The organism is Nocardia sp. CY41 (assembly GCF_009829325.1).
In the GTDB taxonomy this organism is placed as follows: Bacteria; Actinomycetota; Actinomycetes; order Mycobacteriales; family Mycobacteriaceae; genus Nocardia.
In genome coordinates this window covers 1-57671 of record NZ_VUOS01000036.1, presented here as the reverse complement: position 1 = coordinate 57671, position 57671 = coordinate 1, and the positions used below count along the sequence as shown (strand labels likewise).

At 68.6% G+C, this 57671-nt stretch carries 44 protein-coding genes (1 of these 44 running past the window's edge); 17 read left to right on the top strand and 27 right to left on the bottom strand.

Annotated features, from left to right (window positions below; translation table 11 throughout):
• The 3 genes in view from GVY64_RS32470 to GVY64_RS32460 are tightly spaced (at most 54 nt apart) and all read right to left on the bottom strand, a layout consistent with a single transcriptional unit that may run on beyond the window.
• On the bottom strand, positions 1-240 hold the 5' end (the start) of the coding sequence (locus GVY64_RS32470; protein WP_159849816.1) for an APC family permease. The gene continues 1065 nt to the left of window position 1, outside the view; the window shows 240 of its 1305 coding nt (coding positions 1-240); the start codon lies at positions 238-240; its stop codon lies off the left edge, out of view.
• Between the two features lie 11 nt (positions 241-251).
• Positions 252-647 carry a VOC family protein gene (locus GVY64_RS32465; RefSeq protein ID WP_159849814.1) on the bottom strand — a complete coding sequence of 132 codons (396 nt, stop codon included), beginning with the start codon at positions 645-647 and terminating at the stop codon, positions 252-254.
• Positions 648-701: 54 nt separating this feature from the next.
• Positions 702-1475, bottom strand: a complete 774-nt coding sequence (locus GVY64_RS32460; protein WP_201298257.1) for an arsenate reductase/protein-tyrosine-phosphatase family protein — start codon at positions 1473-1475, stop codon at positions 702-704.
• 322 nt (positions 1476-1797) lie between these two features.
• On the opposite strand from GVY64_RS32460, the gene GVY64_RS32455 reads away from it, so the two are divergent.
• The 4 genes from GVY64_RS32455 (at position 1798) to GVY64_RS32440 (ending at position 5251) form a co-directional block, all read left to right on the top strand.
• Positions 1798-2685, top strand: coding sequence for an ABC transporter ATP-binding protein (locus GVY64_RS32455; protein ID WP_159849812.1), 888 nt, complete (start codon positions 1798-1800; stop codon positions 2683-2685).
• A gap of 49 nt (positions 2686-2734) precedes the next feature.
• Entirely contained in the window at positions 2735-3514 is a 780-nt protein-coding gene (locus tag GVY64_RS32450; RefSeq protein WP_159849810.1) for an ABC transporter permease subunit, read from the top strand.
• 71 nt (positions 3515-3585) lie between these two features.
• Positions 3586-4083 (top strand): GbsR/MarR family transcriptional regulator, encoded by a 498-nt coding sequence (locus GVY64_RS32445; protein WP_159849808.1) that lies wholly within the window; start codon positions 3586-3588, stop codon positions 4081-4083.
• A 136-nt stretch (positions 4084-4219) separates the two neighbouring features.
• Positions 4220-5251 carry a DUF2293 domain-containing protein gene (locus GVY64_RS32440; protein WP_236567428.1) on the top strand — a complete coding sequence of 344 codons (1032 nt, stop codon included), beginning with the start codon at positions 4220-4222 and terminating at the stop codon, positions 5249-5251.
• A gap of 167 nt (positions 5252-5418) precedes the next feature.
• Here GVY64_RS32440 and GVY64_RS32435 read toward each other — a convergent pair whose 3' ends face one another.
• Entirely contained in the window at positions 5419-6522 is a 1104-nt protein-coding gene (locus GVY64_RS32435) for a spore photoproduct lyase family protein (protein WP_159849806.1), read from the bottom strand.
• 192 nt (positions 6523-6714) lie between these two features.
• Positions 6715-7737, bottom strand: a complete 1023-nt coding sequence (locus GVY64_RS32430) for a saccharopine dehydrogenase (RefSeq protein WP_159849804.1) — start codon at positions 7735-7737, stop codon at positions 6715-6717.
• Positions 7738-7829: 92 nt separating this feature from the next.
• Here GVY64_RS32430 and GVY64_RS32425 point away from each other — a divergent pair, with 92 nt between their 5' ends.
• The gene (locus tag GVY64_RS32425) at positions 7830-8429 is read left to right on the top strand and encodes a TetR/AcrR family transcriptional regulator (protein WP_159849802.1); all 600 of its coding nucleotides are present in this window, start codon (positions 7830-7832) and stop codon (positions 8427-8429) included.
• A gap of 166 nt (positions 8430-8595) precedes the next feature.
• Here the strand turns inward: GVY64_RS32425 and GVY64_RS32420 are convergent, their stop codons facing one another.
• From GVY64_RS32420 to sigJ, 13 genes are all read right to left on the bottom strand, one after another.
• A complete protein-coding gene (locus GVY64_RS32420; RefSeq protein WP_159849800.1) occupies positions 8596-9378 on the bottom strand; it encodes an SDR family NAD(P)-dependent oxidoreductase in 783 nt (260 codons plus the stop codon).
• A complete protein-coding gene (locus tag GVY64_RS32415) occupies positions 9375-10316 on the bottom strand; it encodes a diacylglycerol/lipid kinase family protein (protein WP_159849798.1) in 942 nt (313 codons plus the stop codon). Before GVY64_RS32415 ends, GVY64_RS32420 begins: the two co-directional genes overlap by 4 nt.
• Positions 10301-11035: an HAD family hydrolase gene (locus GVY64_RS32410; protein ID WP_159849796.1), complete on the bottom strand. Its 735-nt coding sequence runs from the start codon at positions 11033-11035 to the stop codon at positions 10301-10303. Before GVY64_RS32410 ends, GVY64_RS32415 begins: the two co-directional genes overlap by 16 nt.
• The gene (locus GVY64_RS32405) at positions 11032-12432 is read right to left on the bottom strand and encodes a nucleotidyltransferase domain-containing protein (RefSeq protein ID WP_159849794.1); all 1401 of its coding nucleotides are present in this window, start codon (positions 12430-12432) and stop codon (positions 11032-11034) included. Before GVY64_RS32405 ends, GVY64_RS32410 begins: the two co-directional genes overlap by 4 nt.
• Before the next feature lies 1 nt (position 12433).
• Complete coding sequence (locus tag GVY64_RS32400) at positions 12434-13726, bottom strand: aminotransferase class I/II-fold pyridoxal phosphate-dependent enzyme (RefSeq protein WP_159849792.1); 1293 nt, start codon at positions 13724-13726, stop codon at positions 12434-12436.
• Positions 13723-16470, bottom strand: coding sequence for a PEP/pyruvate-binding domain-containing protein (locus GVY64_RS32395; protein ID WP_159849790.1), 2748 nt, complete (start codon positions 16468-16470; stop codon positions 13723-13725). The genes GVY64_RS32400 and GVY64_RS32395 overlap by 4 nt, the downstream gene beginning before the upstream one ends.
• On the bottom strand, positions 16467-17870 hold the full coding sequence (locus GVY64_RS32390) for a cytochrome P450 (RefSeq protein WP_159849788.1): 1404 nt from the start codon (positions 17868-17870) through the stop codon (positions 16467-16469). The genes GVY64_RS32395 and GVY64_RS32390 overlap by 4 nt, the downstream gene beginning before the upstream one ends.
• Positions 17867-19609, bottom strand: coding sequence for a fatty acyl-AMP ligase (locus GVY64_RS32385; protein ID WP_159849778.1), 1743 nt, complete (start codon positions 19607-19609; stop codon positions 17867-17869). Before GVY64_RS32385 ends, GVY64_RS32390 begins: the two co-directional genes overlap by 4 nt.
• Complete coding sequence (locus GVY64_RS32380) at positions 19606-19860, bottom strand: acyl carrier protein (RefSeq protein ID WP_159849776.1); 255 nt, start codon at positions 19858-19860, stop codon at positions 19606-19608. The genes GVY64_RS32385 and GVY64_RS32380 overlap by 4 nt, the downstream gene beginning before the upstream one ends.
• Complete coding sequence (locus tag GVY64_RS32375; protein ID WP_159849774.1) at positions 19857-20714, bottom strand: hypothetical protein; 858 nt, start codon at positions 20712-20714, stop codon at positions 19857-19859. Before GVY64_RS32375 ends, GVY64_RS32380 begins: the two co-directional genes overlap by 4 nt.
• Positions 20711-26623, bottom strand: coding sequence for an aminotransferase class III-fold pyridoxal phosphate-dependent enzyme (locus tag GVY64_RS32370; RefSeq protein WP_159849772.1), 5913 nt, complete (start codon positions 26621-26623; stop codon positions 20711-20713). The genes GVY64_RS32375 and GVY64_RS32370 overlap by 4 nt, the downstream gene beginning before the upstream one ends.
• Positions 26620-26889: an acyl carrier protein gene (locus GVY64_RS32365; protein ID WP_159849770.1), complete on the bottom strand. Its 270-nt coding sequence runs from the start codon at positions 26887-26889 to the stop codon at positions 26620-26622. Before GVY64_RS32365 ends, GVY64_RS32370 begins: the two co-directional genes overlap by 4 nt.
• A gap of 1060 nt (positions 26890-27949) precedes the next feature.
• The gene (sigJ, locus tag GVY64_RS32360) at positions 27950-28894 is read right to left on the bottom strand and encodes an RNA polymerase sigma factor SigJ (protein WP_159849769.1); all 945 of its coding nucleotides are present in this window, start codon (positions 28892-28894) and stop codon (positions 27950-27952) included.
• Positions 28895-29141: 247 nt separating this feature from the next.
• On the opposite strand from sigJ, the gene GVY64_RS32355 reads away from it, so the two are divergent.
• Together GVY64_RS32355 and GVY64_RS32350 are read left to right on the top strand one after the other, a co-directional pair.
• Positions 29142-30323, top strand: a complete 1182-nt coding sequence (locus tag GVY64_RS32355; RefSeq protein WP_159849767.1) for an NAD(P)/FAD-dependent oxidoreductase — start codon at positions 29142-29144, stop codon at positions 30321-30323.
• Between the two features lie 80 nt (positions 30324-30403).
• On the top strand, positions 30404-31327 hold the full coding sequence (locus tag GVY64_RS32350; protein WP_159849765.1) for an RNA polymerase sigma-70 factor: 924 nt from the start codon (positions 30404-30406) through the stop codon (positions 31325-31327).
• A 456-nt stretch (positions 31328-31783) separates the two neighbouring features.
• Here the strand turns inward: GVY64_RS32350 and GVY64_RS32340 are convergent, their stop codons facing one another.
• Positions 31784-31987 (bottom strand): hypothetical protein, encoded by a 204-nt coding sequence (locus GVY64_RS32340; protein WP_159849763.1) that lies wholly within the window; start codon positions 31985-31987, stop codon positions 31784-31786.
• 665 nt (positions 31988-32652) lie between these two features.
• On the opposite strand from GVY64_RS32340, the gene GVY64_RS32335 reads away from it, so the two are divergent.
• Together GVY64_RS32335 and GVY64_RS32330 are read left to right on the top strand one after the other, a co-directional pair.
• Positions 32653-37185: a HAMP domain-containing protein gene (locus GVY64_RS32335; RefSeq protein WP_201298256.1), complete on the top strand. Its 4533-nt coding sequence runs from the start codon at positions 32653-32655 to the stop codon at positions 37183-37185.
• The gene (locus GVY64_RS32330; RefSeq protein ID WP_201298255.1) at positions 37185-39569 is read left to right on the top strand and encodes a SpoIIE family protein phosphatase; all 2385 of its coding nucleotides are present in this window, start codon (positions 37185-37187) and stop codon (positions 39567-39569) included. The genes GVY64_RS32335 and GVY64_RS32330 overlap by 1 nt, the downstream gene beginning before the upstream one ends.
• Before the next feature lie 27 nt (positions 39570-39596).
• Here the strand turns inward: GVY64_RS32330 and GVY64_RS32325 are convergent, their stop codons facing one another.
• Positions 39597-40097: a nuclear transport factor 2 family protein gene (locus GVY64_RS32325; RefSeq protein ID WP_159849759.1), complete on the bottom strand. Its 501-nt coding sequence runs from the start codon at positions 40095-40097 to the stop codon at positions 39597-39599.
• A gap of 52 nt (positions 40098-40149) precedes the next feature.
• Positions 40150-41247 carry a YihY/virulence factor BrkB family protein gene (locus tag GVY64_RS32320; protein ID WP_159849757.1) on the bottom strand — a complete coding sequence of 366 codons (1098 nt, stop codon included), beginning with the start codon at positions 41245-41247 and terminating at the stop codon, positions 40150-40152.
• 443 nt (positions 41248-41690) lie between these two features.
• Between GVY64_RS32320 and GVY64_RS32315 the strand changes: the two genes are divergently transcribed.
• The 3 genes from GVY64_RS32315 (at position 41691) to GVY64_RS32305 (ending at position 44593) form a co-directional block, all read left to right on the top strand.
• A complete protein-coding gene (locus tag GVY64_RS32315) occupies positions 41691-42989 on the top strand; it encodes a serine hydrolase domain-containing protein (protein WP_236567427.1) in 1299 nt (432 codons plus the stop codon).
• A gap of 153 nt (positions 42990-43142) precedes the next feature.
• Positions 43143-43748, top strand: coding sequence for an ABC transporter ATP-binding protein (locus tag GVY64_RS32310; RefSeq protein ID WP_159849736.1), 606 nt, complete (start codon positions 43143-43145; stop codon positions 43746-43748).
• The gene (locus tag GVY64_RS32305) at positions 43745-44593 is read left to right on the top strand and encodes an ABC transporter permease (RefSeq protein ID WP_159849734.1); all 849 of its coding nucleotides are present in this window, start codon (positions 43745-43747) and stop codon (positions 44591-44593) included. The genes GVY64_RS32310 and GVY64_RS32305 overlap by 4 nt, the downstream gene beginning before the upstream one ends.
• Before the next feature lie 66 nt (positions 44594-44659).
• Here GVY64_RS32305 and GVY64_RS32300 read toward each other — a convergent pair whose 3' ends face one another.
• Positions 44660-46669, bottom strand: a complete 2010-nt coding sequence (locus GVY64_RS32300) for a polyprenyl synthetase family protein (RefSeq protein WP_201298254.1) — start codon at positions 46667-46669, stop codon at positions 44660-44662.
• A gap of 524 nt (positions 46670-47193) precedes the next feature.
• Here GVY64_RS32300 and GVY64_RS32295 point away from each other — a divergent pair.
• Positions 47194-47943, top strand: a complete 750-nt coding sequence (locus GVY64_RS32295; protein ID WP_159849732.1) for a hypothetical protein — start codon at positions 47194-47196, stop codon at positions 47941-47943.
• Between the two features lie 389 nt (positions 47944-48332).
• Here GVY64_RS32295 and GVY64_RS32290 read toward each other — a convergent pair whose 3' ends face one another.
• Positions 48333-49319, bottom strand: coding sequence for a YeiH family protein (locus GVY64_RS32290; RefSeq protein ID WP_159849730.1), 987 nt, complete (start codon positions 49317-49319; stop codon positions 48333-48335).
• A 117-nt stretch (positions 49320-49436) separates the two neighbouring features.
• On the opposite strand from GVY64_RS32290, the gene GVY64_RS32285 reads away from it, so the two are divergent.
• Positions 49437-50375, top strand: coding sequence for a LysR substrate-binding domain-containing protein (locus GVY64_RS32285; RefSeq protein ID WP_159849728.1), 939 nt, complete (start codon positions 49437-49439; stop codon positions 50373-50375).
• A gap of 273 nt (positions 50376-50648) precedes the next feature.
• A complete protein-coding gene (locus GVY64_RS32280) occupies positions 50649-51200 on the top strand; it encodes a dihydrofolate reductase family protein (RefSeq protein WP_159849726.1) in 552 nt (183 codons plus the stop codon).
• Positions 51201-51407: 207 nt separating this feature from the next.
• Here the strand turns inward: GVY64_RS32280 and GVY64_RS32275 are convergent, their stop codons facing one another.
• Together GVY64_RS32275 and GVY64_RS32270 are read right to left on the bottom strand one after the other, a co-directional pair.
• On the bottom strand, positions 51408-52922 hold the full coding sequence (locus GVY64_RS32275; RefSeq protein WP_159849724.1) for a phospholipase D-like domain-containing protein: 1515 nt from the start codon (positions 52920-52922) through the stop codon (positions 51408-51410).
• 807 nt (positions 52923-53729) lie between these two features.
• On the bottom strand, positions 53730-54680 hold the full coding sequence (locus GVY64_RS32270; RefSeq protein WP_159849722.1) for an AraC family transcriptional regulator: 951 nt from the start codon (positions 54678-54680) through the stop codon (positions 53730-53732).
• A 128-nt stretch (positions 54681-54808) separates the two neighbouring features.
• Between GVY64_RS32270 and GVY64_RS32265 the strand changes: the two genes are divergently transcribed.
• Complete coding sequence (locus GVY64_RS32265) at positions 54809-55501, top strand: NAD(P)H oxidoreductase (RefSeq protein ID WP_159849720.1); 693 nt, start codon at positions 54809-54811, stop codon at positions 55499-55501.
• 265 nt (positions 55502-55766) lie between these two features.
• Here GVY64_RS32265 and GVY64_RS32260 read toward each other — a convergent pair whose 3' ends face one another.
• The gene (locus GVY64_RS32260) at positions 55767-56207 is read right to left on the bottom strand and encodes a MarR family winged helix-turn-helix transcriptional regulator (protein WP_201298253.1); all 441 of its coding nucleotides are present in this window, start codon (positions 56205-56207) and stop codon (positions 55767-55769) included.
• Positions 56208-56306: 99 nt separating this feature from the next.
• Here GVY64_RS32260 and GVY64_RS32255 point away from each other — a divergent pair, with 99 nt between their 5' ends.
• A complete protein-coding gene (locus GVY64_RS32255; protein WP_159849718.1) occupies positions 56307-57434 on the top strand; it encodes an NADH:flavin oxidoreductase in 1128 nt (375 codons plus the stop codon).
• Between the two features lie 6 nt (positions 57435-57440).
• Here GVY64_RS32255 and GVY64_RS32250 read toward each other — a convergent pair.
• Positions 57441-57671 (bottom strand): integrase core domain-containing protein (locus GVY64_RS32250; RefSeq protein WP_201298252.1); only part of this gene is annotated, 231 nt, incomplete at its 5' end.

Genomic DNA, 57671 nt, shown 5'->3' with positions numbered 1-57671 from the left:
CGAGGCCGGATAACGTGCGGCCAGCCGTGCCGAGGATGTCGCGTTGCAATAGGCCACCACGGCGGCGATCGCCAATCCGATGAGCAGTCCCGATCCGGCAGCCTGCGCGGCAGGGGCGAGCGCGGCGAAGATCCCCGCGCCGATCATGGACCCGAGCCCGATCACCACCGCGTCCGGCACGCCCAGCCTGCGGCGGAGTTCGTCGGGCAATGCGGGAACGGCCGATGCGTTGTTCGACATGGAAGACGCGTCTACGAGGCGGCGGGCTGGAACAGCTCGACGAGGTTGCCCGCGGGGTCTTGCAGCAGGACTTGTCGTCCGCCGGGGCCGCTGATGATGTCGTTGCGGAAGGGGATGCCGGCGGCTCGCAGTCGTTCTGCTTCGGCAGCGATGTCGTCGACGAGGAGCTGAATGCGATTCCAGCCGGTGCCGGGCCCCGGGGTGGCACCGTCGGGCATCGGACGTCCAGCGGAACTCGCGGGCCCGGACAGGAGCAGCTGCAACGGGCCGCGCCGCGCAGCGGCGAAGGCGGGTGCGGCGTCGAAGTCGACGGTGAAGCCGAGGTGGGTGGTGTAGAAATCGACCGCCGCGCGCACGTCGTCGACCAGATAGCGGACGCGGGCGAGTTCGGTCGGCGCGGTCGTCATGGTCGGGTCTCCTTTTGATTCGTTTCCTCGACAGACACGGCGTCGACGGGGTGTCTACGCCGACGTGCTTACGCGACGTTGCTGCGACAGCGGCGGCCCGAATCCGATTCGGATATCGAGTTCGTTTGCGACGCGTTGGAATTCCGGGTATGTCGCACGATCGGTGTCAGCGGCGATGGAGGGATTGGGCAGACTCCAGTGCGTCGTGACGGCCGCTCCGTGATCGCGGGGAACTTCGCGGATCTTGTCGCACAACGTGATCACGTAGTCGAAGCGCCGTCCGGTGATCGTCTCCAGCGACCGCGGCTGCCGGGGCTCGAGGTCGATGCCGTAATCAGCACGCAGGACTCGCGCCGTGTTGGGATGCATCCGTGGCGCGGGATGACTACCCGCGGACGCGACTTCGACCCCGGCGGCCCGATGCCGCAGCATCGCCTCCGCCATCGGAGAGCGCGCACTGTTACCGGTGCACAGGAACAGCACCGAACTCCCGCGGGGCCACTCGCGGCGCACGGGCGCCAGTGCCGGGTGCAGGGCGACGGCCGCGTCGCCGAGCGCGTTCGCGCACGCCGACAGGTCCAGATGGTAGTAGGTATCGCGCGCATCGAAACTACTGCGGCGCGCGCCCACCAGGCCCGTAGTGCGCAACAGCCGCAGGTGATACGACACCAGGTTCTGTGGCTCGCCGACCGCGGCCACCAGCTCACGCACCCGGCGATCACCGCAGGCCAGCTCGGTCATCAACGTCCACCGCAACGGATGCGAAGCCATACGCATCAGCAGCGGAACCGGCACTCGATCGGGGACGACCACAATGGCAGAATACATCAAAACACTTTGATGGAATACCCGTTGGGCGAGTTTCGCTTCGATCCCCGCCCGATCGATCACCGCGCACATGCCCGACATCCCGCGCGGCTTGACGCGATCCCGCGCTCCGGCGTAGAGCGTGGGCGGAGACCGCACGGGCCGCCGACCCGGCGAGTATCGACTCCCTTCCCGCCAACGCTCGGCCACACGCGGCCGCCGGAAACTCGCCTCAGAGGGAAGCGCTCATCTCCCTCCAGGAGTTGACAGTTCATTATGTTCAGTGTTTATTGAACACGCGGAACCTACAGAACAGCTTGTGGTTAGACCCGAAGGAGTGACCATGACCGCCCCCGCCATACGCGTCGAAGGCCTGACCAAGCATTACGGCAAGCAAGTCGCCCTCACCGACTTGAGTCTCGAGGTCGCACGGGGCGAGGTGTTCGGCTTTCTCGGCCCCAACGGCGCAGGCAAGTCGACCACCATTCGCATCCTGCTCGACCTCATCCGTCCTACCGCCGGACGCGTCGAGGTCTTCGGCGCCGATCCCCGCGCCGGCGGCGCGCGATTGCGCCGGCGCATCGGCTACCTCCCCGGTGAACTCGCTCTGGAAGGCCGCAATACCGCACGAGACCTGTTGGCGTTCCTCGCCGATCAACGTGGCACCGTTGCGGCCAGTCGAATCGAGGAACTGGCTCGGCTGCTGGATCTGGACCTGTCGAAGAAGGTCGGGGCGATGAGCAAGGGCAACAAGCAGAAGGTCGGAATCATCGCCGCCTTCATGCACGCCCCCGATCTGCTCATCCTCGACGAACCGACCTCGGGATTGGATCCGCTTCTCCAGCAACGCTTCCTGGAGTTGGTGACGGACGCCAAAAACAACGGGCAGACCGTCTTCATGTCCTCGCACATTCTCTCCGAGGTGCAGCAGACCGCCGACCGCGCCGTCATAATGCGTGCCGGACAGCTGCTGGCCACCGAGAATGTGGAGGAGCTGCGCCGTCGCGCCCCACGCACCGTGGACATGGTCTTCGGCGCGGATGTCTTCGCCGACGACTTCGCTCATCTGCCCGGTGTGCGCGATCTGACCGTGGCGGGCCGTACCCTGCACTGCACCACCGACGGTGAGGTCGACGCGCTGTTCAAGGCGGCCGCCAAGTATCCGTTGGTGAGCGTGCTGTCCACCGAGCCCGATCTCGAGCAGATGTTCTTCAGCCTGTACGACCGCTGAACCCAATCCCCTCGTCTACCGCAAATCTTTTCGCGCAAAGGATCTCGTCATGACCCGCTCGGTGTACACGCAGGCGCTGAAGGAACAGAAACGCGCCCTGATCGGCTGGTCGATCGGCATGGCCGTCGTGCCGCTGATATATCTGCCCTCCTATCGGTCACTCGCCGAGCAAGGCTCGCTGAACATCGAACAAAGCAGCATCTACGACGCGATGGGCATGAGTGACTTCGCCACCGCCGCCGGATACCTGCACTCGACCATCTTCGCCCTGATGGGCCTGCTGCTCACCGTGATCTTCGCGGTCACGATGGGCGCCCGCTCGGCTTCCCAGGAGGAGAGCGGGACGCTGGATGTCCTTCTCGCGCAACCGATCAGCCGCACCAGCCTGATCGGGCAGCGGTTCGCCGCACTCGCCGTCCAGATCGGCGTGGTCACCGGCGTACTGGGATCGAGCGTGCTGATCGGAGCCGAGGCCGGACAGTTGGGCGTGCCCGCGGGCAATATCCTCGCCGCCGTGGCCGGGCTCGGCCTGCTCGGACTGGCGGTGGGCGCCCTGACACAACTGGTCGGCGCGGCCACCGGGCGACGGGCGCAGACGCTGGGTATCACCGTGCTGCTGGTGCTCGGCGGCTACCTCGCCAACAGTCTCGGCGGAATCATCGACGGAGCTTCGTGGCTGACGAAGTTCTCGCCCTTCTACTACGCGATCGGTGGCTCACCGCTGGTGAACGGCTGGCATGTGGGCCACCTTCTGGTGCTGACAGTCCTCGCCGCCGTCGCCGTCGGGCTGTCGGTCATCGCCTTCGATCGCCGTGACATCGCTGTGTGACAACTCCGGTGGGGCGGGTTCGCACCGACCCGCCCCGCCTGCACTTCTCTCGTAGGAAGAATACTGATCCCATGACCAGCGCATCCGAATCGGCTCCCGCCCCCACCGACGCCCAACTGGCTTTCGTGGAGGATCTCGCGCTGGTCTTCGAACGGATGGGGCTGGTCCGCATGGTCGGCCGGACAGTCGGCTGGTTGTTGATCTGCGATCCGCCGGAGCAGACCTTCAACCAGATCGCCGAGGCGCTGCGCGCGTCCAAGGGCTCCATCTCCAGTGCGCTCAAAACACTCACCACCATGCGATGGGTCGACAAGACCGGCAAACCCGGCGACCGCCGCGACTACTACTCCGTGCGGCCCGGCATTCTGCCCGAACTCACCAGGCAGCAATCCGGCATGTACGACCAACTGACCGAGATGACCTCCCGCGGACTGGCACTGTTCGACGATCCGGACAGCAAGGACGCGGCGCGAGTGCGCGATATGCACGAGTTCTTCGTCTGGATGGGCAAGGAATTGCCCGCTCTGCTGGATCGGTGGGAAGCAGAACGCGGCAGGGGCACACGATAACCGAGCATCGCGCCGCCCTTTCCGCCGAACCACTCGGCAACGGCGGCATCGTCCCCGGGACGCATGTCTGGGGCGCGGGTGATGTCCGCCATCCGATCGCCGGGCCGGTGTGCGACGTGCGCTAGGGTTCGAACCCGTGTCCAAGCTGCGGCGGCGCGTGGCAGAGGCGGCGGAAGCGGCTCTGGCCCAACGCAAATATGTGTCGGCAGTCGATGTCTTCGCCGCTCTGGGGTGGGTGCGATCCAGTCAGGTCGATCGCTGGCGGCAGGGGCAGGTGCGGTCGTTGGAGCAGGTCACGGCGGTGGACGCACGGCGGATGCACGAGGCGGCGGAACTGCTGGGCGAGTGGGCCCGCGAGCACGGACTCACCGCGAGCACAGCGGCGTACCTGTCCGGCGGGCGCGATCGCGAGGCGTTGCGGTTCGCCGACGACGGCGCGGACCAGGTGTTCCGGGTGCACTGGCTCTCCGCGCAGCTCAGCCCGGCGCGCCGCGAACAGGTCGTCCAACGCCAGAACCGGGCACCGGATCTGACGGTGGTGGAGGCCGCGGAACCGTGGACATGCGCCGAATGCGCCGAAACCGGTCCGTATTCGATCACCTCCGCGGCCGGGCCGCTGTGCCTGATCTGTTCGGATCTCGACCATCTCGAGTTCCTGCCCGCGGGGAACACGGCGCTGAGCCGGCGTGCCAAGAAGGAGAGCGCCCTCGCCGCCGTCGTGGTCCGCCTCAATCGGCGACGCAAACGCTACGAACGGCTCGGCATCCTCGTCGAAGAAGCCGCCCTCACTCGCGCCGAACAGCAATGCCTGGCCGACGACGATGCCCGCGCCCGCCGCCGCGAACGCGACCGCAGCCGTCGCGCCGCCCAAGACGTCGAATACTGCGCCCGCATGTCCGACGAGATCCGCCGGCTGTTCCCCGGCTGCCCCGCCGACCGCGCCACCCAGATCGCCGGACACGCCGCCGCCCGCGGCAGCGGCCGCGTAGGCCGCACCGCCGCAGCCGAACTCCTCTCCCCCGACGCACTCACCCTCGCCGTCATCGCCTCCGTCCGCCATCGCGACACCGACTACGACCACCTCCTCATGACCGGCGTCCCCCGCTCCGAGGCCAGGGCCCGGATCCGCCCCACCGTCGACCACGTCCTGGAAACCTGGCGCAGCTGAAATCTCCCGTCAGCGGGTGGGCGATCGAGGGGCCGTCTCAGCACGCGGGGCTTCGGGGTCGAGCATGGCCAGGTCAGCGAAGTCGATTCGCGTTGCGCCCACTGGGTGCGTCGATGCACGCCGAGGACATCGTCGCGCTGCCCGGCCCCGGCGCAGCCCGGCCGCCGTCAGAACGCGTATCGCACCGTCAACCACGGGGTCCGCTGGGCGATGAGGTCGGTCAGCGTCCGGACCCCCGCAGCCTTCACGTCGTTGCGATAACGCACATTCCACATGCCCGACTGGGAGCGCTTGGCCTGCTGAATCTGCGGGCGCCACAACAGGTCCTCGGACTTCGGGTGCCAGCCGAGGTTGACCTCGTGCAGTTGCTCGTTGTGGGTGAGCATGATGATCTCCGCTGCGGCCTGGGCCTTGAAGGCGGCGCCCGTGCCGTCCGCGAGCTCCTCCAGCAGCTCCGCCCAGTCTTCCTCCCAGCCGGGGCGGACGACGACGGGAGAAAAGTTGACGTGCACCTCGTAGCCCGCTGCCACGAAGTCGTCGATCGCGTCGATGCGCTGCCGGATCGGCGTGCTACGCAGATCCAGCAGCTGGGAGTCGGCCTCGGGCATGAGCGAGAACCTGATCCGGGTCCGTCCGTGCGGGTCCAGATCGAGCAGGGCGCGGTTGACGTACTTGGTGGCGAAGGAAGCCTTCGCGGTGGGCCATGCACCGAAGACGGTGATCAGGTCGGCGACGTTGTCGCTGACCAGCGCGTCGACGGAGCAGTCGCTGTTCTCCCCGAGGTCGTAGACCCACGCGTGCGGGTCGCATTGATTCGGCACAGTCTTGGCCCCCTGTCTGCGCACGTGACGTTCCAAATAGCCGATGATCTTGTCGATGTTGGTGAACACCGTGATCGGGTTGGCGTAACCCTTGCGGCGGGGGACGTAGCAGTAGGCGCACGCCATCGCACAGCCGTTGGACGTCGAAGGCGCGATCCAGTCCGCCGAGCGGCCGTTCGGCCGGGCCGTCAGCGACTTCTTGACCCCGACGACCAGGTCCTCGGTCTTGACCCGGATCCAGCGGTCGACGTTGCCCGCGTTGCCGTGCAGCTGGTCGATCTTCCAGTGCGAGCCGACGGTGATGATCTCGGCGTCGGGGAAGCGCGCCCGCACTTGCTGCCCGCGCGGGCTCGCCAGCGCGTCCGGTTCGGCCCACAGACGGCGGACGTCCAGCAAACGAGGACCCGAGGTGGGCCGGAAGGAGTCCTGAGCTGCGGAGGATTGAGTCATGACCCCTGCTTACGCCACCCCACCGACATGCGGCGGACGCACGTGACCCCGCCGACGGCGATCTCACAGCAACGAGCCGCCTGCCCGCGGCACAGGACGGATGTCCGGCAGCCGCGCGGACCATCGCCGCGGCGCCGGTAGTCCAGGTTCGAACGAAGTGGGCGCGGCGCGCGGCATCGGCCGTACGTCCGGTCAGCGGCGCGCCAGCGGGTGGACGTCGATGAACTCGGTGCCGATCTCGCGCATCCGCTCGACCGCGTGGCGTGGATCGATCAACGCTTCGGGAGTGTGGATGCCGGGCGCGACGGCGTGTCCGCGCAACCCGAGCAAACGCTCGACGCCCAGGGCGATGCCGAGCGCGGTCAACGGCCGCTGCCCCGCCGGATGGACCAGGTAGCGGCTCGTCCGCGCCGGATCGCCCGCCTCATCGGCTCCTTCGATATCGATCCGAACCTCGAACGAAGCGGATCCGCCGCGGCGGCGGCCCGCGGACTCCCCTACCGCCAGGTCGAAGCGAACGTCGTGCGCGCCCGTCGCGAACGCGATACTCGGCACGTCGAGGATGGCGACGGTCTGCCCGGGTACTTCGACACCGTCGACGCCGAGCACATCGGCTCGCGCGTCGGCAGCCGCCACCCAGGTGAACACGCCGTCACGCCGTACCAATCCCGCCGAAGTGGCGACCGACAGCCGCTCCAGATCGGCTATCGCCGCGGGTCCGCCCGCGTCCGTTTCGTCCAGCACGGCGCCGATCCGGACAGCGTCGACTCGATCGAACCGCTCGGCCGTCTCCATCGTCGCGAGTACGACAAGACCGGCGAAACAGTGACTGGCCACCAGAACGGGCGCGGCGTCCGCGCGCTGCGCGCCCGCGACGACCTCCGGCGTGATCTCCACCAGACCGTTGGAGATGCTCAGATACGGCAATCCGCGGTCCTGCGCGAAGCGCAGCCCGGACAACTTGCGGTCCCACAGCGCCGCGACCACCGCCGAATAGCCGTGACCGGCCGCGAGACCGAGGTCCGGTCGCTCCAAATCAATGGTCACCGCCGACGCCGCGCCCAACTCGTCGGCCACGTGTCGGGCGCGAGCGAGGTCGCGGCCGGCGATGGTCAGGGGCAGCGTGGGGTGCCACCGCCGCAACTGGGCGGCAGCTCCGGCGCCCGCCTGTCCCGAACCGCCCAGGATCAGCACCGAATCCGGCCGTACCGACATATGTTCCGCTCCTTCATCTACCTACATTTTGTATATACATTCTGTAGATACAATTTGTAGCTAAACTGGGCCGACAACGCAAGGGAGGATCGATGGCCACCACGTCGCCTCGCCTGTCCAAGCAGGCCAGACGCGAGCAATTGCTGGAGACCGCACTGTCGGTCGTGCGGGCTCACGGCGCCGACGCCCTGACCCTGGTGACGCTCGCGGAGGCGGCCGGAGTGACCAGACCGGTTGTGTACGACCACTTCGGCACCCGCTCCGGGTTGCTGCTCGCCCTCTATCGGCGGCTCGACGAACGGCAGCGCGCCGCGTCGGAACAGGCGTTGCGCGCTGCCGGACCCACCGCGGCGGACGTCGCCCGCGTCGCCAGTGCCGTCTACTTCGACTGTGCCGCCGACATGCCGGAACTCACGGCGATTTCCGCCGCGCTGAAGGGAAATCCGGACATGGAGGCGACCCATCGCGAGATGTACGACAGCTATACCGATCTGATGGCCGCCGCACTCCAGCCACACTCGCCGCTGCCCCCTGAGTCGCTGCGGTTGCGCTGCGTCGGCATCCTGGGCGCGGCCGAGGCCATCGCGACCGAACTGAACCACGGCCGGACGACCACCGCCGACGCGATCACCGCACTCACCGACATGATCCTGGGCAGTCTGGAGTCCCACCCGGCACTCGGCAACCCCTGACAACTTCCCAGGTATTGCATGATCACCAGTTCACGGAAACATCCGTCGACGTCACCGAAGACCGGCTGCACTTCGCATTGGAAGACTCGACCTCGACCAGAATCGATAGAGGCTCGCTTCCGAGGTCGGGATCGTTATGGAACCTCGGTGAATCCAGGAGGACAGGCTACGGCCGAAAACCGTAGTACCGCCGCACCATTCGCTCGTATACCCGGCTCGGGAGAAACCTGCGGGCCCAGAAGGACAAGCGGACGTCACGGCCGCACAGGTAGGTCTGCCGTGGCCGGCTCGCGGCCAGGATCATCGCGACCTTGCGGGCCACCGCGGAGGCGGGCTGTCCCGCGGCCAGGTAACCGCGTACGAGGTTCAGCACGGCGGCACGATCGTGGTCGTAGGCGGGGATCGGCCTCGACACCGGGACCGCCGTGTCGACGATCGGGGTGACGGTCCACCCCGGGATGAGCACCGACACCTGGATGCCCGCCCCGGCGGCCTCCATGCGCGCGGCTTCGCCGATCCGCTCCACCGCGGCCTTCGTGGCCGAGTACCAGCCGCCGTAGGGTTCGGCGACAGCGCCCGCGCCGGAACTGACGACGATCACGCGGCCCGCGCCTCGCGCGCGCAGCAACGGCAGCGCTGCGCGCAGCACACGGTGCGTGCCGAGGACGTTGGTGTCGTAGAGCGCCGCGGCCTCGGCGGGTGTGGTCTCCTCCACCGCGCCGACGACGCCGTATGCCGCGAACGTGACCACCGCCTGGATGCTGCCGTGCCTGGCATGCACGTCGCGAACCCAGCCGTTCACCGCCTCCTCGTCGCGCACGTCGACCCGAGCGATTCCGGGCGCGGCGGCCCGGTCACATCCTTCGACCGTGTACCCCAGCGCCGCCAGGTGTTCCATGGTGGCTGCGCCCATGCCGTTGGCGGCGCCGGTGACGAGCACGACCGTCACGCGGCACACACCTTCAGCACTCGCGGCAGGACCTCCAACCGCGCCGACTCCACCATCGTGATCTCGCCGTCCAGTTCCAGCGGCGCCGGTCGATCCGGCCGCAGTTCCACGACCGAATCCCGGTGGCACACCGCCAGCCGCGACCGCCGGAACCGGCCCGCGTACAGTCCCGCGACCAGGCCGAGCGTCCGAAGCCTTCCCGCCTCGGCCCAGATATTCACGTCGAACCGGCCGTCGGCGGGGGTCACCGCCGTGTCGTAGCGCATACCGCCCGCGAAGTGGACGCTCTTGAGCACACCGATATTGGTGATCGGGGACGCGTGGCTCCAGTCGCCGCCCCGCACCACGACCGGCAGCGGCCGATGGGTGGCGATGGTGGCCAGCGCGGTAGCGATGATGGCGGCCTCCACACTGCGCGACTTGAGCAGGCCCACCACCCCGCTGGCCTGATTGAACGAACGATTGCCCGCGGCGACCAGTCCCATGCTGGCGTTGAGCAGGAAGTAGCGCACCGCACGCGTGCCGTCGGTCAGCAGCACGCAAGCTTTGCCCACGTCGAGGAGTTCGGCACGGCCGGCGTCGATCCGCACCGGGACGGCTCCGATACGCCCGCTGTCGGCCACCGGTTTGTGGAAGTCGTTCGAGCTGCCCAGTCCCACCGCGCCCAGCGCGGTGCCGGGGGCACGCGGGCGGTCGGTGGCCGGGTCCATGAGCGCGTTCAGCACCAGGTTCACCATGCCGTCGCCGCCCGCGGCGACCAGGACAGACGGCGGTTCCGGCCGGGTGACGGCCGCGCGCACGAGGCCGGTGGCGCGCCGGGCGTCGGCGGGCAGTTCGACCGACAGGTGCGGGTGACGGGCGCGCAGCGCGGACTCCACCGGCTCCCAGCGTCGCAGCGCCGCGCCCGCGTTCGCTCGCGGGTTCAGGACGACGAGCACGAATCCTCCTCGATGCCGAGCCATCGGCGTAGTGCGCGGTGATCTCCTGTCGTGACCAGTCCGGTGCGGGCCACGGCCGGCGGGATGCCGGTGGAGCGAGCGTCGATCAGGAAGACCGGAATGCCCAGTTGCGCGGCGGGACCGTCGTGGGCCGGGTCGTTGCCGACCATGACGCAGTCCGCTGCGGCCGCGCCGAGCTGGTCGAGCAGTTCGCGATAGAACTCGAGCCGCGGCTTCGCGCGGTGCATGGTGTCACCGCTGGTGACGTAGGCGAACGAGGTGAGATCGAATCCGCCCCAGCGAATTCTGGCGTCCACCGTGCTGCGCGGCCACAACGGGTTGGTCGCGACCACTTGCCGCGCACCCGCCTCCACCAGCTCGCGCACCGTCGCCACCGCCGCGGGGCGCGGCAGGAAACATGCGCGCAGCCGGGTGAATTCCACCTCGGCGAGCCTGGCCAGGCGGTCCGCGACGACGTCACGGCCGGTGCCGAGTCGCTCGGCGAGCAGCCGCACCAGCAGTTCGGTGTTGGTGTGGTCGCCGTCGTTGGCGCGCACATCATCCAGCGTGCGGCGCAGCAGCGGCAGGAAGCGGTGCGGTGGCAGCAGATCACGGAACGCCCAAGCCGCGCCCGCGGGCATCAACGTCGCGAACGTGCGCCGCCGCTGCCCGATCAATGTGCCGTCCAGATCCCACAGCACGGTCGGTCGTGGCCTCATTCCTGGCTGTCCAGTACGGCTTGTAGGTCCGCTCTGGTCAACCCGAGACGAGCGGCGTAGTCGTCGATGCCCGGTGGCCGCGCACCGCCGAGCCCGGTGCGGGACCGGAGGTCCCCGGCGTATGCCGCGCCGAGGTCGTAGACGGTCTTGGCCAGTGCGGCGGGGAACAACCACCGGCCGAGGTCACGCTGGAATACCCGGGTCAGGCGGTAGGGCGCGATCAGCCGAGCGCCGACGGCGGCCAGAACGCCCGGGTCGCGCAGCGAACTCATCCGGGCCGCCTCCGCCCCCGGGACCAGCAGCAGCCCGGACCACAGCCGTCCGAAGCCGTCCCATTTCTCCCGCGCGTCGGCGGTCATATTGAATTCCGTGTAGGCCTTCTCGATGCGGGAGGTGTGCGTGGAACGGCTGCGCAGCAGCGTGTGCACCTCGGCGATCTTGCGCGCGGTGTCGGCGCGGGTGAATCTGTCCACGCGCGGCGCGATCCGCTCCAGCAGCGCTGCGAAGTCGGGATTCGGCGCCAACCGGTGTGCGAGGGCGAGGGCGTGGAACATCAGGCTCTCACTACCCGCCGCCGTGATCTGGGCGGCGAGCAGGTCGTAGTCCAGGCCGGGGCCCGCATATCGGGCCAGGTTCCAGATATCGCCGAGTTCGCGTACGCCGGTCTTGTAGTAGGGCAGGTGGATACCCAGATGGTGCAGGTTGTCCTCGTGCGCCATCGCCCACGCCGGTACGCCGTGGAAGTCGACGGCCCGCACGCGTTTCCATATCGCGGTGTAGTCGACCGTGTAGGGCGCCAGCGGCGTGATGAGTCCCCAGTGCGTGCCCACCACGAGCGCGCCGTCGCGCGAGACGAACGACGGCAGGTGGTGGGATCGCTCGGCCCGCACCTTGGGCGCCTTGCCAAGCAGCTCCGAAGTCGCGAAGAGCCCGAGCTCACGGTAGATCTCGACGGCCGTGTCGACCTGGCCCGGCTCCAACAGGATGTCCAGGTCGTTCATACGTTTGTAGTGCGGGTCGCGGTAGATCTCGGTGGCGAAGAGCATGCCCTTGAGCACCACGCAACGCACGCCGCGTTCGTCGAACCGCCGCAACAGCTCCACCGCCCCCGACAGGCGGCGGTCGTTCGCGGTCGCGATCCGCGCGGTCACGGCGTCGAATCGCACTCGGACCGGCGGCGGCACGAGGTCGTACACCTCCGCGGCGATGAGCGAGCGCCGCACCAGCGGGACGGTGGCGTTGAGCCGCGCCAGCTCGAAGAAGGCCGCCCAATCGGTGACCCGGCCGGCCAGTTCGACGAGTTCGGCGCGCTCTGCTCCGGTGGGTGTGGCCAGCGCGGCGTGCACCAGCAGCCGTTCGGCGTCCGTCCCGCCCGCGGCGATCACGGTGTCGGTCATGTCAAGCGATCCCTTCTTGTTCGGGATGGAAGCCGATGCGGCGCGCGACGGTGTCGATGCGGTCCAGTGCGCGGTCGAGATGGTCGCGAGTGAGCGTGGCCATCATGCTGATCCGCAGGCGTTGCTGGTCGCGAGGCACGGCGGGGAACTCGACGCCGTTGACGAACACACCCTCCCGGTGCAGGGCGGTGACCACGTCGGCGACGGCGAACCGCGGTGGGACCAGGATCGGGATGATCGCGGTCTGCGGATCGACGGCGAAACCCATCGCGCGCAGCCCGCGCACGAAGTATCCGACGTTGTCGTGCAGTCGCGCCACGCGTTCGGGATGCGCGGCCAGGAACTCGATGCCGGCGAGCACCGCCGCGACGACCGACGGTGCGAGCGCGGCGGAGAACATGTAGGAGCGGGCGAAGAAGCGCAGGGTGTCCACCAGGTCCCGCGAGCCGGCGACGAAGCCGCCGGTGCCCGCGAAGACCTTCGAGAACGTGCCCATGGTCAGCTCCACCGATCCCGGACCGAGCCCGAAATGCTCGGCGGTACCGTGCCCCCGCGCGCCGAGCACTCCGGTGCCGTGCGCGTCGTCGACCGCCAGCCACGCACCGAACGCGTCGCACAGCGCGCGGATCTCCGGCAGCGGTGCGATGTCACCGTCCATCGAGTACACGCCCTCGACGGCCACGACCACGTTCGCCCCCGGGTTCCGCCAGCGGATCTGCATCAGCCGGTGGCGCAGATGGCGCAGATCGTTGTGCGCGAAGGCCATCGAGCGCACCCGGCCGAGCTGGATGCCGTCGTACAGGCTGGCATGGTTCTGTTCGTCGTAGAGCAGCACGTCGCCCTTGCGCAGCAGACCGGTCACCCAGCCGACGTTGGCCGCGTATCCCGAGGAGAAGACCATGGCCGACTCGCAGCCCTTCAGTTCGGCCAGCCGTTCCTCGAGCCGCCGGTGCAGGGTCGTGGTGCCGTTGAGCAACGGCGGGCCGCCATGCCCCACCCCGTATTCGCGTATGGCGGCGATGGCCGCCTCCACGATGCTCGGTTCGTTGCCCAGGCCGAGGTAGTTGTTGGACCCGAGCATGATCAATTCGTCGGTCGCGCCGGTCGCCGGATCGCCCACCGGGACAACCGCGCCGGACGGCCCGGTCACTTCCCGCAACACGAAACCGCTGCCGCGAGCATGCTGGGCGTAGGGCCGGAACTCCGCGAAACGCTGGTCGAACGTGTGCGCCGCGGGGTCCAGATAGTGCTCCAGGCTGAAGTTCTCGCCGTGGGCCGGATCGGGTGCGGTCACGGTCGTCGCTCCTGCTCGAGAGTCACGGTGCCCGCGCGGCCGTCCAGCACCAGGAGGTCACCGTCTCCGATCAGGCCGGTGACTCCGGGAACGCCGACGACGGTGGGGATGCCGAGTTCGCGTCCGATGATGGCGGTGTGGGAAAGCAGGCTGCCCCGTTCGCTGACCAGCCCGCCCGCGGCGACCATGAGGAACACCCAGCCCGGGTCGGTGGTCGCGGCCACCAGAATCTGCCCGTCGATCGCGACGTCCGGATCCGGGGTGCGCAGCACCAGTGCGGGCGCCTCGACGCGCCCTGGGGCACAGCCGATTCCGTGCAGTACGCGTGCTCCTTCGGCGGCGTCCCCGGCCGGTTGCTCCAGCGCCGGATCGCCGATATCCGCCGCGGCGATCCCGGTCGTGACGATGCGGGAGGGCAGGCGTTGCGCCTGCCAGCGTTCGTAATCCGCCTTGCGCAGGGCGACGGTGCGTGTGGTGTCGGTGTCCACCGCCGTTCCGCGGGTGAGTGCCGCGATCTCCTCGTAGGTGAGCCAGAAGACGTCGCGCGGATCGCCCAGCAGGCCGTCGGCGTGCAGTCGCCTGCCGTACTCCCGGAACACCCGCTTCAGCAGACCGAAGGCTCGGCTGCGGCCCAGCCGCATGTTCTCGCGCTGCTTCACGTGTTCACGGGCCAGCCGCAGCGCGAGCCGGAAAAGCCACCGCCGCACGCGTGCACCGGCGAACAGGTCGGCCGCCGTCCGCTCGGCCGCACGACGGATCGCCTGCTCACGCGCGATCATGTCGTCGGCGTTCTGCCCGCCGCGCAGGTAGTTCCGCAGCATGGGCACCAGTCGTTCGGGGTGCTCGCCGAGCGGATCGGTCTCCAACTTGAGTTCGTCCACGGTCCGGTCGCCGAACTCGGCGATGTGACGCAGGCACGCCGCGCGGAAGGTCGCGAACCGGTCTTCGGACAGGGCGGTCCACACCTGCTGTGCGGTGGCGGGGCCGTCGAACAGCGTGCGCAATGCCGAGTCGGCGCGTACCCGCGCGGTCAGTGCGAGTGCCGAGCGCACCGGATCGACGCTGTCGACACCGTCTTCGCCACAGAACAACTCGTTGCGCAGGGTGAGCGCCTCGTCCTCGGCGAGGCCGGCCCGTCGCAACTGCAGGCCGACCACATGGAACATCTGCTGGGCGAGGAAATCGTTGAAGATCTGCACCGAGTACGCGGGCACGAGTTCATCGAAGAAACGCTCGGTCCACGCCAGCAACGCGTGCGCGTCGCGTTCGCGTTCCGGCGCGTTCTCCTCCAGCCTCCGTTCGAGGTCCTCGGTGGCCGCCGCCAGCGCCGTGAAGAACGCGCGCAACCGCCGGGGCAGACGTAGCCGGCCGAGCAGGATGATCGCGAACACCCGCAGGCGGAGCGCGATCGCGCGCAGCCGGGCGATGCCACGGGCCGGCACGGGCGGCCGCTGGTATCGGTTCTCGATATCGAGCGCAGCTTCCCATCCTTCGATGGCGAAATCCATGCCGGGGATCTCGAGGAACAGGCGATACCAGTTGCTGATGTTGTAGTAGATCCGGCCGCGCGCGGTGCCGACCAGATACGGATACAGATCGGCGGCGTTGCGGTCGATGATCCGGGTGGTGGCGCCGAAATCGCGGTGACACGTGCGGAACACCCGCTCATAGGCGGCGCGCAGGACCGAGAACGTCAGCGGGCTCGACAACCCGGGATACGACTCGGCGACGTTGACGTTGTCGAAGACGGTCTCGCGCGCCCCGGTCGCGGTGACCGGTCTGGCCTGCAGGAGGTGCAATCGCCCGTCGGGCGTGTAGGCGAACTCGACATCCTGCGGCGCGCCGAAGTGGTCGGCGAGCGCGCCCGCTACTTCGGCCAACTCGCGAATCTCCGCGTCGGACAGCGCCGCCACCGTCACCGGGTCGCCGAGTTCTTCTACGGTGGTGCCCGCTGCGTGCCGCGCGGCCACCACGCGACTGCGTTTCTCGGCGACCACCCGCGAGGTGATGGCGCCGGTGGCGCGGTCGACGAAATAGGTATCGCAGTCCACCGTGCCCGCCACCACGCCTTCACCCAATCCGAGCGCGGCCGCGACCACCGCTTCGGAGGGGTCACCGCTGCGCGGATTGCAGCTGAACACCACTCCCGAGACGGCGCTGTCGAGCAGGACCTGCACCACCACGGCGCAGGCGACCGGCGCGTCGTCGAGACCGCGGCGCGCGCGGTAGAACAGCGCGCGCTCCGACCAGTTGGACGCGAGTACCGTCCCGATCGCGGCGGGCAGCTCGGATGCCGCTACGTTCAGCACGGTGTCGAGCTGTCCGGCGAAGGAGTCGGTCGCCGAATCCTCGCCGCGCACCGACGATCGCACGGCGAAGCGCACCTCGCCCGCTGCGACCGGACCGTCGGCGGCCAATTCCGCGACCACGGCCTCGAGTTCGGCGGCGATGTCTGCGGGCAGCGGTCGCCCCTCGACGAGAGTGCGGATCCTGGACGAGACGGACCGCAAGGTGGCCGGATCGTCCGGATCGAGCCCGGCGAGCATGGCCGCGACGGCGTCGGCGGACGGGGCGAGCAGCCGCGCGCACGTGTCGGTGCCGAGCACGGCGAACGGCGGCACTCGATATCCGGCGGCCTGCAGTCCGGCGAGGTTGGCGGCCTTGGCTCCGGCGTGCGCGGCGGCCGCCGGGTCCGTCGCGAGGGTTTCGGCGCGCAGTATCGCGCCGGCGGTGGCACTGGTCATCGTGCGGCCTCCTGTCTGGTCCGGGTCACCGGGATGGCGCGCTCGCGCCGGGTCAACCGGACCAGGACCGGGTCGGGGGTGTTGGAGATCTCGGGGTGCTCGCGCACCCGCATCCCGTTCACCAGTTCGATGTCGTAGCGCGACAGCACCATCGCCAGACCCACCCGGATCTCGATCAGCGCCAGCTGCCGGCCGACGCACAGATGCGCGCCCCATCCGAAGGGGAAATACCGGAACGGCGGGCGCGCCCGGATCCGCTCCTTGGTGAACCGGTCCGGATCGAAAGTCAGCGGCGCGTCCCAGAACCCGGGTAGCCGATGGTTGACGAACGGGCTGATCACGACGATCGCGCCGGGTCGCAGGTCGAACCGGTCGAAATGGTCCGGCTCGACCGCGGTGCGGCTGAACGCCCAGGCCGGAGGATGCAGGCGCATCGCCTCATCGATCACGCGGCCGGTGTATTCCAGCCGGGGCAGCGCGGCGCGCACGGCGTCCGGGTGGTCCGGCGCCTCCGGCAGCGCGTCGATCTCCGCGCGCAGCCGGTCCAGCACCGCGGGATTGCGGCCCAGTTCGTAGATCGTCCAGGCCAGCGCCGCTCCGGTGGTCTCGTGACCGGCGAGCAGGAAGGTCAGCACTTCGTGCCGCAGTTGCTCGTCGTCCATCGCGTGTCCCGTGTCGTCGCGGGCGGTGAGCAGCCGGGCGAGCAGCGAGTCGGCGCCGCTGATCTGCCGGTGCCTGCCGATCACCTCGTCCACCACGCGATGCAGCCGTTGGCGCACTGCCCGCAGCCGCCGGTTACCCGGAGTGGGCAGTCGCGGCGGCAACTGGATCGGCGCGGCCATGTGCCGCATGACCCACGAAACGCCTTGACGCACATCGTCCTCGATCTGTGGAAGCACGCCGTCGAGGTCCGCGCCGAGTACCGCGCGGCATACGACGTCGGCGGCGAAGCCCATCAGCTCGGGTACCAGGTCGAATACCGCGCCGTCGGCGGCGCGAGCGTCCAAGCGGGTACGCATCCGCTGCCCGCACTCCACCATGAGCGGGATCTCGGTCTCGACATGACGGCGCGCGAAAGCCGGATTGATCAGGGCACGCTGGCGTTTCCACAGTTCGCCGCCGCTGGTCAGCAGCCCAGGCCCGAGCAGGTGGTTCAGGCTTCGATAGCTGATGCCCTTCGCGTAGCGCCCCGCACGGGTGACCAGCACCTGCTCGATGTGCTCGGGTTCGACCAGCAGGTGCACGTGCTGGTGGGCCAGCCGCAGCCGGACGCTGCCGTAGTGGAGCGCGGACTCGTAGAACAGGCCGAGCGGGTCGGCCCGGTAGCGGGCGTAGACGCCCAGCGGATGCCGGGCGGCCGGACCGTCGAGGCGGCGCATGGTCGCCGTCGAAAGTGTCATCGCGTCAGGCCTTCCCCGCGTGCGGCGCCGACCAGTTCGTCGGCGTCGAGTAGTCGCCGGGCCGCGGTGCGCTGAACCTTCCCGCTGGTGGTCTTCGGGATGCTGCGCGGCGCGACGATCCGCACGCCGGCGGCCAGCACCCCAGTGCGTTTGCTCACCGCGGCCCGTACCGCACGGGCCAGTGTGTCGTGCTCCGCTTGTGCCACCGCGGATTCGACGATCAGGTGCAGCTCTTCCGAGCCACCGCCCGTCTCGGGTCGTCCCACCGCGACCACGCCGCCCGGCCGTACTCCCGGCACCTGCTCGGCGGCGACCTCGAAGTCGGTGGGCAGATAGTTCGCGCCGCGGATGATGATCAGGTCTTTGCGCCGGCCGGTGATCCGCAACCGGCCGTTCCGCAGGTACCCGACGTCCCCGGTGTCCCACCAGCCCTCCGACCGGGTGGCGGCGGTGGCTTCGGGCAGCCGGAAGTATCCCGGCGTGGTGGACGGTCCACGGAATTGCACCCGGCCGATCGAATCCGCGCCGCACGGCGTCCCCTCCTCGTCCACCACGCGGACTTCGGTGCCCGCCACGGGCGCACCGCAGTCGACGATGGCCAGCGCGTCGCCGTCGTCGGCCGGGACATCCACCGCGACGCCGTCTTCGGCCAGTCCGCGGCGGGAGACCGAGTCGAACGCGATCGGCGCGCGCGGAGCGGCCACCGTCACCGCGAGCGACGCCTCGGCCAGCCCGTAGCACGGCACGAGCGCGTCGGAGGGCAGCCCCCAGGCGCCGAACCGGTCGACGAACTGCCGCACCGTGGGCGGATGGATCGGTTCGGCGCCGCAGAACAGGAACCGCCATGCGGACAGATCCACTCCGTCCAGGTCGCTGTCGGCGATGCGCGCGGCGGCGTAGCCGTAGGCGAAGTTCGGTGCTGCGGTGAGAGTTCCGCGATGCTCGTGCACGGCGCGCAGCCAATCGGCCGGGTGGCGCAGGAACCGGTTCGGCGGGATCAGCACCGCGTCGATGCCGCGGAACAGCGGCGTGAGGAACCCACCGATCAGGCCCATGTCGTGGTGCAGCGGCAGCCAGCCGACCCAGGTGTCGCCGGGTCCGATCGCGGCGGCGCGGGCGATCTGCTCGCAGTTGGCGGCCAGATTCGCGTGGGTGACCTGCACGCCCTTCGGCGTGCCCGTCGAGCCGGAGGTGGCTTGGATGAACGCGACATCGTCCGATGCGGGCAGGCGCGGCGCGAGCGCGGGAGCCCCTGAGGTGTGCGCCAGCGCGTGCAGTGCCGAGGCGTCGATCGCCGCCACCGATGCGGGCACGGGCAACGTGGCGAGCACCGCCGGAGTGCTCACCACGGCCGTCGGGTCCAGATAGGCCAGCAGCCGGGCGAACCGATCCAGAAAGATCTCGGCGGCCCCGAAGCCACCCGGGGTGGCGATGGCGGTGGGCACCGCGCCGAGCAGCAGCGCACCGAAGAAGACCGTGACGAATTCCGCCGACGTGGGCAGGCACAGCAACACGCGATCGCCCCGGCGCACGCCGTCGGCGGCCAGGCCCGCCGCGGCGCGGCACGCGGCGCTCGCAAGCTCGTCATGCCGCCGGTGGATCTCGTCGCCGTGCCCGGCGGCGGCGCGTTCGGGCAGGATGACCGTCGATGCCGCCGCCGCGCCGCGTTCGCCGCCGGACAGCAGCGCGTGCACGATGCTCGGGTGGTGCGGCCGCAGTGGCCCTGGTGGTGTGGTCATGCCTGATCCTCGACGTAGCGCACGATCGTGGCGACCGTGGTCAGCCGGGCGGCGTCGTCCTCCGGAATGCTCACGGAGAAGGCGTGTTCCAGCTGAAGGGTGAGTTCGATGGCGGTGGGCGAGTCGAGTCCGTAGTCGATCAGCGGCGCCGCCGGGTCGAGGTCGGCCGCGGGCACCCACAGCACCTCCCCGACGATCGCGCGGACCCGCGCTTCCAGATCCGCCGAGCCGATGTCGTCGCGCGTGCTCATCCGAGCAACTTCCCTTCCGTCACGCAGGCGCGCACCGATTCCGCGAGGTCGACGTCGTCGCCGGTCTCGATGCGGTGGAATACCACCTCCGGAAACGCGGTCGCGAGGGTCTCGCGCACCTGCTCGTAGCCCGCGCGCAGCGCGGTCAGCCGCTCGGCGGTCTCATGGGCCTCGACGGGCCCGCGCCCCGACCGCTGCACACAGCGTGCCGCCGCCTGCTCGGGCGGCGCGTCGAGCCACAGCACCGTGTCCGGCAGCGTGGTGCGGAATCGTTCGGCGAAACCGGATACCGCTGCGGCGATGTCGCGACCGACCAGTTCCGCGATCTCCGACAGCAGCAGCCACGGGTCCGGCGAACTGCCCAGCCGGGCCGCCTGGGCGTGCTGCCAGGCCAGGATGTCGGCGAACGTGCCCGGTCGATGCCGATCGAGCACCGCCGCGATCTCGTCCTGCCGCTCGCGGCAGCGCCCGTCGGTGCCCGCCAGCGCCACGTACAACGGGCCGTAGACGAGCAGTTCGATCAGCGGATGCCGTTCGCACACCAGCACATCCGGCGCCCAGGTGCGCAGGAAGTGTTGTTCCACCGGCCCGAACAGGGTCATCTGCAGGTACATGGCGGTGGCCTTCATCGCCACGTCACCGATCTCGTCACAGCCGACGCTGAACGCCCTGAGCTGCCGGGACAGGTCGGCGAGCGGAACGTCGCGGGTGTCGTGGAAGTCGGGGCAGGTCATCGACGCGAAGCCACCGGCGTCGGTCCGCACCGCCAGCGCGCGGAGCGCGGCCAGCACCGAGGATTTCCCCGCGCCGTCGATGCCGACCAGGGCCACCCGGCGGGTATGCGAGCCGCTCATCGGTCGTCCTCGCGCAACTGGGTGAGCACGGCACCGGTGATCTCGGCCTGCGCCGCCGTGCCGTCGAGCCGGATCCAGCCCAGCTCGTCCGACAGCGCGTCCAGCGCCTCGTGGCTGCGCTGCTGGAAGGCCAGGAACGATTCCTCGTCGCCGTAGCCGCTCTCGTAGTCGCTGCGCAATCGTTTGCGGCTCAGGGCGTCCTGCGGCCGCACCGCGAGGTAGAACGTGCGGTCGGGTTCCGGGAAGCCCGCCGCCAGGCTGCGCAGAACGGCCGGGTCGCCACCGTGGGCGACCTCGGTGGCGTAGTACTTGTACCAGTACGCGTTCGCGAGCACGATATCCGCGCCGCGTTCGGCCGCCAGGTCCAGCGACAGCTGCATGGCGTGGAACAGGAAGTGCGCTCGGCTGAGCGGGGTCAGCAACTGGAGGTAACCGTAGATCTCGGCGGGGCTTCCCCAGGGGAGTTTCGAGGAGGCCTTCGGGTCGAGGAAGGCGTCCCAGATCGTCACCGCGGCGACGCTGTGGCCCTGCGCCTCGAATTCGGCGGCGATCCTCGCCACCTGGGTGGTCTTCCCCGAGCCGTCACCGCCGGCGAGGCAGATCAGGCGTTTACGTGCGGTCAGTGTTGTTTCCTTTCCGGAGCCGCGACTCACGCGGGGTGAGGCGGCAGGATCTGCCGTCGCGGATATCTCGCGACGGACCGGGGGTGGCGGTGAGTCCTGCTCCGGCGGCTCGGCAGTGGTGCTGTCGGCTCGCCGGTGATCCGCGGAGGGTTCGTTCGCCGCGGGGGCCTCGACGGAATCCGCGTCCAGGATCCGAACCACTCCCGCGCTTCCGTCGATTCGGATCCGCTGACCCGATCGCACGGCGCTCGTCGCTCCCGCTACGTTCAGCACGGCGGGAATGCCGTACTCGCGCCCGATCACGGCGGCGTGCGACAGCATGCCGCCCACCTCGGTCACCACACCCGCCACCAAGCCCAGCGCGGGAGTCCATCCCGGGTCGGTGAAACGCGTGACGAGGATGTCGCCGTCGCGCAACTGGTCGATGTCGGTGAGCGCGGTGATCACCCGCGCCGTTCCCTCGGCGATACCGGGACTGCATCCGAGACCGGACAGGTCGCCGTCGGCGACGGCACGCACCGCCGCCACGGTCACCCCGCCACCGAGTTCGTGCGGCGGCGTGAGATCGCGATACCCCTCGTACATCGCCCGTCGGTAGGCGATCACGGGCGCGAGGGCCGTGGCGTCCGCGCGGCCCGCGACCAGGTCGGTGAGCTCATGGATGGTCAGCTGGAACGCGTCGTCGGCGTGCTCGAGCGCACCGGTGGCGGTCAGACGGGCACCCGCCTCCACCACGTAGGCGCGCACGACGGCGTAACACTGCGACGAGAATTCCCGCATCCGCTCCCGGGCGACGAGATAGCGGCGCATCCGCTCGATCTGCTTGTCCAGCGCCTTGGCATACCGCACCCGGGTCGTGGGCCGGGCACGAACGCGGGTTCGTAGCGCGGCCGATTCGGACTCGTAGCGCTTGCGCTGCTCCACCAGTGTGGCCGCAGGGTCGGCCGGCGCGGTGCCGTGTTCGAGCATCACCGCGATCATCGACCGAACCCGTCCCGGCTCCTCCGACCAGCGCGGGCAGGTGAGGTCGAGTTCGGCGTCGGCATGGAAGCCCTGCTCGGCGAGGAAAGCCGCGAGCGCCTCGTCCCACTCCGGACCGTCCAGCCCGGACTGCGTTGCCACCCGGTGTAATTCGACGATGCCGTGTTGCAGCGCCATGTGGCTGATCTCGGCGAGGCCACCCATCAGGTCGAGGGCGGAGCTGGACGCGCCGGTGGCCGCGTCGATCTTGTCCAGCAGCTGTTTGAAGTCGGTCTGCACGCTCGAGTTGTGATAGATCGTCGTGAAGTAGGTGCGTTCGGTCGCGGCGTGCAGGGTGAGCAGGCAGTCGGCGAGATCGGCGGCGAAGGTCGCCTCGTCGGTGTGCGGCAGCGCGCGCACCCGCTCGCGCCACGCCGCGTACTTGGCCGGCCAGCTCGCGGCGAACGTGTCGACGGCGGTGAGCTGTTCGCGGTAGCTGCGCTGCACCGCCAGCGCGACCGGCAGCGCCCGGGCGATGGTCAGCGGCGTGTTCGCGGTGCGGATCGGCCCCTCCGGGCCGTATTCGTTGAGGACGCCCAGATCGTCGTCGAAGTGCTGCTCGTCGAAGCCGGGTATGCGCTGGAAGCACTTCTTCACCGCGCTCACGTTCCAGTAGGCCCGGCCGTAATACATCGCCATCCAGTCCGGCTCCTCGCCCGGCCGGGCCAGCCCCAATCCCTCGAAGAACCGCTGCATCGAGTACTGGAAGGCGTTGTCGTACAACGAGAACATCATGGGTGTGCACACGCGGGCCGAGACGCCGCCGTCGCGCAGGTCCGCATCGGAGAACTGGTCGATGTCGGTGCGCCAGCTGATCGCGGTGACCGCACGGGACTGCAGCAGCCACAATCCGCCGTCGCCATCGATCGCCCATTCGATGTCCTGCGGCCGATGCCTGCGTGCCTGCACCGCCAGCAGCAGCGCGGCGAGCGCCTCGGTGTCTGCGCCGTCGAGCCTGACGTCCTCGTCGCCCGCCTCGCGCGCCACCACACCGCCGTCCGACAGCCGCAGCGTGTAGCGAGTCGGGGTCACCTGCCCGGAGACCAGACGCTCCCCCACGCCGTGGCAGGCCTCCAGCACCGCGTGCTCCTCGATGCCGGTGAGCGCATCGATGCTGAATCCGACGCCCGCGCAGCGCGCCTCCACCATCCGCTGCACCAAGACGGCCACGGTCGCCTCGGTGTCGGCCATGCCGCGGCGGGACAGATACGCCCGCACGCGTTCGTTGCGTACCGAGCCGCGGCACCGCTCGATGTGCGTCCGCAGCGCCGCCGCGTCCGCGATGTCCAGGTAGGACTCGTACTGGCCCGCGAAGCTGGCGTCGTCGAGATCCTCGAGAACGCCGCTGGAGCGCACGGCCACCGGGAACCCGCCGATCGCCCGCACCCAGCCGGATAGATCGTCGTCGCCGACGCCGGTCAGGTCCAGATCGGCAGCCACGACGAAACCGGGCGGGACGGCGAATCCGTCGGTCAGCAGTTCGTGCAGGGTGGCGGCTTTGCCGCCCGCCCGAGTGGGCGCGAAGTCGGCCGCGCCCAGGAACATCGGTGCGGACGCGGTCGTCGGAGTGATCACGGTGGTGGCTCCTGTCGGCAGTAGGACCGGGCGCAGGTCGTGGCGAGCGGCCAGACTCCGCGCCGCGCGGACGCCCCCCACGGTGAGCGCGCCGTAGGACGGGCTCGCGGTACGCGGTTCGAAGCCGAGCAGCAGCGTCTCGGCCATGCACGCGTAGACGATTCCGGCGGGCAACCCGGTTTCGGGCAGGGACGGGGTCTGGCCCAGCGGCAGCGCCATGCGGCCGCCGTCGACCAGGGTGAGGTGCGGCTGCGCGGCGACCGCCGGGTCCACATCGCCCGGTACGGCCAGATCGCAGATCAGCACCGGGTGGCGCGTGGCGAGATGCCGCGCGGTGATCAGCGGCTCCGCGGAGTTGGTGGCGGTCACGACCACCCGGCAGTCCCGCAGTGCGGCCAGATCCTCGCTCACGACCACCTCGCCGGGGAGTCCGGCGGCTACGCGGCGCAAGCGCGCCCCGGCGCCCGACCTGCCCACCAGGACCAGCGAATCGGCCAGCGGGGCAAGCAGTTCGGCCATGACGGCGCCGATGTTGCCGAGTGCGCCGAGAATGCCGACTCGCCGCTGCCCCGGCGGCAGTGCGGCCAGCTCGGCGCCGAGCACCTCGTAGGCGCAGGCCGCGGTGAGCGAATTGCCGGAGGTGACCGTGACGGTGTCCTCCGCCACCTCGCGAGCGGCGTCGGTGACGATCGAGGTGTAGCCGCCCAGCCCGATCACCGTGGCTCCGGCCGCGATCGCCTGTTCCACCGCGTGCCAGACCAGTTCCCGCACGTAGGTCCGCTCGCCGGCACGCTGATGCGCGACGATCTGTCCGGCCGTCAGCGGCAGCGCGAACACCATCATCTCGACCTCGGCGCCGGTGGGTGAGGAGATCGTCCGTCTGGTCAACTCGAAGGGATCCGCCACGGGGCGCAGACGTTCGAGCAAGGCGGCGAGCTCGGCGTCGGTCCACGCTGCCAGCTCGGGGGCCAATCGGCGCAGGTCCGCCGTCTCGGGCAGGTTCGCCAGGAACGCCACCCTGGTCGGTGCGTGCGGGTCCCGCGCGGGTGGCGTGTCGGCGCGCCGGGGCAGCGGAGCCCGATCCGTCACCGTGGTCTTCGTGGTGACCGGAGCGGCCAGGTGCGCCAGCAGGACGTCGTACCGGCCGCGGTGCAGCAACGCCGCGATGTCGTCCAACGCGGTCGCCAGCCGCGCCATGTCGGCTTCGGTGACGAACGCCGACGGCTGGACGCGCAGGGTGGTCGGCGCCGAGAGAGTGGGCAACATGCGGATCGCGTGCCGGTGCAGCAGGTATCCGGCCACCACGTAGCCGAACATGTCGGGCGCGCAGATCTCGCGTAGCAGTGCCGATCGCGGCTCCGGCGCCCGCAGCTCGACCCCCTGTAGGAGCCCGCGCCCGCGCACCGCCACGATCTCGCGCGGCCAGCGGCGGGCCACCTCGTCCAGATGCGCCCGCAACCGCGCTCCCGCGTCGCTGATCCGGAGCTGGTTGTCGCGCAACAGGTCCAGTGCCGTGTCCGCGACCGTCGCCGACAGCTCGTCGTCGGCGAAGGTCGAGGTGTGGTAGCGACCGAATTCGGCGACGGCGTGCGCACGGTCCACCAGCAGCGCGGCGATCTTCACCAGTCCGCCGCCGAGTGATTTCGACATCAGGTAGTAGTCCGCGCGCACACCCGACGGCGCCGACGCCAGGAAGGTGCCGGTCCGGCCCATGCCGCACTGGATCTCGTCGAAGATCAGCGCCGCGGCATGCCGATCGGCGAGTTCCCGGAGGGCGTGCAGGGTATCGGGGGGAACTTCCCGCACGCCGCCTTCACCCTGGACGGGCTCGGCGAACACCGCCGCGACGGGCGACAGCTGCCGCCAGGTGCGCACGGGCGCGCCGTCGGGACCGAGGTCGATGACACCTACGGTGCACAGCTCGTCCGCGAACGCGCCGGCCACCTCGTCCGGCGCCCAGCTGTCGAGCCGCAGTCGCGGCGGTCCGGGCACCACCAGGTCGGCCGGGGTATCGGCCTGTTCGGTGAGCGCGAAGGCACCAGCGCTCTTTCCGTGGAACGCGCCCGCGAGGGAGACGAACACCGGGCCGCGCTCCCGCAACCGCGCGATCCGGTCCAACGATTCGGTGAGCACGGCCGCGGCGGGCCGCGCTTCGGCGTCCCCGGCGGGCGCGGACGGGCGCACGTCGTGCAAGTCGTCGCGACGGAGCCGGCGCAGCGTCCGCCGCAGCTCGGCGTCCAGTGCGGACAGGGCGCGCGCGTGCGCGACAGCCGCGTGCCGGATCGCCGCCTCCACCGCGTCGGCTCCGGTGGAACCGAAGGTCACCACGTACTCCCGGCCGGTGCACGCACCGACCGACTCGGACAGCCGCCGCGCCAACCGCGCGGCGCCGGGCCGGACACTCCCCTGCGCCACGAAGGGCACCTGCTGGTTCAGCGTCGCGGTCGCGGCCCGTACCAGCGCCGGATGATTGTGACCGAAGAGCGCGGCGCCGAAACCGCCGACGAGATCCAGCACCCGGGTGCCGTCCGCGCGGAGGAGATGGTCACCGTCCGCAGCGGTGTACAGCACGTCGAGGTGACAGGCTCGCAGCAATGCGGCCAGCCCGGGCCGGTTGTACTCGGCGAAGTCACCGAACGGGTCGGATCCCGTGGGCGGCGACTGTTCCCGCCACCCGGCACGCGCGGTCATGCCCGCGCCTCGGCCCGGGTGTGCCGGGTACGGCTCGTCTTCGCCGTCACGCAGGCGATCACCTCGCGTGCGGTGTGCAGCGTCGCCGCCTCCTCGTCGGAGATCTCGATGCCGAACTCCCGCTCGAGTTCGATCACCAACTCCACCGACCGCACCGAGTCCAAGCCATAATCCAGCAATGGTGTGTCCGGCTCTATTTCGACCGCGTGCAGACCGCGTGAGAACATCGTGAGAACTCGTTCGGCCACAGCATCGAATTCATTCATTCAGGGCCTCCTCCACCGCGCGACGAACCTTTCCACCGGCGCGGAACTTGCCTGCCGATCGACGCCGACCCGGCCGTTTCGAACCGGATACGCACAGTTCAGAGCAGGCTTTATAACCTGCCGAGTCCGCGTTCACTCATCCTCCGATATTCGCGAACGGGACCGTCCGATCTCGCTGTCCCGCCTTGCGCGTGCGGCGTGCCACGACACCGCCCCGCGTTCTCACATCTGTACACGCGCCCTATGCGAGCTGCAATTCCGAAGGGCTTGCCCAGCACCATGTTTCACCGGAAGGCAATTTTTCGGCTAATTTTCTGCCGTATGTTTCCGGAAACAAAGCCGCAGACCGCGGAAAGTACGTCGGGAAACGTGCCGTCTGAGACGATTTGACAGAAGACATATGCGGCGAATCCCCCTCAGCCGCCACCGTGCTGCACCACAAATGCCTCCGCGCCGGAACGGCGCTGTTCATGCGGCATTAATCCAGTGGCCAAGCGACGATAAATACCAACCCATCGGTATTTATCTCGCACACTTCCCCTACCGCATCCCGACCAGAATATGAAGTCACGTAACGGCGTTTTTACGCTGTGCGGCAACGTATTTCAGCCATCCGAAGACCAGCTAACTCCTGGACCGCCACCGGGATGTGACGCCTCTCATTACCAGTCGGTAGTATGCGTAAATGCTGTGACCGACCACAATCGGCCTCAGCGGGCTCCAGGGCGATTCCTCTGCATGCACGAACCCCCTTTCGGCAGTCGGCTGAACACGCTTCGCGTCAACGGTGACGACCTTCGCGGCGCATCGCAGATCCCGCCTCTCACGTGCTGCGGCGCTCGAGATGCTGATCGGCCGCGCGCCGGTGCGCGTCGGACCCGCTCGACGAACCGGACAGGAACGTCGACGAGGTGATCCGACGTCGGGAGGTGCAGCCACCCGGGAAGGCGACCGGCGGCGGCTGCGGTGTATCCGACCCGAGAACGATGCGGCGGCGCCCGGCCGCAGTCCCGTCGGGGCGGTATTCGCTACCCGAACCCGACAGAAGTGGAGCGCGAGCTCACCAGACGTCGAGCAGCGGGCTCCCGTGCTCGGACATCGCCCAGCGGCGCGTGGCGCGTACGAGCTTGCCCGGATTGGCCTGGGTGTGGACGGCCGCGATGCCGTCGGTCGTCACCTCCAGGGAGATGACACCGACGACCCGATCGCCGACCACGATCACCAGGGCGGGGACGCCGTTGGCCACCGCGGCGAACAGAGCGGCGCGACCGCCGATCATCTCCCACTTGGCTACGGTCGGCTCGAACAGGCGGCGCAAGAATCTCGCCACCCGCAGCGCACCCGTGATCGGCTCCGGCAGCGAGAAGACCACACCGCCACCGTCACCCGCGCTGATCGCATCGTCGGTCAGCAGCCGCACCAACGAGTCGGTGTTGCCGCTCAGGGCGGCGGCGAGGAACTCGTCGACGATCTTGCGGGCGACGGCCTCGTCGACCTCCACGCGCGTCCGGTCGCCGGCCATGTGCTGCTTGGCACGCCGGTAGATCTGCTGGCAATTGGCCTCGGTGACTTCGAGGACTTCGGCGATCTCACCGTGCGAGTAACCGAACGCCTCGCGGAGCACGTACACGACGCGTTCCCGGGCAGACAGCCGCTCCATCAGCGTGAGCATCGCGATCGAGACCGATTCGCGCTGCTCGACGGTGTCGGCCGGACCGAGCATCCGGTCGCCGGCGAAGACCGGCTCGGGCAGCCACTGGCCCACGTACGCTTCCCGCCGCGCCCGTGCCGAGGTGAGTTGATTGAGGCAGATGTTCGTGAGCACCTTCGTCAGCCACGCCTCGGGCGTCTCGACGAACTCGCGGTCGGCGGCCTGCCAGCGCAGGAACGTGTCCTGCACCGCGTCTTCGGCATCGCTCGCCGAACCCAGCAGGCGGTACGCGATCGCCTCCAATCGCGCCCTGGAGTTCTCGAACACCTCGACCTCACGGTCACCAACCAACATTCCTCGAAGTTAATTGCTGCGCGCTGCCGCCGCGAACGGCCACACCGCCGAACAGATGCGCATACGCGCCGCACGCTGCCCCGACTGCCTCTTTTCGCAGGACAAACGGCTGCTCCCCCTTAGTTCGGGCGTTGGACAGATGGCACACAAGAGCTGTGATGCAGGTCATATCCAGGGAGTGTCACGTTCTCCTGGGCTGCCCTGTCCCATAGCCGACCCCACGAACAAGCCTCACAAGGAGCGAGCGATGAACACCACCCCTACCCACGAGATCCTCGTCCTCGGCGCGGGCTACACCGGCCTCATCGCCACGGCCCGGCTGGCCCGCTACACCCGCAAGCTGAACACTCGCATCACCCTCGTGAACCCCTCGCCCCGCTTCACCGAGCGACTGCGCATGCACCAGGTCGCCGCGGGCCAGGAACTGACCGACTTCCGGATCCCGGACCTGCTGAAGGGCACCGGCGTGGAATTCCACCAGGCGACGGCCACCACCATCGACACCGACGACCGCATCGTCACCCTCGACGACGGCTCGGTGCTCCACTACGACTCGCTGGTCTACGCCCTCGGCAGCACCACCGACACGAGCAGAGTCCCCGGCGCGGCGGATCACGCGTGGACCCTCGACGACCCCCGGCTGGCGCATCGCTTCTCGCAGCGGCTGCACGACATCGCCGCCGTCGGCGGTACGGTCACCGTCTGCGGTGGCGGGCTCACCGGTATCGAGGCGGCCGCCGAGATAGCCGAGGCGCATCCGGGCCTGACCGTCCGCCTGGTCAGTGCAGCAGAACTCGGCGGCATGATGGGCGAGAAGGCCCGCGCCTACCTCAACCGAGCCTTGGACCGACTGGGAGTGGTGCGTACGGTCGGGGTCGAGGTCACGAAGGTGTTGCCCGACGCGGTGCGGCTGGATACCGGCGAACTCGTTTCCTCGGACCTGATCCTCTGGACCACCGGCGTGCGGGTGTCGCCGCTCGCCGCACAGGCCGGAATCGCCACCGACGCGAGAGGACTGATCCTCACCGACACCACCCTGCGCTCGGTGTCGCACCCGGAGATCCACGCCGTCGGAGACGCCGCCTCGGTGCGGCAGGCATGGGGGCAGCTGCACGGCACCTGCCAGAGCGGCGTGGTCACCGCCGACTACACCGCCACCGTCATCGCCCGGCTGCTGCGCGGGAAGACAGTGAAGCCGCTGCGTTTCGGCTACTTCCATCAGCCAGTGAGCCTGGGCCGCAAGGACGCGGTCATCCAGTTCACCAATGCCGATGACACCCCGAACCGGTGGCACCTCGTGGGCAAGGCCGCGGTCATCTACAAGGAGCAGGTCAGCAGCACCCCGCCGATGGCCGCCAAGCTGAGCCGCTACGTGAAACTCCCCGTGCAGCTGTCGAAGGGCGGCCGCGCAACCCGGAAGAACGCATGATGCTCCGCAGTCCGGGGCCGAGGAACCGACAGGTCTCTCGGCTACTGGACGCCGGGTCCACCGACCGCTAGGGATGTCACATGCAGGATCGCAAACCCGACCAGCAGGCCCCGGCACCCGCGCCGCGCGACGCGACGAGCGACCCGTTCGTCGAGCATCGCCGACTGCTGTTCGGCACCGCGTATCACATGCTGGGCAGCGTTGCCGACGCCGAGGACATCCTGCAGGACGCTTGGTTGAAATGGCATGCGATAGACCAGGCTTCGGTGGAGCACCCCAAGTCCTACCTGGTGCGCACCGTCACCAACCTCGCCCTGAACCGTCTCACATCCGCCCGGGCCACCCGCGAAACCTATATCGGACCGTGGCTGCCCGAACCGCTGATCACCGCACCGAACGCCGCTGAGGAGACCGAAATGGCCGACACGGTGTCGACGGCGATGCTGGTCGTCCTCGAAACCCTCAACCCCACCGAGCGAGCCGTATTCGTGCTGCGCGAGGTCTTCGGCTACACCTGCGCCGAGATCGGCGGCTTCCTCGATCGCCCCGAGGCCACCGTACGCCAGATCTCGCACCGCGCCCGCTCGCACATGCAGGCCCGCCGCCCCCGCTTCGCAACGGACGAGGCCGCCCGCCAAGAGATCACCGAAAGGTTCATGGCCGCCTGTCACGGCGGCGACCTCAACGCCCTCATGGAACTGCTCGCCCCGGAAGTGACGCTGTGGAATGACGGCGGCGGCATCGTCACCGCCGCGCGCCGTCCGCTGCACGGCCCCGACCATGTGGCGCGCTGGCTGCTCGGCGTCATGGCGAAACCGGTCTCCGCGGGCATCCGCTTCGAATCCGCGGTCGTCAACGGCGAATTGAGCATTGTCGGCCTGATCGGCGACTACCCTGTCGGCGTACTCACCTACGACATTCACGCGGACCACATCGAGAACATCCGCTTCCAGGTCAATCCGCGGAAGTTGGGCGGTATCCGGGCGGTCGGCGACGCCACCTGAGCACCGCACGCTCACGCGCCCACCTGCGGCCGCGTGTCAGCCCTGGCAGGGTCGCGAATCGTCAGTGCGAGAAAACCCGTTCGATCATGGCGACCACCTATGCGGGGTTGTCGACCCGCACGACCAGTCGCGCGTAGCGTTCGTCGGTCAACTCGATGACCACGGCTTTGTCGGGGTCACGGACATCCCAGAACACGCGCTCGCCATCGACGTGGAAGGTTCCGGCGGTGATCTCACCGGGCAGATGGGCACCGGCGCTCGGATGCCCTTACGTTCTTCGATGAAACCCGGATCGACAGTGGCGCCACGGGCGGTGGCCGATCTCGCGGCACCGCATGGACCGCGAAAGCTGCCTGGTCACAGCGTGATAGGTGGCCCGACGCTCGATTCGCCTACGCTACCGGTCGTTTGACCCGGACCCGTCGCCGGCAGACGCAATCGCTGTCGGGTGTGGTGTCAGCCGTTCTCGGTGACGGTGGTGTCGGGGTGGCGGCGGCTGGTGTCCGGCTTGACGAAGTGCCCGGTGATCGCCGAGCGGTCGCGCCGGTTGTCACCATCGTGCGGCTCATCCTCACCGAGAGTGGTCTTCGGGTTCTCCGCTGCGGTCTCCTCGCTCACGTACTCGCCGGTCTCGGCGGAGCGATAGCTCTCCTCGGCCATGAAGTCCTCCTCGAACAGTTCGGTCGAACTCTGGGGTTGTGTCCCAGTACTTCACCGAATAGCACCACCACGCCGCGGGAAACGTGTCCACCAGCACCGCTTTCGGCTCGTTCGGCGCGGGTCGAGGTCGGGCGGTCGACCCGCGCGGCTCGGAGCGGCCTCACCAGTCCGGGGCCGCCGCTTGGTCGGCGGAGGCGCGGTGATGTCGCCGAGGAGCCCGTTGAGCCGGGTGAAAGTGCTGATACGGCTCCCGTATAGCCCCCGCCGATCCGGGGGATACCGCCGTGGAGCCGGCCGCACAGTGCCGTCGCGGCCGGCACCGAGACCGTGAGCGGCCAGGCCGCCGACTCGGCAGCGTCACGTAGCCACGGCGAGTGCGGTGTCCCCGTCACCGAGAAGCAGCACTGGCTCGGCGCAGGACGCAGCAGTAGCTGTGTGTTTCCCCACCGCCGCGCTCGCGGGCGGAGCGGCTTTTCGGCGCCGATTGCCGACACCATGATTCCCCGAAGCCTTCGACGAATGCTGAGCGACGGGTCCGCTGATGATACTTTCAGAGGTGCAGCCGCCGGTGCATCCGTGTTCAACAGCCAGCACAGCGCCGTTGGTCGGCGACCCGCCGTGCGCGGGGTCGCGTCCTATACGGGTGGGGCAGAACGAGGATGAGCATGACGGATACGGCGGCATCTGTCCGCACCGCGTCGGAGCAGGCTGTCATGGCCGCGGACCAGGTCGAGTTGCGCCAGTTGCTGGCCGGGCTGACAGCCGTGCGCGACGGCGATTTCGGTACCCGGCTACCGACGGACGCCGACGGGTTGCTCGGCGAGATCGCGACGGTGTTCAACGGCATGGTGGACCAGCTGTCGCTGTTCACCTCGGAGGTCACCCGTGTCGCGCGTGAGGTCGGCACGGACGGGCGGCTGGGTGGTCAAGCCGAGGTGCCGGGCGTGTCCGGTACCTGGAAGGACCTCACCGACTCGGTGAACGCGATGGCGGGCAACCTGACCAGTCAGGTGCGTGACATCGCCCAGGTCGCGACGGCCGTGGCACGGGGCGACTTGTCCCAGAAGATCGACGTGGACGCGCGCGGTGAGATCCTGGAGCTGAAGAACACCGTCAACACGATGGTGGACCAGCTGTCCGCGTTCGCGGACGAGGTCACCCGCGTCGCGCGCGAAGTCGGTTCCGAGGGCAGGCTCGGCGGTCAGGCGGAGGTGCCCGGCGTCGGTGGCGTGTGGCGAGACCTCACCGCCTCGGTGAATTTCATGGCGGGCAACCTGACCGATCAGGTCCGCAATATCGCCCAGGTCACGACCGCGGTGGCGCGGGGGGACTTGAGCCAGAAAATCACGGTGAGCGCCCGCGGCGAAATCTTGGAACTGAAGAACACCATCAACACGATGGTCGATCAGCTCTCGTCCTTCGCCGACGAGGTCACGCGGGTATCACGCGAGGTCGGCACCGAGGGCATCCTGGGTGGCCAAGCGGACGTCAAGGGCGTCTCCGGCACGTGGCGCGATCTCACCGACTCGGTGAACTTCATGGCAGGCAACCTCACCGCGCAAGTACGTTCGATCGCCCAGGTGGCCACCGCGGTGGCGCAGGGCGATCTGTCGCAGAAGATCAGGGTGGACGCCCGCGGCGAGATCCTGGAGCTGAAGAACACCATCAACACGATGGTCGATCAGCTGTCCGCCTTCGCCGACGAGGTCACCCGCGTCGCCCGCGAAGTCGGCACCGAAGGCAGACTGGGCGGCCAGGCGGACGTCAAGGGCGTTTCCGGCACCTGGAAGGACCTCACCGAGTCGGTCAACGTCATGGCCGACAATCTGACCGCGCAGGTGCGCTCGATCGCTCAGGTGACCACCGCGGTGGCCCGTGGCGATCTCAGCCAGAAGATCAGGGTGGACGCCCGCGGCGAGATCCTGGAGCTCAAGGAGACCATCAACACGATGGTCGATCAGCTGTCCGCCTTCGCCGACGAGGTCACCCGCGTCGCCCGCGAAGTCGGCACCGAAGGCAACCTCGGCGGCCAAGCGACCGTGCGGGGCGTGTCGGGCACCTGGAAGGACCTGACCGACAACGTCAATGTCATGGCCTCGAATCTGACCGGCCAGGTGCGCTCGATCGCTCAGGTCGCCACGGCGGTCGCACGCGGTGATCTGAGTCAGAAGATCACGGTGGAGGCGAAGGGCGAAGTCGCGGCACTCGCCGGTGTGATCAACACGATGGTCGACACGCTGTCCGCGTTCGCCGACGAGGTCACCCGGGTCGCCCGCGAAGTGGGCACCGAGGGCATGCTCGGCGGGCAGGCCCGCGTCCCGAACGTGGCGGGCACCTGGAAGGACCTGACCGACAACGTCAACTCCATGGCGAACAACCTGACCAACCAGGTCCGCAACATCGCCCAGGTCACCACCGCGGTCGCGCAGGGTGACCTGACCCGCAAGATCGACGTGGACGCCCGCGGCGAGATCCTCGAATTGAAGACCACGATCAACACGATGGTCGATCAGCTGTCCGCGTTCGCGGCCGAGGTGACCCGCGTCGCCCGCGAGGTGGGGTCGGAGGGCAGGCTGGGCGGACAGGCCGAGGTCGAAGGCGTCTCGGGCACCTGGAAACGGCTGACCGAGAACGTCAACGAGCTGGCGGGCAACCTCACCCGTCAGGTCCGCGCGATCGCCGCGGTGACCAGCGCCGTGGCCGAGGGTGACCTGACCCGCTCCATCACCGTGGAGGCTTCCGGCGAGGTCGCGGAGCTGAAAGACAACATCAACGCGATGGTGGAGTCGCTGCGCGAGACCACCAAGGCCAATCAAGATCAGGACTGGCTGAAGACCAACCTGGCCCGTATCTCCGGTCTCATGCAGGGCCAGCGAGACCTGCACGTGGTGGCCGGGCTGATCATGGACGAGCTGGCGCCGTTGGTTTCCGCGCAGTTCGGCGCGTTCTACCTGGCCGACGACAGCGAGGAGCGACCGGAGCTGCGGCTGATCAGCTCCTACGGCAGCCCGGAGGAGCCCGGCAGCCCGCCGCGCTTCGCCTTCGGCCAATCCCTGGTGGGCCAAGCGGCACGCAGCCGTCGCACGATCGCCGTGGAGAACGTGCCCGGCGACTACGTCACCATCTCCTCCGGCCTGGGACAGACCGCGCCGGTCCATCTGCTCATGCTGCCGATCGTGGTGGAGGACCAGGTCCTCGGCGTGATCGAACTGGCCACCCTGCACCGCTTCACCCGCATCCACCGGGACTTCCTCGACCAGCTGATGGAGACGGTGGGCGTCAACGTCAACACGATCATCGCCAACGCCCGCACCGACGAGCTGCTGGTCGAATCCCAGCGCCTGACCACCGAACTGCAAGCCCGTTCGGAGGAGTTGCAGGTACAGCAGGAAGAGCTGCAACGTTCCAACGCCGAGCTGGGCGACAAGGCGGCGCTGCTGGCCATGCAGAACCGCGACATCGAAGCCAAGAATCTGCAGATCGAGCAGGCTCGGCAGGAACTGGAGACACGCGCCCGGGAACTCGCGCTCGCCTCGAAGTACAAGTCGGAATTCCTGGCCAACATGAGCCACGAGCTGCGCACGCCGCTGAACAGTCTGCTGATCCTCGCGCAGCTGCTGGCGCAGAACCCGAGCCGCAATCTCACCCCCAAGCAGGTCGAGTACGCGGGCATCATCCATTCGGCGGGTTCGGATCTGCTGCAGTTGATCAACGACATCCTCGACCTGTCCAAGGTGGAGGCGGGCAAGATGGACCTCACGCCGGAGCGCGTGTCGTTGCGTCAGCTGCTGGACTACGTCGAGGCCACCTTCCGGCCGATGACCACCCAGAAGAGTCTCCGCTTCCATGTCACGACCGCGCCCGGCCTGCCCTCGGACCTGCTCACCGACGACTCGCGGCTACGGCAGGTGCTGCGGAACCTGCTGTCCAACGCCGTCAAATTCACCGAGACCGGTTCGGTGCAGCTGCGGATCGAACCGGCGGAGGCGAACGAGCTGCCCGCAGCCGTGCGCCAGCACGGCGCGGCCGTCGCGTTCCGGGTGATCGACACCGGGATCGGCATCGCCGAACACCAGCTGGAGTCGATCTTCGGCGCCTTCCAGCAGGCCGACGGCACGACCAGCCGCAAGTACGGTGGCACCGGTCTGGGCCTGTCGATCAGCCGGGAGATCGCCTACCTGCTCGGTGGCGCCATCGCCGCGGAGAGCGCGCCCGGCCAAGGCAGCACGTTCACCCTGTATCTCCCGGTCGCCCGCCCGGACTTCCAGGAGGCGCCGCCCCGCGAACGAGAGGAAGCGCAGCGGCCCGACAGCCGCCCCGAGCACACTGCCGCTCCCTCCGCGCCCCCACAGCACCGCAGACTGCTGGTCGTGGAGGAACGCCCGCAAGGTCTGCTGTCGCTGGTCGCGCAGAGCGCCGTCGCCGAACTCGCGGACAGCAACGATCCCCGGGGGCCGGTCCAGGTCGTCACCGCCGTCGGGGTGGAAGAAGCCGCGGCGGCGATGGCCGCCGAAGCGTTCCACTGCGTGGTGCTCGAACTGGACATGCCCGACGGTGCCGCGCTGCGGTTCCTGGAGACGATGAACGGGGACGCCGCGTTGAGCAGCGTCCCGGTGCTCGTCCACAACCGCAGGCTCGATGCCGAGCAAGAACGCCTGCTGCACCATCGCACCACGCGTCAGCCGCTCGAATTGCTGTCCAGCCTGGACGATCTGCGGGAACGGATCGCGCTGCACGTCACCGCCGAGGCGCCCGGCGACATGCTGCCCCTGGTACGTCGAGAAGACGCGCCGACCGCGGCGCCGCAGCGGCCGGACGGCAAGCTCGCCGGCCGCACCGTGCTCATCATCGACGACGACGCCCGCAACCTCTTCGCACTGAGCAGCATCCTCGAACTGCACGGCATGAGCGTTCTGCACGCGGAGGACGGTCGCGAGGGCATCGACAAGCTCCTCGCTCATCCCGAGACGGACCTGGTCCTGATGGACGTGATGATGCCCGAGATGGACGGCTACACGGCGACGGCGACGATTCGCGAGATGCCGCAGTACGAGAGCCTGCCGATCATCGCCGTCACGGCCAAGGCGATGCTGGGCGACCGCGAGAAAAGCCTCGCGTCGGGGGCCAACGACTATGTCACCAAACCGGTCGACGCGGACGCCTTGATCGCATGCATCCAGCACTGGCTGGGTGCCTGATGGCCGAGTTGGACAATCCCGACGCCCAGACCGATACGACAGCGAGCGCCCACCCGGCGACGGGGCCCGCCGTCCACCGCCTCGCCGCCACCGTGGAGCGGTTGCGCGCGCAGATCCAGCAGGCCCAGGCCACCGCCGACGGGCGCGCGCTGATCGAGATGGCCAAGGGCGTGCTGGTGGAACGGCTGCACTGCGGGCCCGCGCAGGCGGCGCGGCAGCTCGACGCTCTCGCCGAGCAAGCGGGCATCACACCGCTGGAGCTGGCCGCCGAGCTGGTCGACCAAGCGGCCCAGGACGAGGTCAGCGCGGTCGTCGGAGAGTTCTTGCTGCGCACCGCCACCCGGGAGGAGCCATCGGCGGCCGTGCGGTTGCGCACCGCCGAAAGCGGGCTGCTCGCGGCCGGCGACACGCACCGGGTGGCGGAATCGGTGCTGGAGCACGCCGTGACGCCGCTGGGCGCCACCGCAGTGGCGATCTGGTCGGCAGGCGCCGACGCGTCGCTGACCCTGGCGGGTTTCGCCGGCATCAGCCCGCAAGAGGCGCAGCGATGGCGGTACGTGCCGCCGGGGGTGGCGACCCCGGCCCGGCAGGCCCTGGTGGAACGCAACGCGGTGTGGATCGGCGACCTCGGCCGGTCCGGGCTCCCGTCGATCGGCGACCGCGACGGCGGCCGTGCGGCGATTCCGGCAGGTGCGGGAGGCAAGCTGCTCGGCGTGCTGGAGGTGTGCTGGCCGCAGCCGCTGGCGCCGCAGCCGCCCCCGGTGCACCGGCAGTTCGAGGCGTTGGCCGAGCTGTGCGCGCATACGCTGGAGTCGGACTCGGCCGCGGTGCGGACATCGGACCGGCCCGACGTCGCGGATCTGGTGCGGCTCGCGGACGGCCTTTTCGACCCAGCGCTCGTGCTGCTGCCCCACCTCGACGACAGTGGCGCGCTCGTCGACTTCTTTATCCACTACGTCAACAGTTGCTTCGTCGACCCGGCCGGCCGCCCCCGCGGCCTGGTCAACGGTGCGCTGCTCCTCGAGGCATACCCGATGGCCGCGAGCGACGGCCAGTTGTTCGAGCGGATCGAGCACGTGTTCGCCACCGGCGAGACCTATCGCGCCGACCGCGTGTTACTGACCGAACTGGTCGACCAGGTGCCGCTGACCGTCTCGGCCGCGCTCAGCATCAGCCGCCATGGCGACACCGTGCTGGTGGTGTGGCGGGTCGAGGACGAGACGGCGCGATTGGCGGCGCTGCTGCAGCACGCCCAGCGTCTGGGCCGCGTCGGCGGATTCGAGGAGAATGCGGCCACCGGCGAGATCACCTGGAGCAACCAGCTTTTCGCCCTGTACGGGCTGGCGCCGACCGCGGATCCGATCCCGCTTTCACAACTGCCCGCGTACGTCCACGACGACGACGTGAATGCGGTGCGGCGGTTCCTGCGTACCCTGCTGCGCTACCGCCGCTCGGCCTCCACGGCCTTCCGCCTGATCCGGCCGGACGGCGTGACCCGGCATATCCGGATCGTCGCCGAACCGGTCCTCGAGGCGGAGCACCTGGCCGCCATCCGCGGCGCCTATCAGGACATCTCCGCGCAGCACTGGACCGAGGTCGCGTTGTCCGCGACGCGCGACCGGCTGGCGCACACCGAGCAGCACGCCGCCGAACAGAGCCAGCTGGCGCGGCAACTCCAGCAGGCGATCATGCCGGACGCGCAGCCGTCCATCGAGGCATTCGGGCTGCGCATCGCGGTGCGCTACCGGCCTGCCGAGCAGGATTACACGGTCGGCGGAGACTGGTACGACGCGATCGTGCTGCCTACCAAGCAGATCCTGGTGTCGGTCGGGGACATCACCGGCCACGGCATCAAGGCCGCCACCGGCATGGTCGTGCTCCGCAACGCCCTGCGCGGCCTCGCCGCCACGGGCGCGGGCCCGGGGCAGATGCTGACCTGGCTGAACCAGGTGGCCCACCACCTGACCGACAACATCTTCGCCACCGCCATCTGCGGGCTCTACGATCCGCACACCCGGGTGCTGCGCTGGGCCCGGGCGGGCCACTTGCCGCCGGTGCTGGTGCGCGCGGGCCGGGCCGCCAGCCTGCCCATGCTCAAAGGAATGCTGCTCGGCGCCGTGGCGGAGACGACCTTCGAAGAAGCGGAACTGCAACTCGAAACCGACGACACCCTTCTGCTCTACACCGACGGGCTCATCGAGCGCCGGGATCGGCTTCTGGACGAGTGCATAGACCGGTTGCTCACGACGTCGGCACAACTCACGGGCAGCCTGGACGACCGTCTGGACGACCTGCTCGACGGCAGCGATGCCGACACCGACGACGACACGTGCGTGGTGGGCATTCAAGTGGGAGCGAGTCAGGACGCGCCGGGCAAGCGATAACGCGGTCGGTGTCCTGGATCTCGCCGCTCAGGAGAACGTCCCCGGCACGACGGCATCCTCGGGTCCGAGTGGCCGCCGCAGCCGCCACCGTTCGGTCAGCGTGCTCGCCGACATCCGCCATGCACCGTCCTCGACGATGTACTCGTCGTCGTACTCTCCCGTCATCAGGGTTTCGGTGCGGTCGAGCAGGTTCACCTGGCGGAACTTCAGCGTCCACCGCCCGAGCGCGGTGGACGGCGACGTCAGCGTGATGCCGGGATGGAATCCGTGGTGCATGTCGAAGACGACGAATTGTCCGTCTGCCTGATGTCGTGCCACCCGCCCGAAGATCTTCGCCATCGGCTCGGCATCGTCGTAGCGGCCGAGCGGGCCGTAGTCGATCCGCGCGCCGGAGCGGATGAAGCACGCGCGAAATCCGTCGACGTCTTTGGCGTCGCACGCACGGAAGTACCGATATTTCAGCTGTTTGATCGCTTCGATCCGGTCGAGATCGTCGAGTCGTCCTGCCAGAGCGTCGAAGGCCGTCATCTGCCCACGATACGAGCGCTGATTCGAACTCACCGATCCGAATTGCCGCGGATCATTCCCGCCGAGCGGATTCGGCGGCTCGGACCGCTTCTTTGTCCGCGTCGTCGAGCTTGCGGGTATCGCGCGGGACGGCAAAGGGCTGCAGTTCTTCCGGAAGCCCCTGGGCGATGGCTCTGCCGTGGTCGAGTTCGGCGTTGATCTCGGCGCCGAGCATCAGCGCGATATTGGTCAGCCACAGCCACACCAGGAAGATCACCACCCCGGCGAGCGAGCCGTAGGTCTTGTCGTAGGAGGAGAAGTTGGCGATGTAGACCGAGAACAGTACCGAGATGACCACCCAGATGAAGACGGCGATCACCCCGCCCGGGCTGATCCACTTGATGCCGCCTTGGCGGGCGTTCGGGCTGGCCCAGAACAGGATGGCCAGCAGCACCGACACCAGCACGAACAGCACCGGCCATTTGGCGATGTTCCAGATGGTCACCGTGGTGGCGCCCAAGCCGAGGAGGTCGCCGAGCTGTCGGGCGACCGGCCCGCTCGCCACCACGATGGCGGCGCTGACGACGAGCAGGATCACCGCGACGATCGTGACGCCGAGCCGGATGGGTGTGGTCTTCCAGATCGGCCTGCCCTCGCCGATGCCGTAGACGACATTGGAGGCGCGCATGAAGGCCGCCACGTACCCCGAGGCGGACCAGAGCGCGACGGCGAGGCCGAGGAGCGCGCCCCAGCCTGCGCCCTGTTTGTTGGCCTGTGCCTGGTCGACGAGGGTGCGCACGAAATCCGCGCTGGACCCGGGCGCGATCCGCTGGGCTTGGTCGACGAGCTCGTCGGCGGCGTTCGGGCCGAGCAGGCCGAGCAGGGCGACCAGGACGATCAGGCCGGGCACGATCGACAACACCGCGTAATAGGTGAGGGCGGCGGCCAGATCGGTGAGATTGTCGCGCTGGAACTCTTTGCCCGCACGCTTGACCACCGCGAGCAGGGAGGATTTCGACAGGTCGGCCGGGCTGTCCGGCTCATCGGAGTCCAGATCCGGCCGGGCTCCGGTGTCGGTCGGACCGACCGGCGGCCCGGCGTGCTCACGCGTATTCGCCGAGTCGGCTCCCTGGTCCTCGTGCCGTTTTCCTTCATCGTGCTCTGTCGTCATGGGCTTGCCTCGCTCACACGTCCGTTTCGGTCTCACGCCGGGCGCCGCGACTCCCGCGTCGAACGAGTGGTGCCCGAAGCGGCGGTGCTGAAACTGCTCGACCCGGCTTTCGAGCACGGGTTCGACGCACGGTGTAATCGCGAAGCTGGCGCGTCCTCGTCGCGCGCGAGCGTGCCGTCGCGGTTTCGCAGCTGCTGTTGCGGCCGCTCGACGCGACGAGGTTGACGCAATATCCGTCGGCGTGCACGACCGAGCCGGTAGCGGGTACGGCCTGCAACGGATTACTTCCGCGTGGTCCGGTGACGGCGGCGCTGATCGTGCGGGCCTGCCCCTACAAGTAGGGGTGCCCGACGTGGTAACCACTGGTGCGGTGGGGGCGATGAGCCGGGTGGAGTTCGTCGAGAGCGGAGGCCTGCGTGGGTCCGAGTATGAGAAGCCTTGCGGTGACGATTATTACGGTGGCCACGTCGGTGCTGGGGGTGGGTGCTCCGGCGCAGGCCGCGCCGGACGGACTGAGGCATTGCGCGGTCAGCAATGGACGGGCACCTGAAACGGCGACACCGGAGGAGGTCGGACTGGATTCGGCGGCGCTGCGCCGAGCGGTGACGCTCGCGGCGGATTCGACGCGCACGACGCTGCAGATATTCCGGAACAATTGCCTGATCGCGACCGGCCCGAACAACGCGCGGGCCGGCGGTGTGCCGTGGAATCTGTGGAGCAGTACCAAGAGTGTGGTCTCGATGGTGGCCGGGATCGCGGTGGACGAGCAACGGCTGTGGCTCGACGACCCGATCGGCGCCTATCTGCCGCCCGAACTGGGTGATGCCGGACATCGCGCGATCACGGTGCGGAATCTGCTCACCGAATCCAGCGGCATGCAGGTGGCGGTGGCCTCCGAGGGCATCACGGGGTTGGCGCAAATCGACCCGAATGTGGTCGCGCAGGCGTTGGCCATGCCGATCGATCAACCGCAGGGCACCGCGTGGCGCTACAGTCAGCGCGCTGTCGATCTGCTCGTGTACGTCATCCAGCGTGCGGTCGGTGAGGACTTCCAGGCATACGCGCAGCGAAAGTTGTTCGACCCCCTGGGCATTCCGCCGACGGACTACTTCTGGGGACGCGACCGCAGCGGAAACACCTACGGCTACGCGCATCTGCTCCTGCCACCGGACGATTTCGCCAAGCTCGGCCTGCTGCTCACCAACCGCGGCCGATGGGGCGGTCATCGAATCATTTCGGCCGATTATCTCGAGCAGGCCGGCCGGCCCACTCCGACGAATCCGTGCTACGGCTTCCTGTTCGTCGTGAACGGGCCGGACTGCGCCAACTACTTCCCCGGCCTGCCGCCGGATGCGATGCAGATGTCGGGAATGATGCGCCAGGACAACTTCGTCGTGCCGAGCCTCGGATTGATGGTCAGCTGGACCGGCGTCACGGTCCCGGGGAGTGCGTTGAGTTTCCCGCACGACGTTCTGGGTGCGGTCGGCACCGCCTTCCGGGAACCCCGCCTACCCGCCGCGGCGCCCTACGAACAGCAATCGGATGTCCAACTGTCCGATCCGATGATCTCGAACCCGGACGCCACCCTCGCCGCCCTCGGTATCGGCCCGATGGCCTACCCGGGCTGCAACCCGCTGTCCTGCCTGGGCAAGCCCATGTCCGCGCCGTTCGCTGATTGGCCACCGGGCTGCTTCATCCTCGGCTGCGTCGGCCCCCACCCGGCGACCCCCGGGATCCGGTAGCAGCACAAGTCGATCGTTGCGGTCGCGAGGTCGAGGCCGAGTGCACGCGGTGCGTCTTCCGCGAATCGGTTTTTCCGGCAAGGTGTTTCGTAGCCGATTGTTAGCATACGAGTGGATGCCGGACCACTGCGTCGGCGGCGGACAGGGGCGAGAATGGAAGTGGAGAACGTGCACCACTCCTACGGCAGGCGGTCGGTGCTGCGTGGCATCGACATCGTGTTGCCCGCAGGGACGCTGGTGGGCATCGTGGGTGAGAACGGGACGGGAAAGTCGACGTTGCTGAAGGTCCTCTCCGGAGAGCTGCGGCCGGACCGGGGAACGATCCGGCACCGCGGGCGGTTCGGTTACTGCCCGCAGCACGTTGTCCTGAACGACGCCTTCACGGTTCGCCAGCACCTGGACTTCTTCGCCGCGGCTTATGCCGTTCCGGACCTACGGCTGGCCCAGGAGACCATGGAGATCCTCCGGTTCGCCGAGTACACCGGTGAGCGGGTCGCGACGCTGAGCGGCGGAACGCGGCAGAAGCTCAACCTGACGTTGGCGGTGATGCACGACCCGCAGGTGCTGCTGCTCGACGAACCGTACCAGGGTTTCGACTGGGAGACGTATCTGCGTTTCTGGGATCTGGTCACGGCATTCCGCGACACCGGCCGGACGGTTCTGGTCGTTTCGCATCTGGCGCACGACACCGACAAGCTGGATCAGGTGTGGCGGTTGCACGACGGGGTTCTCCGAGACAGTCGAGAGAAGACCGGATGAGCAACGGTGTTCGGCTGTTCCTGATCGCCACCCGTTATGGCCTCGTCGAGCACGCGCGTAACCGGTTCGCCATGCTGCTGGTGGCCGCCTTCGTCCCCCTGTTGATCACCCTGGTCCGCGTGGCTGTCACCGACATCGAGGTACCGTTCCGACTCCGGGACACGGGTCTCGTTCTGCGCGCCGACGGCAATGAGCTCGCGCAGATCAGCGGTGCTCTGATGGCGGTCTCACTGATCGTCGGGTTCATGATGTTCGCGGCGACTTTCGGCAGCGGAGCATTCGACCGGCGACTGTCACTGGCCGGGTATCCCCGGGCAGCGCTGGGTCTGGCGAAAATCGCCTGTCTGGTGGTGGCGTCCGTGGTGGTCTGCGCGTACGCCACCGCGATCATCTGCTGCTACTGGTCGCCTCGGCAACCTGTCCTGCTCGCTGCGGCGCTTTTCGGCGCGGCGATGACCTACGGAGCATTGGGTGTCGCTCTCGGTGCGCTGCTGCGCCGCGAGGTGGAGGGCATGTTCGCCATCGCGATGATCAGTTGCTTCGACATGGCCGTGCAGAATCCCATCGCGAGCATAGGAGCAGACAGCGATCTGGTGCGCTGGCTGCCCTCCTACGGGGCGATGCAGGCTTCGACCGCGGCCGGTTTCTCCGATGCCACGCCGTTCGCTGGCTTCGCCGTGCAACTGACCTGGTTCGTCGCGAGCGCCCTTGTCGGACTGGTCGCTTTCCATCTGCGAACCCGCTCGTCTCTTCGGCCCGTGATGTGGATCCGTATCCCCGGACCTCGTATCCGCCGACCTCGTATCCCAGGATCGGGGAAGTCCGGACAGTCGGCGAAGCCCTGAGGTGTGTCCAGCCGACACCACGGCGGATCGGGCTGGACACACCCTGACCTTCTCGGCGGCCGGGCCTCAGGGCGCGCTCGGAGCCGGTTCGGCAGCCGGGTAGTAGATCTCGCGGCGCAAGCGTTCCAAGTCCGGCGCCGCGGAAACCGACGGTGGCTCGTACCGATCGCTGTCCCTTCCCCAGAGCGCCACATTCGTGATGTTCGTGTAGATCTGCGCGTAGTCCTTCCTCTTGCCCGAGAGGCCGGGAAGCACACGGATGAGCCCGGGGATGTAGCGGATCACCGCCTCGAGCTGGGCGCGATGCTCCGCCACCTGGCGCTGCACCTGTTCGACGGCTTCGCCACGGGTACACCCGGACTCGTGACGGACCGCCCGCACCAAGTTGTAAGGGACTCGGTCGGCCTCGTCCTGATCCAGCCCCACCAGGTCGTTCTCCACGAAGGTCACCCAGAAGGCGAGTTCCTCGAATCGACGGATCACGGGGTGATTGCGCAGCTTCGAGGGCAGTTCTCCGTCCTGGTACACCTCCATGCAGGCGAGGGCGATTTCGATCCCACTGGTCGCGATCCGCAACGGCAGGTAGTCGGCCGTGGTGGGAATGTAGCCGTTGATGCGATGGTGCGCTTCGCGTTCGGCGGCTTCGAACCACTCCTCGAGGCCGTCGAGGAACCGGTCCTGCCAGCGGGTGCTCCGGCCCTCGCGCAGACGCGGCCACAAGCTCGCCCAAGCCGTTGCGATCGCGCCGGGGCGTGACGGCTTCTCCGGGTCCTGGCGGACCATCGCCACCATGCCGCGCCTCAGCGCGGTGACGGCATCTGGGTCGGTCAGCTGTGGATCCTCGAAGAGGTCGTCCCAGATCAGGACCAGTACGGCCATACTGTAGGTCGTCTGTTCACGTGCCGCGTCGGCTCCCGGAGTCAAGGTTCGCGCCGGGAGCTGAATCGCTCCTGTCCACCGGTGATAATCGGCCTCGGCCGGTGTGCGGGCGAGCCCGGTGTCCACCAGCCAGCTTCTCAACCATTGCGCGATGTGCGGCGGGAGTCCACTTCCGTGAGGTCGGGGTGGCTGCGTCGACTGCGGCGCGAGCGCGGAACCGGTCGTCCGGCGGTCGAGGATGGACCGGACGTAGGCGATCATCGCGCGGCGGGCGCGTGGGTCGACGGGCACAGCGGCAAGTCGGCCGGACGCCTGGTCCATGAATCCGTCTGCCGTCGACCGTGCTTCGTCCACGGCGCCGGAGGCGATGACGAGTTCGTGGGCGCGCGCGGCTTGCTCACGCGTCATCGCTCTGCGTAGCAGTCGGACAAGGTTCGCGTCGCGGGCTGCCGCGCGGATCACGGGAAGTGTGTAGATGCCCGCGGGCAGATCCGCGTTGACGGGCTTGCCCATCTCTTCGGCGGTCGAGGTCAGGTCGAAGATGTCGTCGTAGAGCTGATAGGCGAGCCCGAAGTGCCTGCCGAACAACGCCAACGCCTCTTCTGCTTCCTCTGGACAGCCGGCCTGCATCGCGCCGACCCGGCATGCCAGCGAGAGCACCGCCGCCGTTTTACCGTCGATCGCGTCCAGGTAGGACTGCTCGCTACGGGAGGCTACGTAGAGGTCGGCGGCCTCGATCACCATGCCCGCGCACATCTGCTCGCCCGCCATCGCCCCCGCCAGGACTTCCCGTCGGCCGAGTTCGGCCAGCATGCGCACGCTCGTGAGCATCACCGAGTCCCCACCCAGTACCGCCATGTGCGAACCCCATACCACGTTGGCACTGGGGCGGCCGCGACGCTCGTACGCGTGATCGACGACGTCGTCGTGGTAGAGCGAGCCCAGGTGCAGCAACTCCACGGCAGCGGCGGCGCGCACCACTCGGTCGTCGGCCGGGTTCATGGGATCGGTGAGCAGGTAATACGACAACAGGGTCAAGGTGGGACGGACCAAACGGCGGGAGGTGTCCGGCCCTTCGTCGGTGAGTGCGGTCAGTTCCGGCCTGCCCTCTAGTCGAACAGGTCCGAGAATGTCACGGACGCGGTCCAGGTCCGCATCCAGATGCGGGAAGACAGCCGAATCGATTTCACGTGGCACGAGTGCACTCCTGACTGGTCACATCGGTCATCTGCAACACCATCGATCAGTGGCATTGGACCCCATTTCCGCGTGGAATATGTTGGTATCGGCGGATTTTGGTGGCACGGCCAGGTGGTCGGCGCTGGATGCCGGGCGTCGTCGCGGTCGAGTGTCTCCCGGATCGGTTCGCGGCGGTCGGTGTCGGCTCGCGTCGGGAATGGGGGGTACGTTGACGCTGTCGGAGGTGGCCTGGCGGGGATCGGAGCGCCGTCGCCTGGAACGGACCAAGAGATCCGGCCCCGCCTCGCGGATGCGAGACGGGGCCGGGCCGGAGTTCATGAAGCCCGATGCGCCCCGCCCTGCCGATGGCTGCACGATCGCACCGCGGTGGCCGGCCGCGCCTCGGATCATCGGCCCGAAAATGTTGCCGGGCCAGGCGCAACGATTCGAACCGTTGCTGCCGAGACACAGCAGGGCCGTCCTTCACAGATTCTTCGCACGGGCTCCACCGCTGTTCCACACTGCGCTGGCACGCTTACGCCATGCAGGTCGACGCCGATTCCTTTCTCTCCGGATCTTCCAGGCGGTGGGTAGCCCACTACCGGAAAAACCTCGATCGCGACTGGCAGATCCCGTGGAGCAGCGGGACCGCACTCACCAGCGGCGAGAAGCAGCGGATCGCGGCCTCTATCGCGGAGTTCCAGCGAGGTGAAGCCTCGGAGGCACAGGACTACCTGGGCAAGAGTTCCGCCTTCAGCACAGTGGCGCGCGATCCCGACTTCCACGCGGCCTCGATCCTGTTCGTGGCCGAGGAGAACGCCCACGCCGCGTTGCTGCTGCGATTCATGCAGGAGACGGCCATCGCGACGCGACAGCACTCGTTCTCGGACGTCGTGTTCCGGTGGCTACGCTCGATCGGGGACCTGGGCTGGTCGAGCCGAGTGCTGCTGATCGCGGAGCTGATCGCGCAGGACTACTACCCGTGCCTGCGCGCCGCCACGAACCACGCCGCGCTCCACCGCATCTGCGACAAGATCGAGTACGACGAGAAGGCGCACGTCCGCTTCCAGACCGAACGGATCGCCCGGCTCGAGGCAGGACGATCCGATCCGGCGGTCGGGCTGCGTCGCGGGCTGCAGTCCGTGCTCCTCTGCGGCGCGATCGTCGTGGTCTACCTCGAGCACCGCCCGGTGCTGCGGGCGCGGCTGAGCTTCGGGAAATTCGCGACGACGGTTCTGCGACGTAATCGCAGAGCTCAGAGAGCAATCAATGCAAACCGACGGTGCATGTGAGCGGACGCGGTAACGCCCGCACCAGCGGTGCATACTCACACGACATCGCAGCAGTGCGCGAATCGCTCTGACGGCTGAGCATTCGTCTGCGATGCTTTGCTACGAAAACGGCGCGCTCACCAAATCCTGCCGATCAGGGGGCAGCGATGGTCGCACAGACGCATCGCAGAATCTGCACACTCGCGGCCGGCAGCGTGCTCGCCGTTACCAGCGTCACCGGCACCGCCACCGCCCAACGAGATCCCGAGCCACCCCAGGTGCTCTGGTGGGATCGCGCCATGCACGCCGCGGACTGCACAATGTTCGCCGGTGCACATCGACCGCCACGGACAGCAACTGCCGATTGCGATTCGATCGGAGCGGCGCGAACAGGCCGACTCGGAGCACAGTTACCGCCAACCGGTGGCGCATTGCAGGGCGAGGCTGGAGGTTCCGAGGACGAGGGCGAGGATGCCGCCGAAGATCAGGGGCCGATGACCCGCGGTGCGGAAGCGCTGCCGCGTGAGGGTGGTGCCGATGGCGGCCAGGACGGCGGCGATCAGCCAGGCGCTGAGGTGCCCGAGGGTTGCCGTCCACGAAGGTGGGACCACGCCGGTGGCGGCGAGGGCCGATGCGGCGAGGAACAGCACCACGAACGGCGGAACGGTGCGCCACAGTGGCGTGGGGTCGGCGTCGCGCCTGGCTCCGAGTTGCAGCCCGACGCACATCGGGATGATCGCCAGGCTGCGCACCAGCTTGACACTGACGGCGAAATACGCCGCAGAAGAGCCGTAGGCCACCCCGGCGGCGGCCACCGAGGAGGTGTCGTTGATGGCGGTACCCGCCCACAAGCCGAACGCCTCCTCGGACATGCCGAGCAGGTGGCCGAGCGGCGGATAGACCAGCACGGCGACGACATTGAAGACGAAGATGGTGCCGAGAGCGTAGGCGACCCGTTCACGGTCGGGTTTGATGACCGCCGTGGCGGCGGCGATCGCGGAGGCGCCGCATATGGTGGTGCCCACCGCCACCAGGATGGCGGATTCCCGGTCCAGGGCCAGCAGCCTGCCCACGGCCAGCGCGGCCGCTGCGCCGATGGTCAGTGTGCCCACCATCACGATCATGGTGCTCCGGCCCACGCTGAGCACCGCACCTACCGGTAACGCGAGACCGAGCAGGGCGATGGCGAGACCGAGCAGTCGCTGCTGCGCCGTCGCCAGACCGGGAGCGAAGCGCTCGGGCCGGCATCGGCGCGCGAACACGCCGAACATCGCGCCACCGCCCAGTGCGAGAACCGGCGCGCCGAGCACGGGCCACACGGTGCCCAGGACGGTCGCGGCGGTGGCGAGCCCGGCCGCCGCCGAGAGGCCGGGACAGTGGCGGCGAAAATGCGTCATCTACAGGACGATCGCGGCGTCCGGCCGGTCGCGGTAGCCCTCGTGAGGACAGCACCTCATAAGCCACGCTGATGGGGCGCGCGATGCGCGCCAGGGCCACCGGCTGATAATCGGCTCATGACGCTGCCGCCCGGAACGCCCGACCTGGAGGTGCTCGACCTGCTCGTCTCCGTAGCGGAGCTGGGCAGCCTCGGTGCGGCCGCGCGCAGGCACGGCATCAGCCAGCCGGCCGCGAGCATGCGGATCAGCGCCCTGGAACGACGACTCCGGCTCCGGTTGCTGGATCGCGGCCCGACCGGATCGACGCTCACCGACGCGGGGCGTGCGGTCGTCGGGCACGCCCGGCCCGTGCTCGCGGCGGCGCGGGCCTTCGGCGCCGGTGTGGCCGCCCTGCACACCGATGCGGTGCCACGCCTGCGGATCGCCGCGTCGAAGACCATCGCCGATCATCGGATACCGCAGTGGCTGCAGGCTTTACGCGATCAATATCCCGATGTGGCGGTGTCGCTCGAGGTCGACAACACCCGGCATGTCGAGGAAATGGTCCGCAACGCTCGGGCGGACATCGGTTTCGTCGAGGGACCGCACCCGCCGCCCGGCCTGGGCAGCCGAGTGCTCGGCACCGACGAACTCGTCGTCGTGGTGGCGCCCGGCCATCCGTGGGCGCGGCGCCGCCGACCGGTGACGTTGCGCGACCTCGCCACCACTCCCCTGCTGTGGCGCGAGCCCGGGTCCGGCACTCGCGACACTGTCTGGGAGATAGTGGGTGCGCAGTGCCAGCCGGCCCGCCCGGCCGCCGAACTGGGCTCGACGGCGGCCATCGTCGCTGCGGCCCGAGCCGGAGTCGCCCCCGCGGTGCTGAGCCGGCTGATCGCGGGCCCCGACCTGGACAGCAGAGCCCTTGTTGCGGTGCAGACCGAGGACTCCGTGGTGCTCACACGGAATTTTCGCATTATCTGGCGGCGGCAAACGCCTCCATCCGGACCTGCGGAAGCCCTGGCCCGGTGCGCCGCGGGTGGCGGGCGGCGCGGTGCGCGCGACTCGATCACCGGTTGACCACGAGCCCTGGCGTGGGGCGCAGCGTCGAAAGGGGTATCCCCAGTCGAACATCGAGGTTCCTACTCCCGTATCCGAACCCATGGAGAGTAGTTATTTCACGTTGCCGCCAGGTCCTCGGATGTCGACCGCAACCACCGGACCACCCGTTAGGAGTTGCGGTTGACCATCGTCACGGGATCGAACAGACGGACAGGTCGCATCCGCCGCGGCCGACGCGTTCTGTCCGATGAGCGCCGATGAGTTTCGAATGCATAGGAGGTCTACTCGGTCATGAGGAAACTGATCTACGGATTCAGCGTGTCCCTGGACGGCTACATCAACGACCGCGACGGCGGCATCGACTGGACCGACCCGGACGAGGAACTGCATCAGTTCCACAACGACCGCTACCGCGATGTCGAGGTCTCACTGCACGGTCGTCGCCTGTACGAGCTGATGGCCGGCTACTGGCCGCACGTGCCCGAGGACGCGCCGCGCATCGAGCGGGAGTTCGGCAGGCTCTGGACGGAGAAGCCGAAGGTGATCTTCTCCCGGACGCTCACCGATGTCCACTGGAACAGCACGCTGATCAGCGAGAACGCGGTCGAGGAGGTCCGCAGGCTCAAGGCTGGAGGTGATGGCGTCATGGAGGTCGGTGGTGCGAGCCTCGCGGCCTCGCTGATGCCACACGGGCTCATCGACGAGTACCAGCTGTTCTTCTTGCCCGTGGTGCTCGGCGGCGGCACACCGCTGTTCCCAGCGCTGGACAAGCGCGTCCGGCTCCGATTGGCCGAGACAAGGCACTTCGACACCGCGGTGATGCTGCGCTATGTCGCCGATTGAGTTCCGTTCGAACAAGTGAGGACACATCGGTGATCGGCTGGCAGCTTTGGTGTCGTCAGGGATTCGATCGACTGCCCCCCGAAGGTGGCCCGCGAACGCCAGATACGGGTCGCCGTGGTGTGGCCGCAGGCTCAGCCCGCGGGATGGCCGCGTACTCCCCGGCGGCGACCGGCGGCGACACGTATCGCGCCGCGAGCAGGTCGAGGCTCAGGCCGGGCCGCAGCTCACGCCGCCGGGTCGAGAGCGCACCGCCGCCGCTGCCTTCAGCCTGCGGAGCCCCCGGCTCAGCAACGAGTTCTCCCACAGGCTCGGTGGCGTGCGTTCGGGATCCATCAGTTCGTTCTCCGCCAACGGGCTGTCTTCGCCCTCGACGGTCCCCGGCTCGAACCGCACCAGAGTCCGGCCGCTGCCGCGCAACGTCTCGACGGTGCGCAGAAGCGACGACGTCTCGGCGAGTACGGCGTCGAACTTCGCGGGTTCGGCATCGAGATGTTCGCAGATCAGCCTGCGCCGTACCTCGAGAATGGTCTCCCGCAGCAGGTCACCGTCCGCGGTGGCGGGGGTGACCTCGACCGCCAGGTCGCATTCGGTGTCGAATCCCATCGAACGGTTGTTGAGGTTCGACGATCCCACCCGCAGCAGCCGGTCGTCCATCACCAGCACCTTGGCGTGGACGTAGACCGGCGCACCGGCCGCGGTGACGGGGTAGTAGACGCCGAACCGGTTCTCGGTATCGGCCTTCCACAACAGATGCAGCAAGCGGCGGCGGGCCCCATCCATCGCCTGTTGCTCGAGCCAGCCGTCGGCGTGCCGCGGCAGCACCAGCACGATCTCCGGACCGTTCGGCTCACGAAGCCGCGCGGCGATCGCCTCGGCGAGCGTGCGCGAGGCCAGGTACTGGCTCTCGATGTACAGCGACCGCGTGGCGCCCGCGATCGCCGCCAGATACAACGCCTCGACTTCCCGGACTTCGACGCGATCGGCGAGTTCGGGGAGGGTGCGCGCTATACCCACCTCCACCGACTCCATCGTCGGCTCCAGCCCCTCCGGCCATGGCGTGTCACCGGCGATCTCGTCGACCGCGGCCAATTGCTGTCCCGTCGCCGCCTTCCACCGGGCCCGGGCCAACTCGCCGATCGCCTTCGCCGCTTCGCCGTCGACGGCAGTGGTCGCGTCGTGCCATGGTCCGTACCGGTTGCCGTTCGGCTCGGTTCGGTAGTGATCGTCGTCCCGATGGTCGCTGGTGTCCCAGCGATCGACGGTCATATCGATGCCACCGCAGAACGCGAGCGCGTCGTCGATCACCACGATCTTCTGATGGTGCGCCGAACCGACCGGGTGCGCGCCATCCATTTCCAGGTGCAACCGCCGATCGGTCATCCAATTGATGACGAAGATCGGTGTCATGCCACGGCTGATCGCCGCGAACGCGCCGACATTCCACTTCAGCAGGTAGATATCGAGATCCGGTCGCTGTTTCGGCAGCCAGGAAAGGAATTCACCCAATCGATCAGGCCCTTCGAGGGTCTTCTCCTGGGGTTCGAACTTGATCCGGGTATCGAAGTCCCAGCCGATCAGCACGATGCGCTTGCGCGCCTGCAGCATCGCGGACTTGGCATGGCGGAAATAGTCCGCCGCATCGACAATGCACGCCAGCCGATCGGCCCGTGCGATCTGCCAGCAAGTGTCGCCGGGGGTGAGGATTTGTTGCACGTCGCTCATGTGTAGTCAATTCTCTCGTCCAGCCGGACACCCGCCCGCAGGTGAACGATTCACAGTACTGCGCGGTGGCTTCGACCCGGCGCCGAGCCGTCGTACCAATCCCTCAACCCGCTGCCGAACGCGCTGGGTCGATGGCAAGCCTGGAATCGACCGGTCTGTGGCCGACACGCACGACCGGCACCGACGACATGCCTCCCGCCGCAACGCCGCCGCCGTCCGCGTGCACCTCGTGCACGCCTCGGTGCGACAGCTGCCGAGTTTCGGCGATCCGCTCGATGCCATCCTCGCCGTCAACTCCGTGGGGTTCCGGCCCATCCGGTGGAGCAGCGTCACCGGCTGCGCGGCCTGCTCCGCCCCGCCGGACGCATCGCGCTCGTCAGCCAGCCCCCTGCCCTGGCGCTACCCGGGAGACCACGGTCCGAGCTGCCGAAGAGCTCCAGGACATGCTCACCCACGCCGGCTTCGCCCAGCTCCGCGTCGAAACCCTCGACCTCGACCCGCCCGTTGCCTGTGTGCCGGCCGTCAACCCGACCTCATAACCGCCACAGCTATCCCACCAGCCCCGATAGTGCCGAACGCGGGAAAGTTCCGCCGCTGTGGCCGGCGGTCAGCCGGTTCGGCCGCTGGTGACGATGACGTCGCGAACGCGTGCCGCCCGATGGCCGGTCATCGCAGCGGTCGGTGGCCGAGGGTTCGACTCGGCGCCCCGCGCGGCGGCTCGTGAGATTCAGCCGCGCGGGTCGGGTTCGACTGGATTCCGCCCGGGACGACGCACGGACCAACTGAGAGAAAGCCGCCGGAACTTGCTCAGTGGATCGGCAGCGTCGGCGTGTAGCGAGAGGTGGCGCGAAACTCGCTCGGACGCATGCCCCGGTGCCGTTTGAAGGCCGCGCTGAAACCGAAAGCATCCGCATAGCCGACGGCCTTGGCCACCTGCGCCACGGTGAGAGTGCCGTCGGAGAGCAGTTCCTCCGCATCGTCCATCCGGCATTCGGTGAGGTACGCCAGTGGCGACCGCCCCATCACCTCGGTGAAACGCCTCGCGAACAGGGCCCGCGAGACGCCCGCATGAGACGCCAGGGACGCCACGGTCCAGCCGGCGGCGGGTTGCCGGTGCATCGCCTCCAGCGCCGGCCCGACCACCGGGTCGGCCGGCCCGCGATACCATCCCGGGGCCTCGGCGGCCTCCTTGTCGAACCAGTCACGCAGTGTGCACACCAGCGCCCAGTCGAGCAGCCGGTCCATCAGCGCCTGGGCTCCGGCCGGCCGCGCGGCCGCGTCCGCGGCGACGGATTCCATCCAGGCGCATACCTGCACGTCGTCCGACACCACCAGCACGGGTGGCAGCGCGCGCAGTAGCCGTTCATGGCGCCGACCCGAGGCCCGATAGGCGCCGACGATCAGCGCAGTCTCGCCGGCCGGGTCTTTACCCCACCTTCCGCCTCGCAGACCGGCTTCGCATTCCGCGTCCGCCGCGAAGCAGGCGACCTCGTATTCGTCGTGTGGCAGGTCGACCGACTCAGGCCGGTCGGCGAGCAGGAACGGTTCTGGACCACGCACGATCGCGGTGTCTCCGGCCGAGATCCGTTGCTGGGCATCGTCGGAAAGCAGCAACGTGCCACCGCCCCGCAGCACCGTCACCATGGTCAACGGTGCACGGTCGGCGAAGCGGATGGTCCATGGCGCCTCCAGGACGGCGTGGGTGAGTACGGCTCCTTCGGCGCGGATGCCACCCAGCAATTTACTCAAGGGATCCACTCCACGAGGATAGACGAACTCCTATCGAATGTAGATCTTTACCCATAGATCGTCCACATGATCGGGTGTGGAATGGAAGCCGACCGCACAACCGATCGTCCGGAAACCGGACCGCAAGGGAGGACCCCGTGCCGAGCCACCCCATCGAGGACGCCCCGGCCACTCGCACCGCACTGGTCGTAGTCGCCCACCCACGTCCCGACTCGCTGACCGCACATATAGCCGGGCTGACCGTCCGCCGGCTCACCGCGGCGGGCTACCGGATCGACCTGCTCGATCTGCACGCCGAGCGATTCGATCCCCGAATGACGGCCGCCGATCTCCCGGACTGGAACAACCGGGACAAGACCTACTCCCCCGAGGTCGAGAACCATATGCGGCGCATCCTCGCCGCCGATGTCATCGTCGCGGTGTTCCCGGTGTACTGGATGCAGACACCCGCGATCCTCAAAGGCTGGATCGATCGCGTATGGAACTACGGATTCGCCTACGGCCGCAGTAAACCTCGGCTCGCGGGCAAGCGGATGCTGTGGCTCGGCCTGGCCGGCGCTGCGGACGACGACGGAGTCGTCGAGCTCATGCAGCAGGCACTGAGCACACAACTCGATGACGGAATCGCCTATTACTGCGGCCTGACGCAGTCGACGGTGGGACTGCTACCCGGAGCCGAGGAGAAACCACAGCGCCTGGACGCCGACGGCAATCTGCTGCTCGACGACGCGCTCACCGGCGCCGCGCGCGACGCCCACTTCGCCGCGTTGAAGGACCGGGCCCTGCGCTTCGTCGACGATTTCCTCACCGACGATCGCATACCGGCCTGAACTTCACCGGAGACCGCGCGTCACGACGCCGGGCCGCGTTCGATGAGCCCGGACAGAATCATGTGGATCGCGGCACCGCGAACAGCCGCCGCGATCCACATGGTTCCGCCGACGAAATCGGACGGCCACCGGCACGCACGACTACGACTCGTGCTCGTCCCCGGCGTATCGGGCACCGAACAGCCTGCCGCGCAACAGACTTACTCCGCCGCCACGCGATACAGCTGCCGATGGTCGGCCCACGGACGCCGACGCGCCTCCACACTCATGCTCGGGCGCCGGGCCGGGCGACGAACACCCGCTCCAGCAGTGCGTACAGACAATCCCGGTCCTGGTCGCTGAGCCTGTTCAGGCCGTCTCGAGTAGCGCGCATTTTCGCCCGGATCGTATCGATCACCTGCTCACCTTCGGGCGTGATGACGAGATTGGTGACGCGCCGGTCGGATGTGCTGGTCTCCCGGCGCACGAGGCCACGCTTCTCCAGCCGGTTGATGATCCCGGTGACATTGGAGGCGTCGCAGGCCAAGGTGTCGGCCAGCGCGCGCATCGCGACGGGCCCCCGGCGCAGCACGGTCAGCGCCTTGCCCTGGCTCGCTGTCAGGTTCTCACTCGCCGCCGCGGCGGTGAAGTCGCCGTAGTAGGCGCCGAGCGACACCGAGAGCAGCTCCATCAGCTGGGCCGTGTCGACGCGGAGAGCTTCTGCCATGACAGCCAGCCTATCCGCAGAAACTTGACTATCTCAAATATCTACCCCTAGCGTGTGGCCATTGCTTGAAGTTCTCAACCATCGAACGAGGAGTATTCAGTGATCGTCACCGCGTCCGACGCCGCTCGCACGGCCGAGATCCTGTCCCGGCCCGTCACGCTGAACGGCATGACCGTCCCGAACCGCATCGTGATGGCGCCGATGACGCGCATGTTCTCCCCTGGCGGCGTTCCTGGTGACGATGTGCGGTCCTATTACGCCCGCCGCGCCGCCGCCGGTGTGGGCCTGATCGTCACCGAGGGCACTTACGTCGGCCACGAGTCCGCCGGGCAGAGCGACCGTGTGCCACGGTTCCACGGTGAGGAGCAGTTGGCGGGGTGGGCGAAGGTCGCCGAGGACGTACACGCGGCGGGCGGGACGATCGTGCCGCAGCTGTGGCACATCGGCATGGTCCGCAACGAGGGCGACGCGCCCTACCCAGATGCGCCCGCCGTCGGCCCCTCCGGTATCCGCGTCGACGGCACCGAGGGCATCGGCAAGGCGATGACCCAGGGTGACCTGGACGACGTCATCGGCGCCTTCGCCGAAGCCGCGGCGGACGCCGAGCGCATCGGCTTCGACGGCGTCGAACTGCACGGCGCGCACGGCTATCTCCTCGACCAGTTCCTGTGGGCGCGGACGAACCGCCGTGACGATGCCTACGGCGGTGATCCCGTGGCCCGGACCAAGTTCGCCGCCGAGGTCGTGGCCGCGGTCCGGGCGGCCGTCTCGCCCGGCTTCCCGGTGATCTTCCGCTACTCGCAGTGGAAGCAGGAGGCCTACGACGCGCGGCTCGCCGAAACCCCGCAGGAGCTGGAGGCGATCCTGACTCCGCTCGCCGCGGCCGGCGTAGACGCCTTCCACGCCTCCACCCGCCGCTACTGGCGCCCGGAGTTCGACGGCTCGGACCTGAACCTGGCAGGCTGGACCAAAAAGCTCACCGGCAAGCCCACCATCACCGTCGGCTCGGTCGGCCTAGACGGCGACTTCCTCCGTGCGTTCACCGGCGAGGGCGCCGAGCTCGGCAGCCTCGACAACCTCCTCGATCGCCTGGAGCGCGACGAATTCGACTTGGTCGCCGTCGGTCGCGCCCTGCTCCAGGATCCGGAGTGGGCGTCAAAGGTCCTGGCGGGGCGGATCGACGAGCTGAAGCCCTACGACGCGGCGGCCCTGAAGACGCTGAGCTAAATTGTGCTACTGACGATGACCGATGACAGTGTGGGCTCGGGTTTTCTGTAGCAGCCTCTCATAGGGTGTCTGTCCTGCGAGGCCGCCGTGGGGACGGTGATAGTTGTAGCAGTCCTCCCACTCCTTCAGTTTGTCGTTGAACAGCCCGGCGTCATCGATGACGACGCCGTCGAGGAGGCGGTAGAACTCCTCGGCGTCGATGCGGTGGGAGCGCTCGACCTTGCCGTTGAGCCGGGG

What these genes read in the sequence shown, in the direction of transcription:
- GVY64_RS32465 (WP_159849814.1), bottom strand. Translation starts at nt 647, where the DNA reads ATGACGACCGCGCCGACCGAACTCGCCCGCGTCCGCTATCTGGTCGAC.
- GVY64_RS32460 (WP_201298257.1), bottom strand. Translation starts at nt 1,475, where the DNA reads ATGTATTCTGCCATTGTGGTCGTCCCCGATCGAGTGCCGGTTCCGCTG.
- GVY64_RS32455 (WP_159849812.1), top strand. Translation starts at nt 1,798, where the DNA reads ATGACCGCCCCCGCCATACGCGTCGAAGGCCTGACCAAGCATTACGGC.
- GVY64_RS32450 (WP_159849810.1), top strand. Translation starts at nt 2,735, where the DNA reads ATGACCCGCTCGGTGTACACGCAGGCGCTGAAGGAACAGAAACGCGCC.
- GVY64_RS32445 (WP_159849808.1), top strand. Translation starts at nt 3,586, where the DNA reads ATGACCAGCGCATCCGAATCGGCTCCCGCCCCCACCGACGCCCAACTG.
- GVY64_RS32435 (WP_159849806.1), bottom strand. Translation starts at nt 6,522, where the DNA reads ATGACTCAATCCTCCGCAGCTCAGGACTCCTTCCGGCCCACCTCGGGT.
- GVY64_RS32430 (WP_159849804.1), bottom strand. Translation starts at nt 7,737, where the DNA reads ATGTCGGTACGGCCGGATTCGGTGCTGATCCTGGGCGGTTCGGGACAG.
- GVY64_RS32425 (WP_159849802.1), top strand. Translation starts at nt 7,830, where the DNA reads ATGGCCACCACGTCGCCTCGCCTGTCCAAGCAGGCCAGACGCGAGCAA.
- GVY64_RS32410 (WP_159849796.1), bottom strand. Translation starts at nt 11,035, where the DNA reads ATGAGGCCACGACCGACCGTGCTGTGGGATCTGGACGGCACATTGATC.
- GVY64_RS32405 (WP_159849794.1), bottom strand. Translation starts at nt 12,432, where the DNA reads ATGACCGACACCGTGATCGCCGCGGGCGGGACGGACGCCGAACGGCTG.
- GVY64_RS32395 (WP_159849790.1), bottom strand. Translation starts at nt 16,470, where the DNA reads ATGACCAGTGCCACCGCCGGCGCGATACTGCGCGCCGAAACCCTCGCG.
- GVY64_RS32390 (WP_159849788.1), bottom strand. Translation starts at nt 17,870, where the DNA reads ATGACACTTTCGACGGCGACCATGCGCCGCCTCGACGGTCCGGCCGCC.
- GVY64_RS32385 (WP_159849778.1), bottom strand. Translation starts at nt 19,609, where the DNA reads ATGACCACACCACCAGGGCCACTGCGGCCGCACCACCCGAGCATCGTG.
- GVY64_RS32380 (WP_159849776.1), bottom strand. Translation starts at nt 19,860, where the DNA reads ATGAGCACGCGCGACGACATCGGCTCGGCGGATCTGGAAGCGCGGGTC.
- GVY64_RS32375 (WP_159849774.1), bottom strand. Translation starts at nt 20,714, where the DNA reads ATGAGCGGCTCGCATACCCGCCGGGTGGCCCTGGTCGGCATCGACGGC.
- GVY64_RS32370 (WP_159849772.1), bottom strand. Translation starts at nt 26,623, where the DNA reads ATGACCGCGCGTGCCGGGTGGCGGGAACAGTCGCCGCCCACGGGATCC.
- GVY64_RS32365 (WP_159849770.1), bottom strand. Translation starts at nt 26,889, where the DNA reads ATGAATGAATTCGATGCTGTGGCCGAACGAGTTCTCACGATGTTCTCA.
- sigJ (WP_159849769.1), bottom strand. Translation starts at nt 28,894, where the DNA reads ATGTTGGTTGGTGACCGTGAGGTCGAGGTGTTCGAGAACTCCAGGGCG.
- GVY64_RS32355 (WP_159849767.1), top strand. Translation starts at nt 29,142, where the DNA reads ATGAACACCACCCCTACCCACGAGATCCTCGTCCTCGGCGCGGGCTAC.
- GVY64_RS32350 (WP_159849765.1), top strand. Translation starts at nt 30,404, where the DNA reads ATGCAGGATCGCAAACCCGACCAGCAGGCCCCGGCACCCGCGCCGCGC.
- GVY64_RS32340 (WP_159849763.1), bottom strand. Translation starts at nt 31,987, where the DNA reads ATGGCCGAGGAGAGCTATCGCTCCGCCGAGACCGGCGAGTACGTGAGC.
- GVY64_RS32335 (WP_201298256.1), top strand. Translation starts at nt 32,653, where the DNA reads ATGACGGATACGGCGGCATCTGTCCGCACCGCGTCGGAGCAGGCTGTC.
- GVY64_RS32330 (WP_201298255.1), top strand. Translation starts at nt 37,185, where the DNA reads ATGGCCGAGTTGGACAATCCCGACGCCCAGACCGATACGACAGCGAGC.
- GVY64_RS32325 (WP_159849759.1), bottom strand. Translation starts at nt 40,097, where the DNA reads ATGACGGCCTTCGACGCTCTGGCAGGACGACTCGACGATCTCGACCGG.
- GVY64_RS32320 (WP_159849757.1), bottom strand. Translation starts at nt 41,247, where the DNA reads ATGACGACAGAGCACGATGAAGGAAAACGGCACGAGGACCAGGGAGCC.
- GVY64_RS32310 (WP_159849736.1), top strand. Translation starts at nt 43,143, where the DNA reads ATGGAAGTGGAGAACGTGCACCACTCCTACGGCAGGCGGTCGGTGCTG.
- GVY64_RS32305 (WP_159849734.1), top strand. Translation starts at nt 43,745, where the DNA reads ATGAGCAACGGTGTTCGGCTGTTCCTGATCGCCACCCGTTATGGCCTC.
- GVY64_RS32295 (WP_159849732.1), top strand. Translation starts at nt 47,194, where the DNA reads ATGCAGGTCGACGCCGATTCCTTTCTCTCCGGATCTTCCAGGCGGTGG.
- GVY64_RS32290 (WP_159849730.1), bottom strand. Translation starts at nt 49,319, where the DNA reads ATGACGCATTTTCGCCGCCACTGTCCCGGCCTCTCGGCGGCGGCCGGG.
- GVY64_RS32285 (WP_159849728.1), top strand. Translation starts at nt 49,437, where the DNA reads ATGACGCTGCCGCCCGGAACGCCCGACCTGGAGGTGCTCGACCTGCTC.
- GVY64_RS32280 (WP_159849726.1), top strand. Translation starts at nt 50,649, where the DNA reads ATGAGGAAACTGATCTACGGATTCAGCGTGTCCCTGGACGGCTACATC.
- GVY64_RS32275 (WP_159849724.1), bottom strand. Translation starts at nt 52,922, where the DNA reads ATGAGCGACGTGCAACAAATCCTCACCCCCGGCGACACTTGCTGGCAG.
- GVY64_RS32260 (WP_201298253.1), bottom strand. Translation starts at nt 56,207, where the DNA reads ATGGCAGAAGCTCTCCGCGTCGACACGGCCCAGCTGATGGAGCTGCTC.